We start from the raw sequence: 55,731 nt of genomic DNA on the forward strand, positions 1-55,731 counted from the left end.
AAATCCTGGCAATCGACCGCATCAAGGAAATCCACGCACGCATCCCGAACACCCACTTGGTGATGCACGGTTCCTCGTCGGTGCCGCAGGAATTGCTGGCCATCATCCGTGAATTCGGTGGCGACATGAAGGAAACCTACGGCGTGCCAGTCGAAGAAATCCAGGAAGGCATCCGCCATGGCGTGCGCAAGATCAATATCGATACCGATATCCGCCTGGCGATGACGGCCGCGATTCGCCAGTTCATGTTCCAGAACCCGTCGAAATTCGACCCGCGCGACTATTTGAAGCCGGCTCGCCTGGCTGCAGAACAGATCGTGCGCGCCCGCTTCCAGCAGTTTGGCTGCGAAGGCCAGGCGTCGAAAATCAAACAGATTTCGCTGGAAAAAATGGCCGAGCGTTACAAGGCCGGCGAGCTGTCGCAGATTGTGAAGTAAAATCTTGCCTGGAGCGGGCCGGCTGTCTTGCCGGCCCGTTGTTCCCGACCGGCGGGCGATAGTCCTGCGCGCCGGTTTCGCTTCATGTTTCGTTTCATCCAACCACTCCCTCCGCTATGAACAGCCTCTATCAGACCTCCATCCATTCCCTGCCACTGCTGGGCCACGGCAAGGTGCGCGACAACTACGCCGTCGGCGACGACAAGATCCTGATCGTCACCACCGACCGCCTGTCGGCCTTCGACGTCGTCATGAACGAGCCAATTCCCGGCAAGGGCAAGGTGCTCAATCAGATGAGCGATTTCTGGTTCGACAAGCTGGGCCATATCGTGCCGAACCACCTGACGGGCGTGGCGCCTGAATCGGTGGTGGCGCCAGAGGAAGTGGAGCAGGTCGTGGGGCGCGCCGTGGTGGCCAAGCGCCTCAAACCGATCATGGTCGAGGCGGTGGTGCGCGGTTACATCATCGGTTCGGGCTGGAAAGATTACCAGGACACGGGCAGCATCTGCGGCATCAAGCTGCCGGCCGGCCTGCAACAGGCTGAAAAGCTGCCGGAACCGCTGTTCACGCCGGCCGCCAAGGCCGAGCTGGGCGAACACGACGAAAACATCAGCTTTGCCGAGATGGAACAGCGCATCGGTGCGGAACTGGCCGCCAAAATGCGCGACATCAGCATCCAGCTATACAAGGCGGCCGCCGACTACGCCGCCACGCGCGGCATCATTATTGCCGACACCAAATTCGAATTCGGCCTGGACGACAATGGCGTGATGCACCTGATGGACGAAGTGCTGACGGCCGACTCTTCGCGCTTCTGGCCGGCCGATTCGTATCAGCCCGGCATGTCGCCGCCATCGTTCGACAAGCAGTTCGTGCGCGACTACCTGGAAACCCTGAGCTGGGGCAAGACGGCGCCGGCGCCCGCGCTGCCGGCCGACGTGATCGACAAAACCCAGGCCAAGTACTTCGAAGCCATCGAGCGCCTGACCGGCGAAAAGCTGAAAGCCTGAGATGACTGATCAACCAACACCACTGGTCGGCGTGATCATGGGCTCGTCCTCGGACTGGGACGTGATGCAGCACGCCGTGGCCATCCTGAAGCAGTTTGGCGTGCCGTTCGAAGCGCAGGTGATTTCTGCCCACCGCATGCCCGACGAAATGTATGCCTACGCGAAAAGCGCCCGTGCGCGCGGTCTGCGTGCGATTATCGCCGGCGCCGGCGGCGCGGCCCACCTGCCTGGCATGGTGGCCGCGATGACCATCGTGCCGGTGCTGGGCGTGCCCGTGCCCTCGAAATACCTGCGCGGCGAAGACTCCATGCTGTCTATCCTGCAAATGCCCAAGGGCGTGCCGGTGGCCACTTTCGCCATCGGCGAAGCGGGCGCTGCGAATGCCGCGCTGACGGCGGTGGCCATGCTGGCCGCCAACGACGATGCGCTGGCCGCGCAACTGGAAGCGTTCCGTGTCACGCAAACCGACGCCGCCAAGGCGATGACCTTACCGCTGGACTAAGTGAGCAATTCTTTGAGCAATTCTTTCGATCCGCATTCCTCTCCCATCTTGCCCACTGCCAATCCACCAGCCTGGCTGGGCGTGATGGGTGGCGGCCAGCTGGGCCGCATGTTCGCCCAGGCTGCCCAGAGCATGGGCTACCAGGTGGCGGTACTGGAACCGTCTGACGACTGCCCGGCGGGCCAGGTCGCGCAGCGCCTGGTCAATGCCGACTATGATGATTGCGCCGGCCTCGATGCCCTGGCGGCGCAATGCCTGGCGGTCACCACCGAATTTGAAAACGTGCCGGCCGACGGCCTGTCGCGCCTGGCCTGCAGCGTGTTTGTCGCGCCGAACGCGCAGGGCGTGTCGGTGGCGCAGGACCGCATCGCCGAAAAACGGTTTTTTGTCGACTGTGCGGAAAAATCCGGCGTGCTGCCGGCGCCGCACAAGGTGATTGCCAGCGAAGACGACATTGATGCGATCCCTGACGATCTGCTGCCCGGCATCCTGAAAACCGTGCGCATGGGTTATGACGGCAAGGGGCAAGTGCGCGTGCGCTCGCGCGACGAGGTGCGCGCCGCGTTTGCCGGCATGGGCCAGGTTACCTGCCTGCTGGAGAAAATGCTGCCGCTGGCCTATGAAGTGTCGGTGCTGACGGTGCGCGGGTTTGATGGCGCCTCGGTGGTGTATCCGATCGCCGAAAACGTGCACCGCGACGGCATCTTGTTTACCACCACTGTGCCCGGCCCGAACATTTCAAACGATTGCGCCGCAAAAGCGCAGCGCGCGGCGCAAGCCATGGTGGCCGAACTCGGCTATGTCGGCGTGCTGTGCATCGAGTTTTTCGTGCTGGCCGACGGTACGCTGGTGGTCAATGAAATGGCGCCGCGCCCGCACAACAGCGGCCATTACACCATGGACGCCTGTGTCACCAGCCAGTTCGCGCAGCAAGTGCGTGCCATGGCGCGCTTGCCGCTGGGCGACACGCGCCAGCACTCGCCGGCCGTGATGCTCAATATTCTGGGCGACGCCTGGTTTGCGGGCGATAGCGATGCCATCCGTGAACCGGCCTGGGACCAGGTGCTGGCGCTGCCGGGCGCTTGCCTGCATCTGTACGGCAAGGACGATCCGCGCCGTGGCCGCAAGATGGGTCATTTGACCCTGGTCGCCGCCACCCTGGACGAAGCGCAGGCACGTTTGCGCGATGCTTGCCTGATCCTGGGAATTGCGCCGTGAGCGTGCCGCAGTCGATCAGCAGCGCCGCCGCCTTGCTGGAAGCGGGCGCGCTGGTGGCCTTTCCCACCGAGACCGTGTACGGCCTCGGTGCGGATGCGGAAAACCCGGCCGCCGTGGCGCGTATCTATCAAGCCAAGGGCCGCCCGTCCGACCACCCGGTGATCGTGCACGTGGCGCCGGGCGCCGATCTGGCGCACTGGTGCGATGATTTGCCGGTCGAAGCGACGCAGCTGGTGGCCGCTTTCTGGCCCGGCCCCCTGACCCTGATCGTCAAACGCGCCGCGCATATTCCCGATGCGGTGTCCGGCGGCCAGGATACGGTCGGTTTGCGCTGCCCTTCGCATCCGGTGGCTATCGCATTGCTAGCCGCTTTCAAGGGCGGCAATGGTGGCGTGGCAGCACCGTCGGCGAATAAATTCGGCAATGTCAGCCCGACCACCGCGCAGCATGTGCGCGATGAATTCCAGGCCGAACTCGATAGCGGCTTGCTGGGCGCCGTGCTCGATGGTGGCCAGAGCGAAGTAGGCATCGAGTCCACCATCGTCGACCTGTCGCGCCTGGCCACGCATGGCCCGGTGCTGCTGCGTCCCGGCCATATCAGCGGCGAGCAGATCGCTGCGGTGATCTGCCAGTTGCCGGCCTTGCCCGATGCGGCCGCGCCGCGCGCCTCCGGCACCCTCGATTCGCACTATGCGCCACATACTCCTGTTGCGATGCAGCACGGCGATGTGCTGGGCGCAACACTGAATCAACTGCTCAATGCCGGGCGCCGGGTTGCGCTGATACACTATTCGGACCTGCCGCCAGCGTCGGCCAGCGTGCGCCTGGCGCAAGACCCAGCTTCCTACGCCTATGCGCTGTACGCCTCGCTGCGCACGATGGACCAGGTCGGCGCAGAGCTGATCCTGGTGGAAGCGCCGCCCACCGGTCCTGCCTGGCTGGGCATCAATGACCGCCTGCGGCGGGCCGCATTCGGCTCGACCGGCATCCTGCAACAATTTCTCAGCGTCTGACACCAGCCCCGCAAGGGGCTTTTTCTTGATGCAGTGCAATACAACTCCTTGCCCATAATCATGGCCATTCCGCCATAATTGACGCCGTCGCGCCGTCTTGCCAGGACGGAAAGCGTTGTTGTAATTTGGCTGTTTTTTCAAACTGAATTTCTATACAAGCGTGAAGAACGATGGCATATTAGTTGGGTAGCGAATAGCACGCCCGTTCGTTTGTAAAACCAAAAAAAAACCATTAGGAGACAAAATGCAATACACCAAATTCGCGCTTGCGGCGCTGACGGCGGCTGTCCTGGCCGGTTGCGGCGGCTCCAGCGGCGGCGACCAGACCCTGAAAGTCAAATACACGGCACAAGTGTCGTTCGGCGACAGCCTGTCCGACGTCGGCTCCTATGCGGTCGGCACGGTCGCTGCCCTGAAAGGCGGCAAATTCACCATCAACGGAGACAATACCTCCATCAATCCCGAGCTGACCGGCAAGAACTGGACCGAGCATCTGGCCGCGCAATTCGGCCTGCCAGCGCCTTGTGCGGCAGAAACTGGCCTGGAAGGCAATGCTGCGCAGGGCTTTGCCGTGGCCCGCGTCAAGCATGCCGGCTGCTTCGGCTACGCCATGGGCGGCTCGCGCGTGACCAATCCTGTCGGCCCGAACAACAGACTGGCAGGCGGCGCACTCGGTGCACTGACGGTGCCGGTCGCCACGCAGATCGCCAACCACCTGGCTGTGTCCGGCGGCAAGTTCAGCGGCACCGAAGTGGTATTCGTGATGGCCGGCGGTAACGATGCACTGTTCCAGTTGGGTGCTCTGCAAGCGGCCGCTACCGCCGCCGGCACCACTGCTGGCGGTACGGCGTTTGGCGCCAGCCTGATCACGCAGCTGGCCACCGGCGCTCCCAATCCGGCTACCGCTGCTGTGTCCATCCGCACCGCAGTGCTTAACGCCAGCGCTGTCGCTGGCGCGACGCCGACTACCATTGCCCAGGCTGCCATCGGCGCTGCTGTCGCTGCCGGTTACACGACTGCCGCCACGACTGCAGTCAATGGCCCGATCATTGCAACCGCACAAGCTGCCGCCACCGCCGCCGGCGCCAAGGCCGGCGCCGACTACGCCGCTACCAATGGTCCTGCACTGGTGACCGCCATGGGCACGGCCGGTGCGGAGCTGGTTGCACTGGTGAAAGACCAGATCATTGCCAAAGGTGCCACCCATGTGGTCGTCAATAATCTGCCGGACATTGCCAACACGCCGTCGGGCCTGGGTAAGGATGCCAGTACGAAGGCCTTGATCAATGCCATGGTCAGCGCTTTCAATACGCAGATCAAGAACGGTTTGTCCACCAATGACAAGGTACTGATCGTCGACGTGTTTGCCGTCAGCAATGACCAGGCGACCAACCCCGGCCCGTATGGCCTGACCAATGTCAAGGAACCGGCCTGCGACCTGACCGCCGCCAAGAATCCGCTGGGCAGCTCGCTGGTGTGCAACGGCAGCAACCTGATCGCCGGCGACGTCAGCCATTACTCCTATGCCGATGATGTGCATCCTTCGCCGTTCAACAACCTGCTGCTGGCGCGTTATGTTGCCAAAGACATGGTGACGCGCGGCTGGCTGTAATCGGGCAGCGCCCTGGCCATGCCGGGGCGCCTGCGGGGATGACCGGATAGTTAGCTATCCGCACATAATGAATCAGGAGACAATATGAAAAAACGTTTCAATAGCGCGGCGCAGTTGCTGGCGGCCATCGCGGCCATGACGCTGGCTACGGCCGCCTCGGCGCAAAGCGCCGGTACTTTTACCGCCAAGGTCGGTCTCAACAAGATCACGCCGCATGTTACCAGCGGCGACATGACGGCGCCGGCTTTGCCGAACACCAAGGCCGACGTCGAGTCCGACACCAAACCGATCCTGACCCTGGCCTATATGCTCACCGACAATATTTCGGCCGAGATGCACCTGGGCGTGCCGTACAAGCATGATCTGATGGGTGATGGCGCCATCAAGGGCACGGGCAAACTGGGCACTTCGGAAGTGTTGCCACCAACCTTCCTGATGCAGTACCGCTTCTTCGAGGCCAACACCATGATCCGTCCTTACGTGGGCGCCGGCCTGACGTATGCCTACTTCCAGAAGGAACGCGGTTCAGGTGCGATGACGGCCCTGCTCGATCCGGGTGGACCTCCATCGAGCTACCGCCTGAAAAACAAGCTGGCCGGCAGCATCCAGCTGGGCGCCACGCTGGCCTTCAACGAGCGCTGGTTTGCCGACGTCGGCATCATCAAGACGTACCTGAAAACGCGCGCGACGTTCTCGACCGGCCAGACGCAGGATATCAAGCTGGACCCGACCGCCGTCAGCGTCGGTATCGGTTACAAGTTTTTCTAGGATATCGGCAGTCGAAAAAATCCGCCAGCTGGCGGATTTTTTTTGTCCCGTCAATCGGGCAGGGTGCTGAACTTGCCGTGATGGAAAATCAACGGCGGCTGGGCCGTGTATGCGCATTGCTCGACTTCGCCGACAAAGATCACATGGTCGCCTTCCGGGTAGCGGCTGCGGTTATGGCATTCGAACCAGGCCGAGGCACCTTTCAGGATGGGTTGGCCGGTACGAGACAGTTCATATTCCACGTCGTCGAACGGGTTGGGCGTGCGGCGCGAAAAACGCTGTGCCAGTTCGGCCTGGTCGGCGCCCAGCACATTGATCACGTAATGCGAGTTGCCGCTGAAGATGGGCATGCTGTTGGCAGCCTCGCCCAAACTCCACAGCACCAGCGGTGGCGACAGCGACACGGAATTGAAGGAACTGGCGGTCAGTCCGCGAAATGTGCCGTCGGCCAGGCGCGTGGTGATTACCGTCACGCCGGTGGCAAATTGCGACAATGCCTGCCGGAAATGAGGCGCATCAAACGCTTGCGCTGGCGCGCGGGGAGAGAGTGTATTCATGGGTAACCTGTATGTTTGTGACCATTATGCCAAAAAATGACAGTGCCGTTGTATCGCAGGTCCAAAGCAAGGCGGCGGCACCCTGCGCGGGTTTGCGCTACAGTGGTGGAACAGGCAAGATTTCCGCTAAGACAGTTGTAGTCAGGAGGACATGATGAGTCAGCAATTGGAAGTGGCGGTACTGGGTGGCGGTTGCTTCTGGGGCCACGATGCGGTGTACCGGCAGGTGCGCGGCGTCATGACTGTCGAGACCGGCTATGCGGGAGGGCAACTGGCAGACCCCAGCCACGAACAGGTCGATGCCGGTGGCACGGGCCATGCGCAAGTGGTACGCCTGGCATTCGATACGGCTATCGTCAGCTACCAGGACCTGCTGCAGGTATTTTTTACCAGCCACGATCCCACCACACTAGCCCGGCAGGGCAATGACGTGGGTACGCAGTACCGCTCGGTGATCTTTGTGCAGTCGCCACAGCAGGAGTCGGTGGCGCACAAGGTGATGGCCGAAATGGCGGGTGTATGGGATGCACCCATCGTCACGCAGGTGCTGCCGGCCCAGCCGTTTTACCGGGCGCCAGACGAGCAGCAGAATTATGCCGCGCGCCACCCCCTGCAAAGCTATTGCGCGCTGGTGGTGGCGTCGATGGTGGACAAATTGCGCGCCATGCACGCCAGCCTCGTCAGATAGCCGCTGGCGCCTGGCTCAATGCACCAGGGCCGGTGTTCTGCCCTCGTACATATAGTTGCGCGACCAGGGCAGCGTGGAAGAACGCCGGCCGGCCTTGACGCAAACGATCTGGTACAGGCTGATCAGGTCCTGCTCGAAGGCATAGCTGCAGCCGGCCAGGTAGACGTGCCAGATGCGAAAGCGCCGTTCGCCGGCCAGCGGCCTGATCAGCTCGGCATGCGCCTCGAAATTCTCTGTCCATAGTGCGCAGGTGCGCGCATAGTGGCGTCGCAAATTTTCCACGTCCAGCACTTCCAGCCCGCCTTGCTGCATGGTTTTCAGCACATTGCCGATATGCGCCAGTTCGCCGTGCGGAAACACATATTTTTCGATGAATTCGCCGCCGCCGTACGGCGTTTCGCCATTGTCCGGGTCGGTGGAGGTGATGCCATGGTTCATCGCCATGCCTTCCGGCGCCAGCAGCTTGTTGATGATGGAAAAGTAATCGGGCAAGTGCTTCAGGCCCACGTGTTCGAACATGCCGACGCTGGTAATGCGGTCGAATTGGCCCGTTACATCGCGGTAGTCCTGCAGGCGGATATCGACCAGGTGTTCCAGGCCGGCCTCGGCCACGCGTGCACGCGCCAGTTGGTACTGGTTTTCGGATAGGGTCACGCCGACACAGCGGGCGCCATATTGCTGCGCGGCGCGGATCACCAGCGCACCCCAACCGCAGCCGATATCGAGCAGGCTCTGGCCCGGCTGCAACTGGATTTTCTTCAGGATATGGTCGATTTTCTTCACTTGCGCCTGCGCCAGCGTTTCATCGCCGTGCTCGAAATAGGCGCAGGAATAGACCAGGGCCGGATCGAGGAACTGCTCGTAGAAGGCGTTCGACACATCGTAGTGGTAGCGGATCGCTTCGGCGTCCTTGCCCTTGTCATGCGTAAAACTGCGCACGATGCGGGCCAGCTTGCCTTCCGGCTTGAGGGTGTTGCGCGCCAACGCATTGCAGATGGAAATCATGTCCTGCGCCGTGCCCTTGACTTCAATATTGCCTTCCACATAGGCCGAGCCCAGATTGGCCAGCGAAGGCTTGAGCAGGTAGCGGGCCGAGGCGATTGTGGGCAGGCGGATGGTGACGCGCGGCGTTTCGCTCGACAGGTCGACATGCTGGCCGTTCCACAGTTCGATGCGCAGTGGCAGGGCGGCCTTGGCACGCATGCCGGCTACCCAGGACTTGAGTTGGTTTTGAATAAACAAAATGGCCTCCAATGAAGCGGCCGCTCTCGCGGTCGTTAATTGAACAACAATATTATTCAGATCCTAGCCTGGCAAGCCTACACCCATATTCATCAGTCTGCTCTGCACTTGCACTACGGTTGCAAACGCTCCATGCTCCAGGCGCCGTCGGCGCCACGGGTAAACACGATGCGGTCGTGGAAGCGCGAGCGGCGGCCCTGCCAGAATTCGATGCGCTCCGGCTGCAGGCGGTAGCCCCCCCAGTGTTCGGGCCGCGCCGGGGTGTCGCCGGCCACGGCCGCCACGGCGTCATAATGGGCTTCAAGTTCGGCGCGGCTGGCAATCGGCGCGCTTTGCTGCGAGGCGATGGCCGACAGGCGGCTCAGCAAGGGACGCACATTGAAATATTCATCGCTCTCGGCCGCCGAAGTTTTCACCACTGTGCCTTCGATGCGTACTTGCCGTTCCAGTTCGCGCCAGAAAAACAGCAGTGCTGCGTGCGGGTTGTGCGCCAGTTGCTGGCCTTTTTCGCTGTTGTAATTGGTGTACCAGGTAAAGCCGCGCTGATCGAATTGCTTGATCAGCACGATGCGCGAGGTGGGCTTGCCTTCAGCACTGACCGTGGACAGGCTCATGGCGTTCGGCTCGCTGACCTGGGCTTTGAGCGCCTCGTCGAACCATTTTTCAAATTGCGCGATCGGGTCGCGCAATACTTGCTCTTCGGACAGCAGCGATTGCACATAGTCGATGCGCATGGCGGCCAGGGTGGCGGCGTCGTGCACTGGAACCGGCTGGTCGGAACCGGTAACGGGGGCGGACAGAGGGGGTGTCATGATGTGCTCTCGTAGTGGACAGTGTTGGGGCGTGGCGACAGTGGTGGGCCGTCGCCGGGTCTGGTCAGCCATTTTAGAATATCTGTCAGCGCCGCGTCCGTTAAAATGGCGCCATGCATACCTCCAACCATGAACTTATTTCCGCGGACTTGACCGAGATCGATTTTGAGCGGCGCTTCGGCGGCATTGCCCGCCTGTATGGCGCGCCGGCACTGGCGCGCTTTCGCGCCGCCCATGTGTGTGTGATCGGCGTGGGCGGCGTCGGGTCCTGGATCGTCGAGGCACTGGCCCGCAGCGCCGTTGGTCATTTGACCCTGATCGACCTCGATAACGTGGCCGAGTCGAATATCAACCGCCAGATTCAGGCCATGAGCGACACCATCGGCAAGGCCAAGATCACGGCCCTGGCCGAACGCATCAGCCTGATCAACCCGTTTTGCCGGGTCACGCAGGTCGAAGACTTCATCGCGCCTGATAACCTGGAGCAATTGCTGGGCGGCCAGCACTTTGATTACCTGGTCGACGCTATCGACAATGCCCGCTCGAAGGCGGCGCTGATCGCCTATTGCCGTGGCCGCAAGCTGCCGATGCTGACCATTGGCAGCGCTGGCGGGCAGACGGACCCGACCCTGATTGCCGTGCGCGACCTGGCAAAAACGGAACAGGAACCGCTGCTCAAGCGCGTGCGCAAGCATTTGCGCACCGACTACGGTTTTCCGCGTGGCGTGAAAAACAAATTCAATGTCGACGCCGTGTTTTCGATGGAGCCATTGACGACCCCTGACACCGGTGAAGCCTGCGAGATCGGTGACACCGCCGCCGGCGTGACCGGCCTGAACTGCGCCGGCTTCGGCTCCAGCGTGGTGGTCACAGCCAGCTTCGGCATGGTGGCGGCCGCACATGCGCTCAAAAGCCTGCGCCAGCCACCGGCCGAGGTCTTGCCCGACGCGGCCTGATTGAACCGGCGTGGCCGCGCTGACAAGTTTTTCATGGCGCTTGCACAGTTTGCTATTATTGTCGCGCATCCTGCCCATCCAACACGGCAGGGTCTGACTGAAATCTCATTGAAACTCAAGGAAAGTAACCATCATGACGCGTAGCTCCGTATTGTTTGCCCTGATCTGCTCCGTCGCCGCGTCGCTGGCGCAGGCGCAAGTCCCCGCTCCCGTACCGGCGTCGGCCGTATCGATGAGCCCAGGCCCTGCGGCCGACAAGCTGATCATTATCGACAACAAGGTAGGCACCGGCAAGGAAGCGGCAGCCGGCAATACTGTCAGCGTGCATTACACGGGCTGGCTGTACCGTCCGCTGGCGAAAAACTCGCGCGGCAAGCAGTTCGACAGCTCGGTCGGCCGTGGCCCGTTTGACTTCCCGCTGGGCAAGGGCATGGTCATCAAGGGGTGGGACCAGGGCGTGGCTGGCATGAAAGTGGGCGGCAAGCGCACCCTGATCATTCCTGGCGAACTCGCTTATGGCCCGCGCGGCGCCGGCAATGGCGACATTCCACCGAACTCGGCACTGATCTTCGATGTCGAACTGCTGGATGTGAAGTAATAATTGTTTGACAGCAACGCCCTCGCGCGTTGCTGTCAAAGGCGGTAGACTGGGGCTTCCTGCAACCGTGGAGGTTCCCCCATGAATATCGCCAACGACGTCACCGAACTGATCGGCAATACACCGCTGGTGCGCATCAACCGCATCGCCGCCGGCAGTGTGGCCACCATTCTGGCCAAACTCGAATTCTACAATCCCGCCCACAGCGTCAAGGACCGTATCGGCCTGGCCATGGTCGCGGCCGCCGAAAGTGCCGGCCTGATCCACGCTGACACCGTCATCGTCGAGCCCACCAGCGGCAATACCGGCATCGCGCTGGCGATGGTTTGTGCCGCGCGCGGCTATCGCTGCACCCTGGTCATGCCGGACACCATGAGCCGCGAACGGCGTATCCTGCTTCGCGCGTATGGCGCCGAACTGGTATTGACACCAGGCAGCGAAGGCATGCTGGGGGCGATCCGCAAGGCCGAGGAAATGGTCGCCGCCGATGCGCGCTACCTGATGCTTCAGCAATTCAATAACCCGGCCAATCCCGCCATCCACCGCCAGACCACGGCCGAGGAAATCTGGCGCGATACCGATGGCCAGGTCGATATCGTGATTGCCGGCGTCGGCACCGGCGGCACCATCACCGGCATCGGCGAAGTGCTCAAGGAGCGCAAGAGCGGCGTGCAGATTATCGTGGTAGAACCCGATGCGTCGCCAATGCTGTCGAAAGGCACCAAAGGTCCACACCCGATCCAGGGCATCGGCGCCGGCTTCGTGCCGCAGATATTGAATACCGCCATCTACGACGAAGTCATCTGCGTCAAGAGCGACGACGCCTTCGCCACCGCGCGCCTGGCCGCCAGCGATGAGGGCCTGCTGGTCGGCATTTCTTCCGGCGCCGCCCTGTGGGCCGCCTTGCAAGTGGCAAAACGCCCGGAAAACGCCGGCAAGACCATCGTCACGATTATCCCGTCGTTTGGCGAGCGCTACCTGAGTACGGCGCTGTATGCGGGGCTGGGCGACTAAGGCTTTCCCATCAACATGCGCAGGTTGGCCGCTTCATTGCGCCGTCTGCCACGGGTTGATGACATTCAGCCCGGCAGCCTCAAAAGGACTGGTGTCGCGCGTAGCAACGGTGAAGCCGTTGGCGAGGGCGACGGCCGCAATGAAGGCATCGGCCGTTTCGACCACCAGGCCGGCAGCACGGGACTTGGCCAGCAGTTCGGCATAAGCCGTCGTGCAAGCCATATCGAACGACAGAACCCGATTGGCGAACATCGGCAGCAGGCGCTTTTCCAAGTTCTCCAGCAGACCGTCCCGGCGCTTGCCGGCAGGCATCAACGCTATACCGGCACGCAACTCGGCGACCGTGATCGCGGTCAGATACAGCGTTTCCAGCGCTTGTTCATCAAGCCAATCAAGAACGCGCGCATTGGGTGACTGCCGCTGCGTCTCCGAAATCACATTCGTATCGAGCAAAATCATTCGAAGCTCGCAGCCCTGGCCGTGGCCTTGATGCGCCCGCTTTCAAACAGGGCGTGTTCTTCATCTGTCAGGCCGCCAGTCTCGCGGGCGATGGACGCCAGGAACGAGCCTAGTTTCACGCGGCCCTCGGGTTTTGCTGCTCGCTCCAAAATAAAGCGGATTTCAGCTTCGGTGCTGCGGCCATTCTGGGCGGCCTGGATCCGGATGGCACGATGCACCTCATCGGGCAGATTTCTGACATTCACGTTTGCCATTTGGTATATCTCCGAAATTAGATATCAATGCACCCATTGTATAGTAATGATACCAGGTGAGTGTTATCAAACATTTCCATCTACCGGCCGTTGCGGTCTATTTACAAGCTTGGCAGTTTGATGTGGCCTTTCATGAACTGGCGTGCGCCACCGCGTGCCTGGCCGCCAGCCGATTAAGGCTTTTCCATCAATATGCGCAGGTTGGCCGCTTCGGCCAGCGCGCGGTTGCCGGCGTCGCCCGGGTGCAGATGGTCGCCCGAGTCGTAGGCCGGCAGCAGGCGCAGCGGGTGGGCCGGATCGCGCAGCACGGCATCGGCATCCAGCACCGCGTCAAAGCTGCCGCTGCTCCTGATCCACGCATTGAGGCGCTGGCGCAGGTCATCCTTGCCTGCATCGTGATAGTCGGCCAGCGGCGTGCCCGGCAGTGCGCCTTCAAACGGCGTTAGTGTAGCGACTATCACGCGCACGCCCCGGCTGCGCGCCTGCGCGGTCAGCTGGCGATAGCCGGCAGCCAGTTCTTCCAGGGTGGGCCGCTGGCCATGCGCGTCAAAAGCCGTCCCGGGCCAACTGATGTCATTGATACCCAATGCCACGATCACCGTGCGCACGCCCGGCTGGCCCAGCACGTCGCGCTCGAAGCGCGCCAGCGCATTGCTGCCCATGCCGTCGGCCAGCAGTCGGGCGCCGGAAATACCCGCATTGATGACAGCCACGCCATGCGGCGCCAGCCGTTCGGCCAGCGCATCGGGCCAGCGCGTATCGCGCCCCAGGCTGGCGCCGGCGCCATCGGTAATCGAGTCGCCGATTACTGCCACCGCTTGCGCGGCCGTAGTCGTCTCTACTTCAATACTGCTGAGCAGTAACCGCGCGGTGGTGGTGAGTGATCGTGTCGGGTCGATCTTGCTGGTGCCGCTTTGGTCGCCCTGCGCGATCCACGCCGTCTCGCGGCCATCCCAGTGAAAGGTTGTGCTCGCCGTGTCCTGTGGCAAATGGATGCTGACCGTCAGGCGCGTCAGGTCGGGCACGGTGAGCGCGACCGGGTCGCTGACCAGCGGCGCACCCGGCGCGATGGTGGCGCCACTGTGACCGCCAAAGGTCATGGCGCGCAAGCTGCCCGACACGATGGCCGATCCACCGGCGGACAGGCCCACCGTGGCCGCACCGATGTGCAGCGGCGTGCCGCCATGGGCATTCGACAGCACGATGCGCAGGCGTGTGCCGCCTACGCTGAGGCGTGCCACCTGCCGTACGGTCTGGTCGTGCAGGCGGGCCGGCACATTGGACGGCAGGACGAAATCTGGCGTCCAGACCGCTTGCGGGCTGGCGCTCCAGCTGGCCAGCCAGGCAGTGTCGGCGGCAGCGGCGGGCAGCGATATGCAGGCGGCAAGGAACAGGGAAAGCAAACGGGGCAGTGTCATCATGGCGAAGGCGTCAAAGGTGGAAAGGCCCGATGATGGGCGCATACGCATTCATGTACTAGACTATGTGAACGAAGAACATTTATGAGTTGAATTCACATGGGAAGACTCGACGTCAACCGTTCGGGCGAGCTGGAAGTATTCGTGCGCGTGATTGAACTGGGCGGTTTTTCGGCGGCCGCGCGCGCCTGCGGCATGACGCCGTCGGCTGTCAGCAAACTCGTCTCGCGCCTCGAGCAGCGCCTGGGCGCGCGCCTGCTGAACCGCTCCACGCGCCAGTTGCAGCTGACGGCAGAAGGCTGCGGCCTGTATGAGCGTGGCGTGCGGGTGCTGGCGGCGCTGGACGAGGCCGAACGCTGCGCCGGCGTGCACGACACGCCGCGCGGGCGCGTGCGCATCAATGCGAATGTACCGTTCGGCCACCATTTTCTGCTGCCTTTGGTGCCGGTCTTTCTGGTGCGCTATCCCGCCGTCACGCTCGACATCGTGCTGACCGACGCCGTGGTTGATATCCTCGAGCAGCGCACCGACGTGGCCGTGCGCGCCGGCCCCCTGAAAAGCTCGAACCTGATGGCGCGCAAGCTGGGCCAGACTCGCATGGTGATCGTCGCCTCGCCGGCCTATCTGGCGCGCTGCGGCATGCCGGCCACGCCAGGCGAACTGGCCGGCCATAACCTGCTCGATGCGAACTACGCGCGCGCCAGGCCCGGCTGGCCGCTGCGCCACGATGGCGGCGAGCTGATCGTGCCGGTGCTGGGCAATGTGCAGGCCAGCGATGGTGAGGCCTTGCGCCAGCTGGCGCTGGCCGGTGTCGGCCTGGCGCGCCTGGCGGCCTTCCAGGTGCGCGACGACCTGGCCGCCGGCCGCCTGCAGGCGGTGCTGGAAGAGTGCAATCCGGGCGACAGCGAAGAAGTGCACGCCGTGTATGTGGGGCAAGGCGGCCATGTACCGCTGCGCGTGCGCGCCGTACTTGATTTCCTGGCCGAGAATGTCAGCTTGTCGCCCAGATAGCCGCCAGCATCGTGTTGCTGCGCAGTACAATACGGCACAGGCCGCATTGGTGCGGCCCGTCACCTGTCATGAATGGAAATATGTTCCTGGTAAAACCTGAACGCCGCCGCCTGTTGCAGCTCGCTGCCACCGTGGTGGTCATTGCGCTGGGCCTGGCCTCGCGTGTCTTTCCCCAGTGGCTACCCGACGCGCTCGGAAAATATCCGGGCGACGTCCTGTGGGCCATGATGATCGTGTTTGCGCTGGGCTTTTTTGCCACCCGCATGCGTACCTGGCAGCTGGCGCTGTGGGCCTTGCTGGTGTGCTTTGCAGTCGAGTTCAGCCAGCTGTACCAGGCGCCGTGGATCGTCGGCATCCGCGCCCATGCGCTGGGTCACCTGGTGCTCGGTTCGTTCTTCGGCTGGGTCGACCTGATCGCCTACACGGCCGGGGTGGCCGTGGCGGGTATCATCGATAACGTCGTCCTGTTCAAACGACGCTAAGCCTTACTTCACATTGCCTTCCGCGTCGCGCACTTCCACCGGCGCCAGTTTCAGCTTGGACAGTTGCGGCGCGATCTTGGCCTGGTCACCGACGCCGATCACGATCAGCTTTTCAGGCTGCAGGTATTTCTTCGCCACCTGCTGCACCTGCTTGCCTGTCACGCTGGCAAAGCGCTGTGGCAGCACGGTGTAGTAGTCCAGCCCCAGGTTGTAGACATAGGTATTGGCCATGCTTGCGCTGACGCTGGCGTTGGTGTCGAACTGGCCCGGCAAGGAGAGCACCTGCGAATTGCGCGCGTTCGACAGTTCCCTGGCGCTCAGTGGCCTGGCGATCATGGCGCGCAATTCCTTCACCGTTTCCGATACTGCGGGGCCGGTAACGTCGGTGCGCACGCTGGCGGCGATAGCGAACGGGCCAGGCAGGCTGCGGTACTGGAACTGCGAGCGCACGCCGTAGGTATAGCCCTTTTCTTCGCGCAAGTTCGTGTTCAGGCGGCTGGTAAACAAGCCGCCCAGGGCCGCGTTCATCACTTGCAGCGGCGCGTAATCGGGCGTCTTGCGGTCGACCGCGATATTCGACAGGCGCAGCGCAGTTTGCGGCGCGCCCGGCTTGTCGACCAAAATCAGCCTGGCCTTGCTGGTGGCAGGCGTGGCCGCCACCGACGGCGCCACCTCGCCGGCTTTCCAGGCGCCGAACTTGGCTTCGGCCAGCGCCTTCAGTTCGCTTTCCGTGATATCGCCCGAGACGATCAGCGCCGCATTGTTCGGCACATAATGCTGCTGCCAGAAACGCTGCAGGTCGGCGCGGGTAGTCGCTTTCAGAGCCGCTTCCGTGCCCAGCTGGATGTAGCCGTAAGGGTGGCCCGGGCCGTACAGGGCGGCCGCTTCCACGCGGGCGGCAACAAAGCCGGCGTTTTCGCGCTGCTGCGCCAGGTTGCCGATGCGGCTGGCGCGCTGGCGTTCCACTTCCTCCTGCGGGAATTGCGGGTGCTGCACCACGTCGGCCAGCAGGTCCAGTGCCTGCGGGAAAGTGCTTTTCAATGAGGTCATCTGCGCGAACGAACTGTCGGCGCCGGAGCCGGTGCCCAGGAATGCCCCCAGTTGCGCCACTTCATCGGCGATCTGCGGCGCGCTGCGCGTGGCCGTGCCTTCCTGCAGCAATTGCGCCGTAAAGCTCGACAGGCCGGGCTGGGCCAGCGGATTGGCACCCGAGCCACTCTTGATCACCAGCTGGCTGGCCACCAGCGGCACGGCCGGGTTGTAATTGTGGATCACGGTCAGGCCATTGGCCAGGGTGAACGATTTACCTTGCGGCAGCTTGATCGCCGGAGCAGGGCCGGCAGCAGGCACCTTGTTGCGCCATGGCTCGTCGGCATTGATGGCCGTGCCAGGTGCGGCCTTGACCTTGCCTGGTGCTGGTGTCGCCACTTCCGGGCCCAGGTCCGGTTTGCCGGGCACGCCGTAGACCACCACGCGCGCCTGGTTTTTCAGGTAGGTGTCGACCGCGCGCTGCACGCCGGCCACCGTCACCTGGCGGTAGCGTTCGATATCTTTCGCCAGGTAGCCTGGGTCGCCCGTGTACTGGTTGTATTCGTTGAGCAAGTTGGCCACGCCGTGGCCACCGACTTTTTCGACCTGGCTCAGCATCATGGTTTCGATGCCGTTGCGGGCGCGCTCGATTTCTTTCTCGGTCGGGCCTTGCGCGCGCAGCTTTTCCAGTTCCGCGTTCAGCGCCTGCTCGATTTCCTCGGGCTTGTGGCCGGGGCGGGCGGTGGCGTCGATGGTGAACATCGAGGTCAAAGCGGCCGAACCCTGGTCGGCGCCCACGTCCTGGGCGATCTGCTTGTCATACACCAGGGATTTATACAGGCGGCTCGATTTGCCGCCGGCCAGGATTTGCGCGGCAATTTTCAGTTCCGCATCGTCTTTGGTATAGGCCGGGGGTGTCAGCCAGCCGAAATATACTCGCGGCAATTCGACGCGATCTTGCACCACCACCCGGCGTTCCTGCGTGATCGGCGGGGTGACGACGTGCGGTTTTTCCACCGCCGGACCGCTCTTGAAGCTGCCGAAGTATTTGTTGACCAGCTCCTTGGTTTTCGCCTTGTCGATATCGCCGGCGATTACCAGGCTGGCATTGTTCGGACCATAGTATTTGGTAAAGAATTCCTTGATATCGTCCAGCTTCGCATTCTGGATATCGGCGTGCGAGCCGATCACGCTGGCGTAGTACGGGTGGTTCTTCGGAAACAGCTGATGGAACAGCGCTTCCTGCACGATGCCGTAGGGGGCGTTTTCCACGCTCTGGCGGCGCTCGTTGCGTACCACGTCCTGCTGGTTGGTCAGCGCCGTCTGGTCCAGCACGTCGAGCAGATAGCCCATGCGGTCGGAATGGGTCCACAGCGCCAGTTCCAGTTGGTTCGACGGCACGGTGTCGAAATAATTGGTGCGGTCGAAATCGGTGCTGCCGTTCGAATCGGTGGCGCCCGCGCCTTCCAGCAACTGGTCGGCCAGGCCGCGCGGCACGTGCTTGGTGGCGGCGAACATCATGTGTTCGAACAAATGGGCAAAACCGGTCAGGCCCGGCGCTTCATTGGCCGGCCCCACGTGGTACCAGATATTGACGGCGGTAACGGGCAGCTTGTGGTCTTCGACCAGGATCACTTCCAGGCCGTTGGGCAGTGTGTATTTTTCGTAGGCAATGTTCGGCACGGCGGTGGCGCCGGCCGGTGCCGCTACGGCAGCTTCGGCCGCATGGGCAGGCGTGAGCGGGGCGCCGTACAGCGACAGCATCAGGGCAGGTATGGCCAGCAGTTTGATCGGTTTCATGCATGCTTCCAGTGAGAGGGATAAAAAGTTCAGGATCAGCGCCACAGCAGCGCCGCGCCCGCCAGCACCAGCAGGGCGCAGGCCAGCGAGACGATGGCGGCCGCAGCCAGCAAGCGCCATTCGCGCGGCGCAAACCAGCGTGTTTCGACAGGTTTCGGCGTGACTGGCGTTGCCAGCGGCGGCAAGCCGCCCGCCGCGCAGGCTTGCGCCGCCAGCGCCTGGGTGGCCGCGTCCAGCATGGCCAACTGGCGCTCGATGGTCTCGGCCAGCACCGCTTCGTTCAGTGCCACGAGGGCAAAGATCGGGTCGTCGGTGTCGATTTTGATGCCGGTCTTGTCAAACACATGACTGCGCAGTTTATGCTGGTCCACTACCATTGCACCTTGTCGAGTTGTTCAAAAATATCGCGGTAGACCACCTTGATACGCTGTTTTTCCATGATGTTGAATTTGTCGTTCTGCAGTACTTCCTGCATCGTCAGGCGCGCCGTATTCATTTTTTTCACATCGGCGCCAAAGGTATCCGGATTGCGTTGCGACAGGGTAATGCTGCCCTTGACGCGCGCGCGATGCTCGGCATACGACAGTGACTCGATGAATTGCTTGCCCGAGGCCGATTGCAGCAGGCCGAAGTGCTCGTTCTGCCACAGCACCAGCGGCACGCGGGTTGCCTGCGCCGTGGCAACAAAGCCGGTGGCCGTGTCGTGCAGGGTGTCGCCGCCGCCAACGATGGTGTGGATATACACCTTGCGGCCCGATTCTTCCAGCAGCGCGAAGCAGTCGTTTTCCAGCAGATAGCCCATCAGCGGGGAAAAGGTATTGGCGCCGTTGTCGATTACGCAGTTGCCATCCTCTTCCAGGATGTCGATCATCAGCGCGTCAAAACGCTTCGGGTCGATCATGCGCCCTTCCGTCATTACCGGCACATGCTTGACGTTCATCGCCTTGTAGCGCGAGAAGGTGGCGTTTTCCTGGTCGGTATCGTAGCAGCGCAGCGGGGTGCCGTCCTTGCCGCCCATCCATTGCGCCAGCAGGGTCGACACCAGCGTCTTGCCGATGCCGCCTTTGCCCTGCAGGATGAAATGTACCGTGTTTTGCATTGCGACTACTCCAAGTGATTGCGTCTGTAACTACTGAAAAAGGTGAACCAGGGTCAATGACAGAGCGCCGCGCCGCTGTCTGGCGCTGGCCGGGCCACCAGGCCATCGTCCGGCACGGCCAGGTATTGCCAGCTGTAGCCGGCTTCGTGCAGCCGCAGCCGCAGCACGCCATGGCTGCTGTTGTCGCGCACTTCGCTGTGCGGCATGAAATAAAAGAACGGTGTCAGGAAGGCGCCGCCGGTGCCGATCACGAACTGGCGCAGGCCCCGTTGCTGGTCGACATTGCCGCTGGCGTCTTGCGGTGCGAAGCGTTCGTAATCGTGGTCGTGGCCCGACAGCACCAGTTCGGCACCTGCCTCGTGCAGCGCCTGCCAGGCCGGCTGCATGGTCTTGGGTGCGCGGTGGCCGCCCGAGCTGTACAAAGGCGCATGCCAGTAGGCCAGCGTGCAGCGCGTGGGGTGGCGCGCCAGGTCGTCCTTCAGCCAGGCCAGCTGTTCGGCCAGCCGCGCGGCCGGCAAATGGCTGTTGAGCGATATGACATGCCAGCTGCCGAGGGTAAAACTGTAATAGTCGGGCCGGCCGAAGTAATCGAAATAGCCGCTGGCCGCCTTCGAGCCATAGTATTCATGGTTGCCGGGCGTGGGGTAGGTGCGTTCCTTGAAGCGGCCCCAGGTGGGGGCATAGCAATCGCGAAATTCCGCCGCCAAGCCCACCGGATAGGTATGGTCGCCCAGGCTCAGCACGGCCGCTTCCGGCTTGTCGGCCAGTTCGCCGGCGATCAGTTCCGCCGTCAGCGCGGCCCCCGTATATTGCCAGCCGCGCTGGCGGCAATCGGCGATATCGCCGGCCGCATACACGGTGTAGGCCGGGCCATCAAGGTAGGCGTGCGCCAACGGAGCAGTGTACGGCGTGCCGCTGCAAGCGGACAGCAACGGCAGCAGGGACAGGCAGGCGATCAACGGCGAAGACAGGGTCATGGGCGGGGCGGTGGCTGGAGATGATTGAGAATAGTTGTTTTTGCTTGCGCAGGCAACCGCCGACAAGGTACCGCGCAGACAGCGCGTACTGGCGTTTTTACCACAACCATTTGCAAAGATACCATGTGCGACAGTAAATCTGGTTATGATGAAGGGTGAAGAATACCATTGTTGCAAAGCAATTTTTGTGTGAAAAATCCACCCCAGAGTGTGAAAAGGTTGCCGTGCCGTTATCCAGCCTCGATAAAACCGATATTGATCGTCTCAATTCGCAGGGTCTGTCTTGCGTGGTGGGCAACCCCCACCAGGCCAGGCGCCTGACACAACTGGCCCTGGCCGCTGCCGGGCGCCAGCAGTATCCGCGCGGCCATGCGTATGCCGAACTCAATCAGTGCTGGCTGGCCTATTATGGCAGTGAAGCCGAGCCGTCCAGCGCCGCGCTGCAGCAGTATTTTCATCTGTGCCATGACCTCGAAGGCAGCATGGAAGTGGCCGTGCTGCAGGGCGCCTACGCCAGCCGGCGCGGCGAATTTGCCGAAGCGGAACAGTTCTTCTTTGTGGCACGCAGCCTGGCTGCGCAGATTCCCGATTCCCTGCATAAATTCATGCTGTATGCGCGTCTGGGCGTCGATGCCCTGAACCGTGGCGACACGCAGGAGGGTCCGCGCAACTTTTTGCTGGCGCTCGATATTGCCGAGCGCTTCGGCACGCCCGCGCACCGCGTCAACAGCCTGTCGAACCTGGCCTCGTCGCAACATGACCTGGGCAATGACGAAGATGCGATTCCCTTGCTGTACGAGGCGCTCGACATCATCGGCACGCAAAAGCTCAAGTACCAGCACACCATCGTCTCGGCCAACCTGGCCATGTGCTTGCTGGCCACCGGCAAGCCGGCCGAGGCGCTGGCGCTGGTCGAACCGTTTTATGACTGGCCGGAAGACAATCTCGCGGTCCGTGCTTTTTTGTTCTGCATCGCCGCCCATGCCGCCATTTCGCTGCAGCACGCGCAAATGGCGTTGCAACTGCTGCAGCGCGCCGAGCAATATGCGCACCAGGCGCAGGACCTGGAAGAACAGATGCATGCGTGGCTGGTGCGGGGCAAGCTCGACTTGCATGCGGGTGACCCGGCCAGCGCGCTGGTGTCATTGACACAGGCGCACAGCCTGCTCAGCTGGACACGCAATCCGTTTCACCAGCAGCAGATCTTGCGCGGCCTGTCCGACATCAACGCCCAACTGGGCAACTGGCAGGACGCGTATGGTTTTCTGCAGCGCTATCACGCCGCCTTCGAAGCGGGCAGCAAGTCGGCGCGCGCTTCGCGTGTGCTGATGCGCAACCTGGAAAAAGAGATGCGCAATCTGAAGGCCGAGCGTGACAACGCGCTGGAGCTGCAGGCCGCGCGCGAATCGGAAAACGTCAAGCTCGAGCACCTGAACCGTGAACTGGCGCACCAGATCATGCACGTCAATTCGCTGCAGGACAGCCTGAAGGAGCAGGCCATGCGCGACCACCTGACCGGCTTGTACAACCGCCGCCATTTCGAAAGCTGCCTGAACGCCATCCTGCACGAGGCCAATGGCGATGAAGCGGTGGCCATCATCATCATCGACCTCGATTTTTTCAAGCGCATCAACGACACCTACGGCCACAATTTCGGCGATGAAGTGCTGATCCAGTTTGCGCGCCTGGTCGAAGGCCAGCTGCGCGGCAGCGACATGGTATGCCGCTACGGCGGCGAGGAATTCTGTTTGCTGCTGCGCCAGGCCGACAGTCTGGTGGCGGCGCACAAGGTCGACAAGATCGCTGCACGCTACCGCCAGTTGCTGATCAAACAGGCACCGCATAGCGTGTCCGGCTGCACTTTTTCGGCCGGTATCGCCGAATACCCGCTGCACGGCGCTGGCCGCCACGAGTTGCTGGTGCGTGCCGACAGCGCCCTGTATGCGGCCAAGCAGGCCGGCCGCGACCGCTCCATGATCGCCAGGACTACGCCGTAAGCTTCAGCAAACCCTGCAAGGCATGTGCTACCGCCTGCTCGCGCACGGCCTGGCGGTCGCCGGCAAATACCAGGCGTTCGGTCTGTACTGCGTCGGCGCTGGCCCAGCCGAAACACACCGTGCCCACCGGCTTGCCCGGTACGGCGCCGCCAGGGCCGGCAATGCCGGTGGTGGCTACCGCAACGTGCGCTTCGCTGTGCGCCAGCGCGCCGCGCGCCATGGCGGCCGCCACTTCTTCGCTGACGGCGCCGTAGCTGGCGATCAGTTGCGCGGGCACGCCCAGCATCTCGGTCTTGGACAGATTGGTATAGGTGACGAAGCCGCGCTCGAACCATGCGCTGGAGCCGGCGATGTCGGTAATCGCCTGGGCCACGCCGCCACCGGTGCACGATTCGGCCGTGGCCAGCAACTGCCCCCTGGCATGCAGGGACTGGCCCACGGCGCGCGCCAGCTCAAAAAGATCGTTGTTCATGGGTGGTGTGCATCAAGGTGGTCAGGTGCCGACTGTAGCACAGCGCCCCGGCGCAGACGGCTCGCGTATGTAGCGCAACCTTAAGCAGTTTCACCCGGAAGCTGGCTCATCCTGATGGGCCGGGTACCCAATTTTGCTCCCGTCACCGCATCAATGCCGATGGGCTCGATTTCCTGGCCCGTTGCGTCGTCAATATAGCGCGCGAGATGTTCGCCACAGTTGCGCTGCGCCCACGCCCCGATCATCATCAGCACTGGCAGGAAGTCCTGGCCCGACGCCGTCAACACGTATTCCTCGCGTGTCGGGCGTTCCGAGTAGACGCGCCGCTCCAGCAGGTTCGCCTCCGTCAAGGCGGCGAGCCGCTTGGTCAGCATGGTCGGCGCAATGCCCAGATTCTTGCGAAATTGCTCGAACCGGGTCACCCCGGCGTGCGCATCGCGCAGGATCAGCATGCTCCAGGCATCGCCGACCGACTCAATGCCACGGGCTACCGGGCAGCTCGGAGCTGCATTATTTTTTTCATTCATATCTTTTTAAAAGTGACACGATACTGTTTTGATAGTGTTATTTTCTCATTCTCTGCATAATTAATCCACTACTGTCCCGCCAAGGAACTCAAATGAAGCAAAATAATAGAGGCATTGCACTTGTCACCGGCGCCTTTGCGCCGATGGCCCCATGCCCACTTATGCAGAACGCCGCACGCGCAGCGAAGGCCTGATGCGCAAATGGGTGGAGACCGGGGACGACCCGCAGGTGGTCGCGGACACGGTGCTGAGGGCTGCCACCGCTGCCGCGCGCCGTGTTTGACCGCAGCATGCGCAAGTTTGACGAATTGCCGGCCTGAGGCCGCAGCCATTCCAGTCAATCGCTGAAATGATCAAACGAACTGAGCCTCAAATCGAGCGCCGCGCCATTGGCGTCCACCAGGCGCAAGCCGGGTTCTGCTTCGATGCGGCCCACGCGCGTGGCTGGCGTGCCGCAGGCGATGGCCAGTGCGGCAATCGCTGCCCGTGATGCGACTGGCGCCGTGAAGCACAGCTCGTAATCGTCGCCGCCGGCGGCCGCGAACCGGCGGCGCAGGCCGGTTTCCTGCAGCGCCAGGATGGGGCCCGCGGGCAGGGCGTCGACATCCAGCGTGGCACCCACTTGCGAAGCTTTCAAAATATGGCTCAGGTCGCCTGCCAGGCCGTCCGAGATATCGATGGCTGCGTGCGCCAGGTCAGCTTCGGCCAAGGCGCAGCCCAGCGCCACGCGCGGCGTGGGCGTGTGCATGCGCACCGCTGCGCTGGCCAGCTCGTCGGCAGATAGTGATTGCTCCATGCGGTAGCCGGCCAGCGCCAGGCGCGCATCGCCCAGGGTGCCGCTGATCCAGATATCGTCGCCAGCCACGGCGCGGCTGCGGCGCAGCGCCTGGCCGGGCGCCAGTTCGCCAAACACGGTGATACAGATGTTCAAGGGCCCCTTGGTGGTGTCGCCGCCGATCAGTTCGCAATCGTGGGCGTCTGCCAGTGCAAACAGGCCTGCGGCAAAGCCGGCCAGCCAGGCGCGACTGGCTTGCGGCAAGGCCAGCGCCAGCGTGAACGCCACCGGGCGCGCGCCCATGGCGGCCAGGTCCGACAGGTTCACCGCCAGGCTTTTGTGGCCGAGTTTGCGCGGCTCGGCGTCGGCAAAGAAATGCCGGTCTTCCACCAGCATGTCCGAGGAAATTGCGATCTGCTTGCCTGGCGAGGGCATCAGCAGGGCGCAGTCGTCGCCGATGCCCAGGGTGGCGCGGCCCGCGCGCTGGCGCACGAAATATTGTTTGATCAGGTCGAATTCGGAGAGGTTGTCGGGCTGGGCCATGATGGTCGTGTGCAGGAGCGTGATCGACAGTCATTATAGGCTGGCGCTGGCCGCCATCAGCCCTGATTTTTTGCCTGCCCCATGCCCTGCAGCAGCTTGGCCAGCAACTGGCCCAGCTGGGTTTGTTCGCGCGCCGTCAAAGGCGCCAGCATGCACTGTTCGTTGGCCACATGCAGCAGCACCAGCCTGTCGATCAATTCCTTGCCCTGGCCAGTCAGCGCCACCAGCACGCCGCGCCGGTCGGTCGGGTGTTTTTGCCGTTCGATCAGGCCGGCCGTTTCCAGCCGGTCAATGCGGTTCGTCATGCCACCCGAGGACAGCATGGCCGCTTCATACAGCGCTGTCGGTGTCAGCGCATACGGTGCACCCGAACGGCGCAAGGTCGCCAGCACATCGAATTCGCCGGGCTGCAGGCCGTGTTCGGCAAACAGCGGATTGAGCCAGTCGCGCGCCATCAGTTGCGCCACGGTGCCCAGTTGCCCCACCAGCTGCATGGCCCTGGTATCGAGCGCGGGCAGTTCGCGTTGCCATTGTTCCGCTGCGAGCTGGGCACGCTGGTGTTCTTGCACGGTATCAGTCATGGAACTCCTTTTATCTTGACGTCGGGACGAGTTTATATCTTCATGTTAAGATACATTTCATCGAGTTACTTCTGCGTGAAGTATTAAACCATGCGCCTCCCTGCGGGGCAAGGACTATCCATGCCATCGACAAACGATAAATTATCTTCCTCTTCATCAGCGTTGCTGGTGGCCGCCATCATCTTGCTGGGCCTTAATCTGCGCCCCATCCTGGCCGCCATCGGTCCCTTGCTCGGTGTCATCCAGGCCGGCACCGGCATCAGCAGTACCGACGCCGGCCTGCTCACTACCGTGCCGGTGTTTGCGATGGGCGTGTGTGCACTGGCCGGTGCGCAATTGCAGCGCTGGCTGGGCGTGGTGCGTGGCGTGGGCCTGGGCATTGCCATCATTGCGCTGGCCTGCGCCCTGCGTTGGCCCTTGCACGGCAGCACCGGCCTGATTGCTACCGCCGCGCTCGGCGGCCTGGGCATCGCGCTGGTGCAGGCACTGCTGCCGGCCTTTATCAAGCGCCATTTCCCGCAGCGCGCCGGCCAGTTGATGGGCTTTTATACCACCGGCATCATGGGTGGCGCGGCGCTGGCCGCCGCCTCGGCCTCGCCGTTGGGGCAAACCCTGGGCTGGCAAGTGCTGCTGGCCTTGTGGGCGCTGCCGGCCCTGGCCGCGCTGCTGCTGTGGCGCCGCGTGGCGGGCGGTCAGCGTGAGGTTGCCAGCGGTGCAGGCGCCAGCTTGCCGGTGGGCAGCATGCGCGCTTGGCTGCTGATGCTGTTTTTCGGCATCGGTACCGGCGCCTATACGCTGGTACTGGCCTGGCTGCCGCCGTTTTATACCGAACTGGGGTGGAGCGCGTCGCACAGCGGCCTGCTGCTGGGCGCCCTGACCCTGGTGGAAGTGGTGGCCGGGCTGGTGGTGTCCAGCATCATCAACCGTTTTCCCGACCGCCGTCCCTTGCTGCTGGCGGTGCTGCTGTCCGTCTTGCTGGGCCTGGCCTGCCTGATCATGGCGCCCACCTTGCTGGCGATCCCCGCCGTGATACTGCTGGGCTGCGGCATCGGCGCGCTGTTTCCGCTGTCCCTGATTGTCAGCATGGACCATGTGACGGAGCCAGCCGGCGCCGGCGCGCTGCTGGGCTTCGTGCAGGGCGGCGGTTACATCATCGCCAGCAGCATGCCGTTTATTGCCGGCCTGATCCGCCAACATTCGTCCGGCCTGGCTCAGGCATGGATGGTGATGGCCGGTGGCGTGGTGTTACTGCTGCTCATTGCACTGCGCTTTGCGCCGGGTGGCAAGCTGCGCTAGCGTGCGCAGGCGAACTCGGCCGAGCTGATATATTTTGCGGCCTGCTTATACGAGGAGTTTATCGCGCATGCATATCGTCGACCATTATCTTGCCGGGCTGCGCCAGGCGCTGCCGCCGGTGCCACTGGCACGGCTGGCCGGGGCCAGCGGCGCTAGCCCGGTCCAGCTGCACAGCCTGCTGCAGGCGTTTCCGGACTGCCCCGCCAGCTTGCTGGCCCTGTTGAGCCAGATCAATGGCACCCACTGGGACGATGATGACGATGGCGGCACGGCCGTGCTGGTGCTGGGCGCCGACGCCGCCATGGGCAGTTACCCGTACTTCCTGCGCTCGGTTGAACAGATACTGGAAGACCGGCAACTGTATTCCGACAGCATAGTCGAGATCTATGGCGACTCGCCGGGTGATAATGGCGTGGTGCTCGACAGCCGCATCGACGTGCAGGCCAGTGGCCGCGAACGGCTGTGCTTTGCACATTGCATGAACAATGGCGGTACCTCGATGCTGTATCTCGATTTTGCTCCCGCCGCCGGTGGCGTGATCGGGCAGGTGATCCGCTTCCTGCACGACCCCGAGGAGTACCACGTGATTGCCGCCAGTTTTGATGACTATCTGCAATTGCAGATCAACCAGGAGTACTGTTTTGTCGACCCCGATCAATAAATCCGCTGTGCTTGAAACTTACCTCGCTGGCGTGCATGAGCGCTTGCCGCAGGAAAGCCTGGACGCGCTGGCGCTGGCCAGAGGCGCCAGCGCGCAGCAGCTCGAACAGTTGCGCCAGGCATACCCGCTGTGCCCGGATACCCTGCTGCAACTGCTGGGTATCTACAACGGCACCTATCATGAGAAGTATGCGGCCGGCACGGTGTCGGTGTATCTGCTGGGCTCGGACGCGTATGAGTATCCGTACTACCTGAGCTCGGTCGAGCAAATCCTCGAAGACCAGCAATCGCGCCAGCGCAGCATCGCCGATATCTATGGCCATTACCTCGAGGAAGATCCCGGCATCGTCGACGCGCGCATCGACGTGAGCATCAGGCAGGGGCAGCGTCTGTGTTTCTCGCACTGCATGAACAACGGTGGCAGTTCCGTGCTGTATGTCGATTTCAACCCGACTGCCTCGGGCAAAGTTGGGCAGGTGGTGCGCTTCATGCACGATCCTGATAATTACGAGGTGATCGCCGACAGCTTTGACGATTACCTGCAACTGCTTATCGACGAAGACTATGGCTTCTTGAGCGAAGAGAATTTCGAGTAAGGTCCTTCATCGCAAAGATTATCGGTAGTTGAAAATCGATAGTTTTTGACGTCAATCCGTTTTGTGCCGACAACGGCCTTTACAATGGCAGGTTATGCGCTTTCGTGATATCAGACTATGCTTGCGGAAAATACCTAGCTAATTGAAAGTATCGGTCTGATAAAATCGCGAACACCCGATCGACCAAACAGGAAGGCAGCACAGCATGGATTCGTCATCTGATAAAAAAGAAGAATTGCGTCAACAATTGCGCTTGGCCGCACTCGAATATCACGAGTTTCCGCGCCCCGGCAAAATCAGCGTGACGCCTACCAAGACACTGACCAACCAGCGCGACCTGGCGCTGGCCTACTCGCCTGGCGTTGCTGCGCCCTGCGAAGAAATCGTCATCGATCCGGCCAACGCCTACAAATACACGGCGCGCGGCAACCTGGTGGCCGTCATCACGAATGGCACGGCCGTGCTGGGCCTGGGCAATATCGGCCCGCTGGCGGCCAAGCCGGTGATGGAAGGCAAGGGCGTGCTGTTCAAGAAGTTCGCCGGCATTGACGTGTTCGACATCGAAATCAACGAGCTGGACCCGGACAAACTGGTTGACATCATCGCCTCGCTGGAACCGACCTTCGGTGGCGTGAACCTGGAAGACATCAAGGCGCCAGAGTGCTTCTATATCGAACGCCAGCTGCGCGAGCGCATGAAGATTCCCGTCTTCCATGACGACCAGCACGGCACCGCCATCATCGTCGGCGCGGCCATCCTGAACGGCATCCAGTATGTCGGCAAAGACATCAAGAATTGCAAGCTGGTGGTGTCGGGCGCTGGCGCCGCCGCCCTGGCCTGCCTGGATTTGATCGTCGACCTGGGCTTCCCGCTCGAAAACATTTTCGTCACCGACCTGGCCGGCGTGGTCTACAAAGGCCGCGCGGAACTGATGGATCCGGACAAGGAACGTTTCGCGCGCGACACTGACGCCCGTACCCTGGCCGAAGTGATCCCGGACGCCGACATCTTCCTTGGCTTGTCCGCCGGCGGCGTGCTGAAACAGGACATGGTCAAGTCCATGGCCAAGAACCCGCTGATCCTGGCGCTGGCCAACCCGAACCCGGAAATCCAGCCTGATGACGTGAAAGCCGTGCGCGGCGATGCCATTATCTGCACCGGCCGCTCGGACTATCCGAACCAGGTCAACAACGTACTGTGCTTCCCCTACATTTTCCGTGGCGCACTCGATTGCGGCGCCACCACGATTACGCGTGAAATGGAAATTGCCGTGGTGCACGCGATTGCCGAACTGGCCCACGCCGAGCAGTCCGACATTGTCGCCACCACCTATGGCTTTACCAGTCTGTCGTTCGGCCCGGAATACCTGATCCCGATGCCGTTCGATCCGCGTCTGCTGATCAAGATCGCGCCGGCCGTGGCCAAGGCGGCCGAAGAGTCGGGCGTGGCCACGCGTCCGATTGCCGATCTGCAAGCGTACGCCGACAGCCTGCAACAATTCGTGTATCGCAGCGGCACTTTCATGAAGCCGCTGTTCCAGGTGGCCAAGAAAACCGCGAATGAACTGAAACGCATCGTCTATGCCGAAGGCGAAGAAGAGCGCGTGCTGCGTGCCGTGCAAGTGGTGGTTGACGAGAAACTGGCGCGTCCCATCCTGGTGGGCCGTCCTGCCGTGCTGGAAACGCGGATCCAGAAGTTCGGCCTGCGTTTGAAGCAAGGTGTCGACTTCGACATCATCAACCCCGATTTCGACGAGCGCTATCGCGATTACTGGACCACGTATTACGAGATGACCAGCCGCAAGGGTGTCACCGAGGAATACGCGAAGCTGGAAATGCGCCGCCGCCACAGCCTGATCGGCTCGATGATGATACACAAGGGCCATGCCGACGGCATGATCTGCGGCACCTTCGGCACCACCCAGTTGCACCTGAAGTATATCGACCAGGTGCTGGGCAAGCGCGCCGGCAGCAATGTCTACGCCGCCATGAACGTGCTGATCATGCCCGAGCGCCAGCTGGTGATGGTCGACACCCACGTCAATGAAAACCCGGACGCGGAACAATTGGCCGAGATTACCATCATGGCTGCCGAGGAAATGACGCGTTTTGGCCTGTCGCCGCGCGCGGCCCTGCTGTCGCACTCGAACTTCGGTTCTTCCGACAGCGCCTCGGCGCAGAAGATGCGCGCCGCGCTGGCGATTATCAAGGAACGCGCGCCGGAACTGGAAATCGACGGTGAAATGCACGGCGACACGGCGCTCGACAGCAAGCTGCGCCACAAGCTGATGCCGAACTCGGACCTCAAGCACGACGCCAACCTGCTGGTGATGCCGAACATCGAGTCCGCCAACATCGCCTACAACCTGGTGAAAACGGCCGCCGGCAACGGCATCGCGGTCGGTCCTATCCTGCTCGGCTGCGCCAGGCCGGTGCATATCCTGACCCCATCGGCCACCGTGCGCCGCATCGTCAATATGACGGCGCTGTGCGTGGTAGATGCTGTAGCGCAACGCCTGTAAGGTCCCTGGCAGCTCCTGCTGCGTGAAAGCCGCCCCATCTGCAAGGAGGGGCGGCTTTTTACATCGGTGGCATGCTCACGGGAATCGCCGTGGCGAGCGGGTAGCGGCGCAGGTAATAGTGGCGGTACAACATGATCTCGCCCCACACCAGCAGCAGCGCCAGCAGCAGGAACAGGCCGATCGTGAGTTTGAGCGAATTGAAATAGGCGCTGGCCTGCTGCGTGATAGCGTCGATCAGGACCAGCGGCAGGGACTTGTCGAGTTTGCTCAAGTTGCGCAAGTCGGCACCCGTCAAGGTCTCGCCCAGCACGCCAGCCCTGGTAATCAGTTGATTCTGCAGCACGTCAGTCAGCAGCAGGCTGCCGCGGCGCAAGATGAATTCATTGATCCAGCGCGCCTTGCTGCGTTCCCAGTAACTGCCAGAGACAGGCCGATAGTACATGCCTTGCACAAACGGCTCGATCAGGCCGCGCATGCTGACTGGCTGGCCTGGCGCCATCAGTTTGACGCGCTGCTCGAGGTAAATGCGCAGCGCCGGCGCATGGGTTTCGAACACCGGCTGCAGATCGCGCACCAGCGCCTGGTTGACCACGCGATGTACGCTGTGCACGGCGCCAAACGCGCCACCGAGCACCGGCAGCGCCACCAGGATCAAAACATAGCTGAGCTTGGCTCCCACATGCCAGGCGGGTGGGCGGCGCACCAGCAGGCATTTTTTGGCCAGCTGGTAGCAGACCAGCACGGCGATCACGAAGCCGATGACACCATACAGCAACATCCACGGCAGGGCGGTCCATAGCAGTTCGCTGCCGAAGGGCAACAGGCTGTTGCCCCAGCTGGCCAGTGGTAAGTCCATGTGCATGCCCTGATTGTGGATAATCAGGCAAGTATAGCCTTTTCGTAATATGCCACTTGCACGGTTGAAGAACGATCAGTTGAATGGTGCCAGGTCGAGCCACACCGCATACGACAAGCGCTTGCGATTCCACAACCCGCCGCCGCGGATCACGGCGTCGCACGAGCTGAAGTGCCCGGCCAGGTCCCGGTGCGCCAGGTTGCGGTGCAGGCGCAGCGCATCGCCGTGCGCCAGGTAGCCCACCAGATGGCCATCGATAAAGACGGCAATGGCCTTGTCCTGGAACGGGTTGGCATCGTCGCACACCAACAGCGCCAGGCATTTCTCATCGGCATTGCCAGGACCGTGTTCGCCGGCCAGCCTGGCAATGGCCGGCTGGTACATCGAGTCGTTGTCCACTTCGGATGCATAGCGCCCGCCGTCGGTCCAGTGGTGGCCTGGCGTGCCAGGCGGGATCGCAGGCACGTACTGGCGTATCGAAACCAGTGCTTTCGACAGCGGCTGAACGGGGGTGCGGTCGCGGAAAACGTAATACAGCAGCGCGACAACGGTCGCAAAGGCAAGCAGGTAAAGCATGGTAACTCTCAGGTGGCAATGTGGCAGGCTGGCGTCGGGCACGCGTTGCCGACACTATAGCAAGCAGTCCCCTCGGCCGCCATGCCAACCTTGCTAGCGCTTCAGCGCCATGCCCACCGACTTTGGTGCCGTGTGCGTGAACCCGAACTGCGCGTACAGCTGATGCGCCTGGCCGTCGGCGATCAGGCTGACATAGGCGCTGGCCGGCACCTCGCTGGCAATAAATGCGCTGATCTCGCGCATGATCAGCTTGCCCAGGCCACGGCCCTGGTGCGCCGGCAGCACGGCAATATCGACCACCTGGTAAAAGCAGCCGCCGTCGCCGATGATACGGCCCATGCCCACCACAAGCTCGCCTTGCAGCACCTGCACTGCGAACAGCGAGTTCGGCAGGCCTTTTGCTGCCGCTTCCACCGTTTTGGCGCTGAGGCCGGAAGCACTGCGCAGATGGCAATAGGTGGCAACGTCGGGAATCGCAAGGCGGGTGGTGTAAGGCGTGGACAAGGCGAACTCCTGCAATGGGTGGGTGACAGGCGATTATAAATGCGGCTGTTCGCCAGCTGCCAATTGCGCTATGGTGGCGGCATCGACTCTTTGAAAGCACGCCATGTCCGCAGGATTTACCGCCACCGAAATGTCCGTCCTCCACGAGGATGACGCCCTGATCACCACCCTGGGCGCGCCGGCCGCCCACGGCGACCCGCTGTACCTGATGTTCCAGCGCGCCGACGAATACGACGAGCAGGACGTGGCGCTCGGCATGGACGAGCCGTATATCGAATACTGTGGCCAGGGCTTCTCGTGGTACGGCCATATGCACGCCGTGATCCTGCACCCCAACCGCTTGTCGGTGCAGATGGACGCCGAAGCCGCCATGCAGATGGACGACGACGGCCAGATCGACGTGCGTTTCAACTTGTCGCCGGAGCGCTATGCCCAGCTGCAGCAGGCGCTGCGCACCACGTTTGAAGGCTGCGAGTATTACCGCGAAGAGCGATAAGGAGCAGCAGTCAAGAATGACGCGATGCTGCCGCAACCGGTCTTGACGCGCAGGCCGGGGAAATCGCCGGTAGTTTGTGTTCCTTCAAACGGCACCTCGCTACCGGGCTGTACCGTAAGGCACTTCTTCACAACGGGGAGAGCAAGATGCCTTATATCTATAGCAGAGTCGATGAGCTTGAAAAAACCACGATGGTAGGCAACCATCAATGTGTGGCATTGGTCAGGGAGTTTGCCGGTGTACCGCTAACCCTGGCCTGGAGACAGGGCGAGGCCGTCATGGGGAATCTTCTCATCAAAAAAGGTACTGCCATCGCCACTTTTGTGGACGGCAGGTATGCGAATCGCTCGTATGGCAATCACGCCGCGATTTACCTGGGCCAGACACCTGCTGGAATACTTGTCATGGATCAGTGGGCAGGGAAACGGCAGGGTATCATCTCTTCGCGCATCCTGCGCGCCAAAGGCAAACACAAGAACGGTCTGTATATCGATCCCAGTAATAATGCCGATGCGTTTTTCGTGATCGAATAGGAGCAACGATGCCCACCTGTTACTCATCAGTGAATGCCATTGTTGCTTGCGCCATCTGCTGCTTTCCTGCGCCTGCTGGCGCCACATCCTTGCCGATCTGCCCCAAAAGTATTGCCGACACGTCCGTCAAGCTCGAACCCGTGCCCACCGGCTGGACTGCATATATTGCCAGCCCACTGTACCTGAACTCGGCGGCACCAATTGACGGACCACCGCAGCGCAAAGGAGAACTGGTTCCCACGGCACAGCGCAAGGCAAAAGGGCAAACCATTTTTGTCTATCAACTGGAGGGAGCTTTTCCTGATGGGAAATGGCTGCAGTGCGGTTATGGCGAACATGGCCAAGTGACGCTGTCGAAACGAATCGATGACAGCGTCGGGCGCTGTGAAGTCAGCTACCGACAAGGCAGCAAGGCGGGGCAGAACGAGATCGGTATTGTTTGCCGCTAGTACAGAAACAAAAAACCCGCCGTCATCTGGCGATGGGCGGGTCTGAACGGTACTGCTGAACTTTGTCTGGTGGTGCCGGGAGCCGGAATCGAACCGGCACGCTGTTTCCAGCGCGGGATTTTGAGTCCCGTGCGTCTACCTATTCCGCCATCCCGGCAACGCGAGACGCATTATCACTGATTTATCCGGTTCCGGCAAGTTTTTTGCTTTACATACTTTTTATACCATTTCCAGCCGCTTGCCGGCACCAGATCAAACGCGACGGCAGCTTACGCCGGATTATGCACCGAGCTCAGCTGGCGCGCGATGATGTCGTGGTTGAGCCAGATGACGGGCGCTTGCGGGTCCGACATTTCGTGGAACATCAGCGGGCCCGTGCCTTCCAGGACCAGGGAACTCAGGTGGTCGGTGATCAGCTCCTTGCGGTCCTTGTGCAGCTTGGTGATGTCGTCGGAGGTGCCGATCATGACTTCGGCCAGTTCCGGCGTGTTGTCCATCGGCCAGGCGGCGAAGTTGCGGAAGTGGACGCTGGTGGCGTCGCCGTTGTAGGCGGCGATGCGGTCGAGCAGGTCTTGCAGCGAGGTGCCGTCTTCCAGCAGGGCCTGGCAGGTTTCCCATTGCTGTTCGGCCCAGGCGCCGCCGCCTTCTTTTTTCAGGGCGTCGAGCAGGGGGAACAGCGACAGTTCCACGCCGACAAAAATGTCGGACGAGTTGGTGCGGATTTCCGGGCAGTTGAAGACGGTGGCCTTGATGCCTTTTTCCCACGCGGCCCTGGCGACGTTTTCCAGGCGCATCTTGGCCAGGCCCTGAGTGTAGTTGCTGTAGGTTTGCCACTGGTACTTGCCGTCGATCAGGATCTCGGTACCGTGGTAGCCGTAGGCGCTGTAGCGTACCTGGCCGCCGTGTTGCTCGATGCGGGCGCGGATGGCGGCGCTGCCGTCGATCAGGTGCTGCAGGGTGTTGGCGGTGACTTCGTCGAAGTTCATCAGGATCAGCTTGCCCAGGTCGCTGTCGAGCAGGGCGCGCGAGGACATGAAGCGCTCGCCGCGGCCTTTGTAGATGCGGTTGGCAATCGCCAGGAAGACCTTGACCTTCGGAATACCGCCGGCCATGGTGTGGGCGAAATAGACGTTGCTGCCGTCAGCAATCAGGCTGTCCAGCTCGGCCATGGCTTTTGCCACCGAGACCGTGAAGCGGGCCGTGCCGGCTGCGCGTGAACGCTCGATTTTTTCCCAGTCCAGTTTGTCTTCCTGCCAGCTTTTCAGGGTCAGGTCGGACAGCAGGGCGGTTGGGGTTGGTTCTCCGGGCGGCGCGTCCAGGTCGAAACCGGCCATCAGCGGCACGTTGATAATGTGCCCGCCCAGGTTGGCTTCGGCTTCGGCCAGCTCTTCCGCGTTCAATGGGCGCAGCGCCAGGTTTTCATCGCGGCGGCCGACCGTCATGCCGACGATGTTCATGCCCGCCTTGCGCGCCTCGTCGAGCAAGCCATTGACATAGCCGCGGCCGAACAGCTCGCCAAACAGCACAAAGGTATCGCCTTTGCGGAAGATGTTTTTTTGCGGAATGTCTCTTAAGGACGTGATTTCGGTCATGGTGTCATTCATTCTAAAAATGGCAAACAATCGGCAAGTGGCGGCCGCATTGATTGCTGGTTCAACAGTGGGTGCTCTTCAGCCAGGAAACCTGTGACTGCAGCCGCATCCTCTTTTTAATCGGACAGCTCTTATTCTTTCGCCATGGCGTATTTTACGCCTGTGCAGGGCCGAATGCCTGCGGCAGAGGCCGGGCAGGCGCCGATATTACCTCATGGCTGGGGGAAGGCAAGCAGAATCGTGTCAGAACAGGTCGTGCTGGCGTGAAATCAGCTTGGAAAAGTCGTCGCCAAGAAAGGGCAGGATCGCGTCTGCCACCGGCTGCAATTGCTTGTCCAGGTAGTGTTCGTAGTCAATCGGCGAACTCTGCGTCTCCAGCGGTTCGGGACCGGCCAGCGTGATCACATAGCTGATCCAGCCGCCGCTCTGGTATTGCAAGGGCCGACCCTGCGCCAGATTGTAGGCGTCGGCCGTGCGCGCCGCGCGCACATGGGGCGGCACGTTGCGCAGATAGTCGCCCAGCGGGCGGCGCAGGCGCTTGCGGTACACCAGCAAGGCATCGTGTTCACCAGCCAGGGTGCGCTCCACGTAGTCGCGCACATAGTCCTGGTAGGGCGCACGCTGGAAGATGCGCAAATACAGGGCTTGCTGGAATTGCTGGGCCAGCGGTGTCCAGTCGCTGCGCACCGTTTCCAGGCCCTTGTAGACCATCTGTTCGCTGCCGTCAGCTTTGCCGACCAGCCCGGCATAGCGCTTCTTGCTGCCTTCTTCCGAGCCGCGGATGGTGGGCATCAGGAAGCGCCGGTAATGGGTTTCGAACTGCAGTTCCAGTGCACTGTCGAGGCCGAATTCATCGCGCAGATGGTGCGCCCACCAGTCGTTGACGTGGGCCACCAGCGCGCGGCCGATCTTGCCGGCCGCCTCGTCGTCATGCGCGGTTTTCAGCCACACAAAGGTGGAATCGGTGTCGCCATAGATCACCTGGTAGCCCTGTGCGGTAATCAGCTCGCGCGTGCGGTGCATGATGTCGTGGCCGCGCAGGGTGATCGACGAGGCCAGGCGCGGATCGAAAAAGCGGCAGCCGCTCGATCCCAGCACGCCGTAAAACGCATTCATGATGATTTTCAGCGCTTGCGACAGCGGCGCGTTGCGCTCGCGCTTGGCGAGCTCGCGGCCTTGCCACACCTGGTTCACGATGGCGGGCAGGCAATGCTTTTCGCGCGAAAACAGGGCGCCCCGGTAGCCGGGCACTGGATGGACTTCCCCTTCACGCGTGCCCACCACCAGCCCCACCGGGTCGATCAGAAAGGTGCGGATAATCGACGGATACAGGCTTTTATAGTCGAGCACCAGCACCGAATCGTACAGGCCCGAACGCGAATCCATGACGAAGCCGCCCGGGCTGTTGTCGCCCTGCACGTCACCGAGGTTGGGCGCCACATAGCCTTGCCGGTGCATCAGCGGCAGGTACAGATGTTCGAAAGCGGCCACCGAACCGCCGCTGCGGTCGGCCGCCAGCCCCGTCACGCTGGAGCGTTCCAGCAAGAAGGTCAGCAAATCGGTTTTCGCAAAAATGCGCGTGACCAGTTCGCAATCTTTCAGGTTGTAGCGGGCCAGGGCCGGCTTGTCTTCGCGAAAGCGGCGGTCGATCTCGGCCATGCGCTGATACGGATTGTCGATCGATTTACCCTCGCCCAGCAGGGTTTGCGCCACGTTGTCCAGGCTGAACGAGGAAAAATTCCAGGTGGCCGATTTCAGCGCATCGATGCCGTCGATAATCAGGCGGCCGGCGGCGGCCGCAAAATAATGCTCCTGTTTGCCGCCATGTTCGCGCCATTCCAGTTCGGCACCGCCGCGCCCCAGCTTCAAGGGCACCCGGTGGCGCTGGGCCTGCTCGCGCAGCACGCGCAGGTCGAACTGCACCACATTCCAGCCGATGATGGCGTCCGGGTCATGGATTTCCATCCAGCTGTTGAGCCGTTCGATCAACTGGCCGCGGCTGGTGCAGTATTCCAGCTCGAAATCGAGTAGCTCGTCGCCGCCATTTTTCGGCCCCAGCATATACACCTGGCGCTGGCCGCAGCCTTCAAGCGCGATCGAATACAGTTCGCCATGGGCCGTGGTTTCGATATCGAGCGAGGCCAGTTTCAAGCCGGGGCGGTAGCCTGGCGCCGGTTTCAAATGCATTTCCTGCCCGGGTTCGCCTCCGAAGATGACCGGCGCCGTGATAAAGCGCTCCATCAGATAGCGCTCGGGCGGGCGGATATCGGCTTCATACACATCCACGCCATGCGCGCGCAGGTGTTTCTCCAGCTTCAGCAGTTGCCGGTATTGCTTGCAATACAGCCCCAGCACGGGGCGGTGCTGGAAGTCGCACAGGCTCAAGGGCCGCAGCTCGGCATGGCGCTCGCCGCGCAGCAACAGTTCGGCCTGCTCTTTTTGTTCCAGCGGTATAAAGGCGACCGAAGTTTGCGGCGGCAGGCGCACCTGGCGCGGGCCGGCATCGGTCGCCAGCCAGAAATCAACCTGCGTACCGGTGCTGGTATCGTGCCAGTGGCGGGTCAGTATAAAGCCCTGTTGTAGTGATTGCACCGTTGACCTTGCTCTTGATTGGCTGTGCGCCGTCGTATTGGGCTGCATGGTAATGCAAATGGCCGCACGGTGCATGCGGTGCGGCACCGGCCACAGGCCTCTAGTAAAATAGTATTACCTTCACCGCCTGACCGGCCCGCTTTGCCGACATACCAGCCATGATGCCAGCCGCTACCGCTACGCAAGTCCCGTCTGCCCTGCAAGCCCTGAACCTCCTATCCTGCGACCAGGAACCGATCCGCATTCCTGGCAGTATCCAGCCACATGGCTTCTTGCTGGCCCTGCCGCAGGATGGCGAGCGGCGCGTGGTGCAGGTGTCGGCCAACCTGGCGCAGCACATCGGCGTGGCTTGCGAGCAGGCACTGGGGAAAGCATTGCCGGCGATTCTGGGCGAGCGTGCCGCTTCGCAGCTGGAAGCCGAGCTGGCGCGCGTTGAATTGAGCGCACAGCCCACGCACCTCGGTACAGTGCTGGTGGGCAAGGAGCGCTACTTCGATGTGCTGGCCCATGTTTTCGACCGCCTGCTGGTGCTGGAGTTCGAGGTCGTGACCCGTGCCACCCCGCCCGATTTTCGCCACCTGTATCCGAAGGTGGGCAGTTTTCTTCTGAAAATCAACGATGTGCACGATATCATTGAGATGAGTGCCATTGCTGCCCGGCAGATCCGCGACGTGACCGGTTTTGGCCGCGTACTGGTGTACCAGTTCGACCGCGACGGCCATGGCCATGTACTGGCCGAAAGCCTGGCCGATGGCTATGGCTCTTATCTGGGGCAGCGCTTTCCCGCCAGCGATATTCCGCGCCAGGCGCGCGAGCTGTACATGCTCAACCGCATACGCCTGATCCACGATGCCAATTACACGCCGGCGCGGCTGGTGCCGGACGTCAATCCCTTGACCGGCGCACCGAATGATCTGTCGCATGCGGCCTTGCGCAGCGTCTCGCCGATTCACTTGCAATACATGCGCAACATGGGCACCCTGGCGTCGATGTCGGTGTCGCTGGTCGTCAAGGGGCAGTTGTGGGGCTTGATTTCCTGCCATAACGAAACGCCGCTGCCGGTGGCCTTCGAGCAGCGCACCGTGTGCGAACAGCTGGGGCAGATACTGGCCTTGCGCATCGAGTCGCGCACCGATGCCGGCGAACTCGAGTTTCGCCTGGAAGTGCGGCGTACCATGGTCAGCATGCTGGCCGGCCTGACGCAGCAGAACGTCGACTTTGCCGACAGCTTGCGTGGCGTGTTTCCCGCACTGCTGCATTTTGGCCGCGCCAGTGGTGCTGCCATTGTCGTCGACGACCGCTTGCTGACCTACGGCGATGTGCCCGGTGACGAGGAGGTGCGCGAGTTAGTGCAATGGCTGGTCGCGAATAACCATGGAGAAGTGTTTCATACCGATCAGCTCAGCGCCCTGCATGTGCCGGCCAGTGCCTATAGTCGCGTTGCCAGCGGCCTGCTGTCGATGTCGATTTCACGCATCCACCCGCATTACCTGCTGTGGTTCCGGCCTGAAGTGGTGCAGTCCATCGACTGGGCCGGCCAGCCGCAGGAGAAGAGCGGGCCCGCCCAGTTGACGCCGCGCAGCAGTTTTGCCAGCTGGCGCGAAACTATCCACGGCATCAGCGCGCCCTGGCACGGTGGCGAGATCGAACTGGCGACCGAGTTTCGCGGCGCCTTGCTCGGCATCGTGCTCGAACGCGCCGAGCAGATGGCCGAGCTGGCCGAGGAACTGGGCCGCGCCAACAAGGAGCTTGAAGCGTTTTCGTATTCCGTCTCGCACGACCTGCGCGCGCCGCTGCGCCATATCGCCGGTTTTGCCGACCTGCTGGCGGACACGGCGGGCGTGGACGACCTGGACAAGCGCCGTCGCTTCCTGAAGAACATCAAGGATTCGGCGCGTCTGGCCGGCAAACTGGTCGACGACCTGCTGAGCTTTGCCCAGATGGGGCGCGCCGCGCTGCACCCGTGCATGGTCAATATGAACGAGCTGGTGCGTGGCTGCATCCAGAAGCTGGCGCTCGATATCCGCGAACGGCAGGTGGACTGGGCTATCGGCACCTTGCCTTCGGTCAGGGGCGATCCGACTTTCGTGCAACTGGCGCTGTACAACCTGCTGTCGAACGCCGTCAAATTTACCAGCCAAAAAGAGCTGGCGCGCATTGCCGTCACCGCCAGCGAGAACGCCGAGGAAGTGGTATTTCACGTGGCCGACAACGGCGCCGGCTTCAATATGGAGTATGTGCACAAGCTGTTCGGCGTATTCCAGCGCCTGCACCGGATGGAAGACTTTCCCGGTACTGGCATAGGCCTGGCCAATGTGCGCCGGATTATCGAGCGCCATGGCGGGCGGGTGTGGGCCGAATCGACGCCTGGTGAAGGCGCCACGTTCTCATTCAGTATTCCCAAAGACATCGTTACCTGAGGTTAGCCTGTGTTAAAACCCATTTTACTGGTCGAAGACAATCCACATGACCTGGAGCTGACCCTGATCGCCCTGGCCAAGAGCCAGCTGGCCAACGAGGTCATTATCTCCCGCGACGGGGCCGAGGCGCTCGACTACCTGTTTTGCCGCGAACAGTACACGGCGCGCGAGGTCGGTAATCCGGCCGTGGTGCTGCTCGATCTGAAGTTGCCGAAAGTCGACGGGCTGGAAGTGCTGAAGGAAATTCGCAATACGCCCGGGCTGCGCAGCATCCCGGTGGTGATGCTGACTTCGTCCAAGGAAGAACAGGACCTGTTGCGCAGCTACGAGCTGGGCGTGAACGCCTATGTCGTCAAGCCCGTCGATTTTGAGGAATTCGTGCGTGCGATTGCCGACCTGGGCATTTTCTGGGCCGTGCTGAATGAACCGCCGCCGGGTTCACACCGCTATATCAGGCCGCAATAAGGTTCAGGAAGTGCTGTTGCGCTGGCTCAGCAAATGCCGGATGCGGTTGCTGAGCACGTCGGGCGTGTACGGTTTTTGCAGCAGGTTGACACCGGGATCGAGCCGTCCTTCATGTGCCAGCACGCCTTCCGCGTAACCTGACGTAAACAGGATCTGCGTCTCGGGCAGGTGCTCGCGCACCGCCTCGCTCAGCTGCAGGCTGCTGATTTCGCCGGGCATGATCACATCCGTAAACACCAGGTCGATAGCGATGCCGGAGCGCACCAGGTTCAGTGCCGCGCCCGCATGGGGCGCCTGCAGCACGCGGTAGCCCAGCGCCGACAGCAGCTCGACGGTGGAGCGGCGCACTTCTTCCTCGTCCTCCACCACCAAAATGGTTTCCTGGCCGCGGCTGAGCGGCGCCACGGGCGCTTCCTCGACCACCAGCGCCTCCTGTTCATTGCGTAACAGGAAAATCTTCACGCTCGTGCCGACTCCCGGTTCGCTCTTGAGGATGATCTCGCCGCCCGATTGTTTGACGAAGCCGTACGCCATGCTCAGGCCCAGGCCGGTGCCCTGGCCGATCGGCTTGGTGGTGAAGAACGGCTCGAACGCGCGCTGCAGCACAGCCTGGTCCATGCCGATACCGGTGTCGGCAATTTCCAGCATCACATAATCTTCATTGCCCACTTCCGGCAACTGCATCGAACCGGCGCGCAGATTGCGTGCGCGCATGGTCAAGGTACCACCAGCGGCCATCGCGTCGCGCGCATTGATGGCCAGGTTCAGCAGCACGTTGTTGAGCTGGTTGGCGTCGACCATGGTGCTCCACAGGCCGTCTTCGATATCGGTCTCGATCATGGCGCGCGGGTCGAGCAGGCGCCGTATCATGTCGCCCATGTCGCGCAGCACCTGGCCCGGATTGATCAGCTGTGCCTGCAGCGGCTGGCGCCGCGCAAAGGCCAGCAAATGGGCCGACAGCTTGGCACCGCGCTCCACGCCGGCCAGCGCCACTTCGATGCGGCTGCTGGCCTTGTCGCTGACGCCACCGAGCAACTTGATCAGTTGCAAATTGCCGCCGATAATCTGCAGCACATTATTGAAATCGTGCGCCACGCCACCCGTCAGCTGGCCGATAGCTTCCATTTTTTGCGCCTGGTGCAGGGCCGACTGGCTGACGGCCAGTTCTTCCTGGCTCAGCCGCAAGGAGATAAAGGCAGCGTCGCGCTGCTGGCGGGCGATATACGCACCGCTGTGATAGCGTACCCTGGCCAGCAGTTCGCGCGGGTCCGGCCATTTCACCAGGTAATCATTGGCGCCGGTGGCAAAAGCCTTGACCTTGATCGACGGGTCATCCTCGGACGAAAGCAGCACCACCGGGATATGTTCGGTGGCCGGGTCGCCGCGCAGCATGCGGATCACGTCCAAACCGTCGGCGCCGGGCATGCGCAGGTCGACCAGCACGATGGTTGCGGCCGTTTCGCGCGCCAGGGTCACCGCCATTTCCGAACGTGCATCGTAGCGCAGGGCGACGCCCGCCTCGCGTTCGAGGCCATGGGCGATCAGATCGAGCGCGATGGCTTCGTCGTCTATCAGCAGTACGGAAATGCGCGGAGATTCTTGAGTCATAAGCAAGCCGGTTGGAAGTCACTATCCAGCGTCCCGAGCTGGCATGCAAATATTTTACATGAGCCTGATTGCTTGCATTGCCAAGCAATGCTGCCGTGCGCCGGTTTTCAGGCATTTGACCAGCGCGCCGCATGCCGCAGATGGTTGGGGCTATAATTTTTATCCCGAGAGTGCAAAAGCACCCCTTACCCTGGAGACGGTATGCAAGACATGAGTTATGTGCACGGTGCCCACGAGACACCGTTGATCGGCACCACCATAGGCGCTTACCTGGACGCCATCGCGGCACGCCATCCACAGCACGATGCCCTGATCGTGGCGCATCAACAGGTGCGCTGGACCTACAGCCAATTTCAGCAGCGCGTGCACAAGCTGGCCGCCGGCCTGCTGAAACTGGGCCTGCAACCGGGCGAACGGATAGCCATCTGGTCGCAGAACTGCGCCGAATGGGTGCTGACCCAGTTTGCCACCGCCAAGGCGGGCCTGATCATGGTCAATATCAACCCTGCCTATCGCCGTTCGGAGCTCGAATACGTGCTCGACAAGGTGAGCTGCAGCGCGCTGATCCTGTCGCCCAGCTTCAAGTCCAGCGACTACCTGGCCATCGTGCAGGACGTGGTGCCGGAGATCGCCGCCAGCCGTGCCGGCCAGTTGCAGTCAAACCGCCTGCCGCAGCTGCGCCATGTGATACGCCTGGGCCAGGAGGCCACACCGGGCATGTACAACTTTGATCACTTGATGGACGATATCACCGAGGCCGACCTGGCACACCTCGATGAGGTGAGCGCCAGCCTGCAATTCGACGATGCCGTGAATATCCAATTTACCTCCGGCACCACCGGCGCGCCGAAAGGCGCGACCCTGACGCACCACAATATCCTCAATAACGGATTTTTTATCGGCGAGGCCATGCGGCTTACCGAGCAGGACCGGCTGTGCATTCCGGTGCCGCTATACCATTGCTTTGGCATGGTGCTGGGCAACCTGGCCTGCGTCACGCATGGTGCGGCGATGGTGTTTCCCGGCGAAGGCTTCGATCCGAAAGCCGTGCTCGAAACGGTGCAGGCCGAGCGCTGCACGGGTTTGCATGGCGTGCCGACCATGTTCATCGCCATCCTCGACCATCCCGACTTCAGGCAATACGACCTGTCCACTTTGCGCACCGGCATCATGGCCGGCTCGCCGTGCCCGATGGAAGTCATGACGCGGGTGATTGAGCTGATGCACATGGACGAAATCACGATTGCCTATGGCATGACGGAAACCTCGCCAGTCAGTTTCCAGACGGCGATCGAGGACCCGCGCGAGATGCGGGTGTCGTCGATCGGCCGCGTGCATCCGCACCTGGAAGTGAAAATCATCGATGCCGAAGGGCGCATCGTGCCGCGTGGCGAAAAGGGTGAGTTGCTCACGCGCGGCTATTCGGTGATGCAGGGCTACTGGGGCGACCCTGAAAAAACCGCCGAGGCGATCGACGCGGCGCGCTGGATGCACACGGGCGACCTGGCGGTGATCGACAGCAACGGCTTTTGCAGCATCGTCGGCCGCTCCAAGGACATGGTGATACGCGGCGGCGAAAATATCTATCCGCGCGAAGTGGAAGAATTCCTGTATCGCCACCCCAGCGTGCTCGACGTGCAATGCGTGGGCGTGCCCGACGCCAAATATGGCGAAGAACTGTGCGCCTGCATTATTTTGCGCCCCGGCACGCAAGCGACCACCGCCGAAGACATCCGCGCCTTTTGCGACGGCCAGATCGCCTATTACAAGATTCCCCGCTATGTGCGCTTCGTCGAGGAGTTTCCAATGACGGTGACCGGCAAGATCCAGAAGTATCTGCTGCGCAAGCAGGTAGCGACGGACCTGGGCCTGGCAGCAGATTGATGGCGCTGCCTTGGTTTATTTCACCCGCTGGTACAGACGGAAGCGCTCGGCATCGTCGGTGGCGCGGCGGCCCTCCCACAGCTTGATCCAGTCGGTGCCATTTTGTTCCTGCAACTGCTCGCCGCCATCGCGTTTGCGGCTGCTGTCTTGCAGCAGCAACAGGTCGCAGCGCTGGTTGTCGACGCCGGCGAATGGCAGGCGGCCATAGTAGGCGAACGAGGCGCGCTGGGCCGCTCCCACATTGGTATTGATGCAGCCATTGCCTTGCGGCAGCTTGACGACAATCTGCTGCGCCACGCTGGCGTAGCTCTTGCTGTAGTTCAGTTCAGGCAGGAACAAGGTCATGATCAGCACCCAGATCAGGATCAGGCCGCCGGACGACAGCACCACGGCGCGCCATAACACGGCTGGCTGGCGCGAGATGCGCCAGTGCACCAGCGCCACCCAGCCAGCGGTGGCTGCGGCAGCGACAAAAAAGGCAGCCAGGCCCAGTTCTGGTTTGAATCCTGGCAACAGCTTCAGGGCGTTGTGAGCCAGCTTTGGCGGCCATCCCGTCAGGGCGGCAAACCAGAACAGCCACAGCATGAAGGCGCAGATTGTCAGCACCATCACCGAGAACCAGTCGATGGCGTTGATGGCGCCGCGCTTCATGGTCAAGAGGCCAAAGGCGGCCATCACGGCCAGCGGCGGCAGCAACGGCAGCAGTTGCGCCGGGTCGGGGTCGGGATGGAACATCGCCAGCAAGGCCAGCATGGCGACAAAGGTCAGTGGCACCACGATGTGCAGCACATGGTGCTGGCGGCGCCAGGCATACACGGCCCAGGCGGCGAACGGCCAGGCTGGCCAGAAGAACCAGATGCCGACGCGGAAAAAATACACTATGCTCTGGCGATCCGGCAGGCTGAACTGGCGATGGTTCCAGTTCGCCCAGGCTTGCAGCGGAGAATGGCCGTACGGTTGCAGCAATTCGCCCGGCAGCAGCCAGGCCATGGTCAGCAAGGTGCCGACCAGCACCGCCGCTGCCAGGTGGCCCACGCTGCGCAGCAAAGGCAGGCGCAGGAATACCGAACACAGCAGCAATGAGACGGTCAGCGCCGCCGGCGTGATCCAGCCGCGGGTCAGGGTCAGCCCGCCCAGCGCCAGGCCGATCAGGGCGGCGTTGCGCAGCGAGGCGCGTTCCACATAGCGCACGGCGCGGTACAGCATATAGGCCATCAGCGACACGTACAGCGCTTCGGCCGTGATGTCGTGGCTGTGTTGCAGCAGGCCCAGGCAGCCCAGGTAGATCAGGACGGCGGCGTCGGCCAGGGTACGGCCGAAGTCGTCCGGCTCGGGTTGGCCGCCGAAGGCCAGGCGCAGCGGCTGGGCGTCGCTGCGGCGGCCCAGGTTAAAGGCCGTGTACCATACCGACAGCGCACTGATGACGAAAATGCCAATGGTCGACATGCGCGCGGCAAACACTTCGTTGCCGATCCAGCCGAACAGCTTGATGAAGATGGCGCCCAGCCAGAATGCCAGCGGGCCTTCGTCGGGCATCGACATGCCGGCGATATTTGGCCACAGCCAGTCAGGCAGGCCGCCGTGCGCCATGGTCCACATGATGCCGAAGCTGGCGGCATCATCGTTCTTCCAAGGTTCGCGACCGATCAGGCCAGGCAGGATGTACAGCAGGCCAAGCGCAAACAAGGCCCATCGTGGCAGCGCGAGTGTGGCAGCGGCGGGAAGGCGGACTGGCTTCATCGATGGTGGTATCAGTAAAAAGGAATCTGGGACGCGTGTGGACGCGCCGGGCTAAGCGGCAGTATAAAGTAAAGCACTGGAAGACAAAAAAGGCAGCCGTGGCTGCCTTTTTTGTTGGCAGCCGAAGCTGCCTGTTTTTGCCGCAAGCGGCAAAAATCAGCCTGCTGCGATGGCGGTTTTCGAACCGACGGTACCGAATTTCTGACGGAACTTCTCGACGCGGCCAGCCGTGTCGACGATTTTGTGCTTGCCCGTGAAGAATGGGTGCGATTCAGCCGACACCTCGATTTTCACCAGCGGGTATTCTTTACCGTCGTGGGTGATTTTTTCGCGGGTCTGGATGGTCGAACGGGTAACGAATTTGAAATCGCACGACAGGTCGTGGAAAACAACTTCGCGGTAATCTGGATGGGTATCGACTTTCATGGTCTTCTCTCTAGTTTGGTAGCCAAACAGCACTTCGTCGGTCGTCTTGCTTCTTGACCCGATTGCCGATCACTTGCCAGGGTTTAAATAAATGCAACCGTCGATTATATAGCGCTTTGCAGGTGAGGGCAATAAAAAAGCCGCTCAATGAGCGGCTTGCGCTGTGGCGCATTGATATGACGCCACCGAGGGGAGGGAAACCGTAGCGAGCAGGCCCGATATACGGCCGAGTAGCACAGCTGTACGAAGGTACAGCGAGCAACACAGGCCGTAGAGCGGGACGCGCAGCAGGTTTACCCCCCTCGGCGCATCATGTCGAAGAATTCGGCGTTGTTCTTGGTGGCTTTCATCTTGTCGAGAATGAACTCCATCGCTTCGATCTCGTCCATCGAGTACAGCAACTTGCGCAGGATCCAGATTTTCTGCAGTTCGTTCGGCTTGATCAGCAGTTCTTCGCGGCGGGTACCCGATTTGTTCAGGTTGATGGCCGGGTAGACGCGTTTTTCGGCCAGGCGGCGTTCCAGATGGACTTCCATGTTGCCGGTACCCTTGAATTCTTCAAAGATCACGTCATCCATGCGCGAACCGGTTTCGATCAGGGCGGTGGCGATAATGGTCAGCGAGCCGCCTTCTTCGATATTGCGCGCGGCGCCGAAGAAGCGTTTCGGACGTTGCAGCGCATTGGCGTCGACACCACCGGTCAGGACCTTGCCCGAGGCGGGGATCACGGTGTTGTAGGCACGCGCCAGGCGGGTGATCGAGTCGAGCAGGATCACCACGTCTTTTTTCATTTCGACCAGGCGCTTGGCTTTTTCCAGCACCATTTCAGCCACTTGCACGTGGCGCGTAGCTGGTTCGTCGAAGGTTGAGGCGACCACTTCGCCGCGTACCGAACGCTGCATCTCGGTTACTTCTTCCGGACGTTCGTCGATCAGCAGCACGATCAGGGTGATGTCGGGATGATTCGCCGTGATCGCATGCGCGATATGCTGCAGGATCACGGATTTGCCGGACTTTGGCGACGCCACCAGCAAGCCGCGCTGGCCTTTGCCGATCGGCGCGATCAGGTCGATGATGCGGCCGGTGATGTTTTCCTGGCCATTCATTTCACGTTCCAGGCGCAGCGGCTCGTTCGGGTGCAGCGGCGTCAGGTTTTCAAACAGGATGCGGTGCTTCGACATCTCCGGCGATTCGCCGTTGACCTTGTCGACTTTGACCAATGCGAAATAGCGTTCGCCATCTTTCGGGGTCCTTACTTCGCCCTCGATCGAATCGCCGGTGTGCAGGTTGAAGCGGCGGATTTGCGAAGGAGAGATATAAATGTCGTCGGTCGACGCCATGTAGCTGGCGTCAGGCGAGCGCAGGAAGCCGAAGCCGTCAGGCAGCACTTCCAGGGCGCCGTCGCCAAAAATCTGTTCGCCCGACTTCGCGCGTTTTTTCAGGATCGCAAACATCAGCTCCTGTTTGCGCAAGCGGGCCGCGTTGTCAATGTCAAGACCGATCGCCATCTCAAGCAGGGCGGATACGTGTAGGGCCTTTAGTTCGGATAAATGCATATATGTTGAGTGTCCCGAGACGGGAGGTAAAGGTAGGGGAGGGGACTGCGTGGCGTTGATTAATTATCAGGGAAGGGACAGCGTATGGTGCTTCAAGCCGCTTCCCGGTCTATCCAATCAGGCAGCGCTGCGGGCGCAGCGCTGCCCATCATACATTAAATATTGCTGTCGACGAAAGCGGTCAGCTGGCCTTTGGCCAGGGCGCCAACTTTTTGCGCCGCAGCTTCACCGTTCTTGAACAGGATCAGGGTCGGGATGCCGCGGATGCCGAACTTGGCAGGTACTGCCTGGTTCGAATCGACGTCCATCTTGGCGATCTGGATGCGGCCGGCATATTCCTTGGCCACTTCTTCCAGGATAGGCGCGATGGCCTTGCATGGACCGCACCACTCTGCCCAGAAATCAACCAGGACCGGCAATTCGGATTTCAGGACGTCTGCTTCAAAAGAAGCATCGCTAATGTGTTTGATATTTTCGCTCATATTTTCCTCAAATGAGGGTGGGATCAATAATGCCTGGAATTAACCATACGCTGGTTCGCCATCCACGCTTCCTGAAGTACATCTGGCAGGTGGGGGCGATGGGCACAAATTCAATGTTCTTGGAAGGTGCGACCAGGGGTATGCAGGCGGGGATGGCTGAAATAATAACCCATTTTTTCAAAGCGTGGCGATTATTGCAGAAAAACTTGGTGTGCCTGTACTTTTAGCCGGGCATTGCGCGGCTGCGCAGTGTCTTTCCGTGCAGGCGCCATGCTGGCGGTGATTAATCATCGTTGGCAAAGCTGGTGTTGTTCATGATCTGTTCGGTAATCTGTTCCAGCAGTGGCCACAGCTGCCTGACGATATGGCGGGCCTGTTCGGCTTCCCCGGCTGGATTGCTAATTGGCAAGTTTTCCAGCCGGTGGCACAGCTCGGACATACCCAGCGCGCCTACCGTGCGCGCCGACGATTTGATGCGGTGGCCCAGTTCGCGCACCTGCGCCACGTCGCCGCGGCCCAGCGCCGCATCGATGTCGGCAAAGCCGTCCTGCGTGGTTTGCAGGAACTTGAAGGCGAACTTGCGCACTTTTTGCGGGTCGTAGCCGAGCAGCTTGGCCAGGATCGACAAATCGATGACCTGCGGATCGCCGGCCAGGGTGGTCTTGAATGCCGGCGCGCTGCGCGCACGCACGGGCGGCGGCGTGTCGCGCACCGGCAGCCAGCCGGCGATGGTCTGGATCATCATGGCAGGCTGGATCGGCTTGGAAATGAAATCGTCCATGCCGGCCTCCAGGCAGCGCACCCTGTCTTCGCTGGTGGCGGTGGCCGTCATGGCTAGCACGCGCAGGTGGGCCAGCCCTGAATCGGCACGGATCAGCCGCGTCGCCTGCAGGCCATCCATCAAGGGCATCTGCACATCCATCAGCACGCAGTCGAACTGTGTCTGGCGCAGCAAGTCCAGCGCCTCGACGCCGTTGTTGGCCAGGCACACCGAGGCACCCGCTTCTTCCAGCAACTCCAGCGCCACCTGCTGGTTGAAGGTGTTGTCTTCCACCAACAGGATGCGGGCCTGCCTGAGTGCGCCCATCACTGCGGCCGCATCGGCGCTGGCACGCATGGCTTGCGCTGTTTGCAGCATGCTGTCGAGCAGGGCGGGCGCAGCATGGCTGGAAATGCCCAGGCGGGCCGTGAACCAGAAGGTGCTGCCCAGGCCGGGGCTGCTGTCGACGCCGACCTCGCCGCCCATCAGCTGGGCCAGCTGCTTGCTGATGGCCAGGCCCAGGCCGGTGCCGCCATATTCGCGCGTGGTGGACGTATCGGCTTGCTGGAATGACTGAAACAAGTTGCTCATTTCATCCTGCGACAGGCCGATGCCGTGGTCGCATACTTCAAAGCGCACCAGGCAATGCTTGTCATCGCCGACCACTTTCTTGACGACCACGGTGATGCTGCCCTGTTCACTGAACTTGACGGCGTTATTGGCATAGTTGATCAGCACCTGGCCCAGGCGCAAGGGATCGCCCACCAGGATCGGCGGCAGTTGCGGGTCGATCTCGAACAGCAGTTCGAGGTTCTTGCTGGCCGCGCGCGGCGCCACCACCGTGTTGAGGGTCCGGATCACATGATCGAAGCTGAAGTTGACATGTTCGATCTTCAGCTTGCCGGCCTCGATCTTGGAAATGTCGAGGATGTCGTCAATGATGCCCAGCAGGTGTTCGCCGGCAAAACGGATTTTTTCCAGGTAATCGCGCTGGCGCGGCTCCAGGTCGGTTTTCAGGGCCAGGTAGGCCATGCCGATCACACCATTCATCGGCGTGCGGATTTCATGGCTCATGTTGGCCAGGAACTGGCCCTTGGCCAGGCTGGCCTCTTCGGCCACCTGCTTGGCCTGGTCGAGTTGCCCGGTACGCTGCGCCACGCGCTCTTCCAGGTGCTCGTTCAGTTCGCGCAGGGTGTTTTCGCTGCGCTTGTGATAAGTGATGTCGGTCAGGCTGGCCACCACCATGCCCACCTTGCCGTATTCGTCGCGGATGGCTTCGGTGTTCACCGATAGCCAGCACAGGTTGCCGTCCAGCTGCTGCACTCCCATCACCACGTCGCGCATGGCCTGGCCGGTCGACAGGGTGATGTGCACCGGATGGCTGTGCTGCTCGAAAGTGGAACCGTCTTCGCGGATGGCTTGCCACAGGCTGCTGCCGGCGCGGCTGGCGGCCAGCATGCGCTCGGCTGCTGCGTTGCTTTCCAGAATCTGGCCCTCGCTGTTCTGCACTACCAGGCCATTGGTGACGGCGCCGAATACCGATGCCATGCGCTGGCTGGAATTGGACAGCGCGATCGACGCCTGGCGCCGCTCGGTAATGTCGGTGATCATCGCCAGCGTGCCGCCGTGCTCGCCGTTGTCCGACTGGATGGTGCTGCTCGACAGCAAGCCCCACATGCTGGACAGATCCTTGCGAAAGAAGCGGAAATCGACCTGGTCCGGCTGGCTGGGATGATCGCCAGCGTTGCCCACGCTGTCAAGGCGGCGCTGCAGCAGCAGCTGACTGTCGCGGTCCATGAAGTCGGGCATGGGGCGGCCCAGCATCTCCTCCACCGTATAGCCCAGCATGTGCGCCATCTTCGGATTGACGAAAGTGGTCTGGCCGGCGCTATTGGTCATCCAGATGCCTTCGGCTGCCGTCTGCACGATCAGGCGGTAGCGCTCGGAGCTGGCGTGCAGGGCTTCCTCTGCGCGCTGGCGCTGCGTCATGTCGCGCAGCGAAACGATGGAATACACCTGGCCGGCCATATGCAGCGGCGACAGGCTGACCTTGGCCGGGAAATGCGAGCCGTCGCGGCGGCGTGCCATCATCACCTTGCCAGGCAGGCTGTGGCGTGATTGCGGCTCGCCGGCCGTCTGGCCTTGGGTGCTGTCCGGCACCAGTTGTTCAAGCGAGATGCCGATGATGTCGCCCAGTGGGTAGCCGAAGCAGCGCGCACCGATACGGTTGGCGAAATGCACGCGGCCCTCGATGTCGGCGATCAGCATCGCTTCGGGCGCCGCTTCAAGCATGCAGCGCATGCGCGCTTGTTCGTCGGCCTTGCGTTCGGCGATGTCGCACAGGATGCCGCTGGCCTGTACCGCTGCGCCATCGGAACCGCGCATCAGCACTGCGCCACGCAGCAGCAACCAGCGCCATTGGCCGTCGCCATGGCGCAGGCGAAATTCACAGCTGATGGGTGTCGGCGCCTGGCCATCGAAATGCTGGCGTACAGCACTGTCCAGGCGGGCGCGGTCGTCGCGGTGCACTTCGGCCAGCCACCCGGCCAGGGTATGCTCCAGCCTGGCATTCTTGTCGCCCAACATGCTGCGGTACAGGCCGGACATGCTCAAACGATCACCGGTGCGTTGCCAGCACCAGCCGGCCAGCACGGCGCCTTGCAGCGCCTGTGCCGCCGGCGCGCCGCGCAGTTGCCGGCGCAGCCGCCATGCTTGCCCGGCGGCCAAGCCGGCCAGCAGTGTGGCGCTGGCCGCCAGCCAGGGCCAAGGACCCGCACCGGCACCCGCATCGCTGGCGGCCACCGCTGGCGCGGCCCATGCCAGCATCGGCCAGCGGCAGGCAAGCAAGATCCGGGCGAACGGATCCAGCGCACGCCGCCGCTGGCATCGTGCACTGGATATGGTGAGGCTGCGATGCGACAAATGCATCCCCTTTCTGCTGCGTGATTGTTCTGGCGGCAACTATAGCATTGAATATTTACACAGCCTGTCTCACTTCAGATGGCACCATGATGCTTGCCGCAAATTAACTGAACGAGCCGGCAAACTGGTAGCGGTGGCCAGGATGCCACATGGTGGCAATCGAGGCTATCTTGCCGTTCGATCGCGTCTGGCGGCGCAGCACCAGGCAAGCCTGTTTCATGTCGATCGCCAGCATCTCGGCGATATTGCGCGGCGCCGCCAGGGCTTCAATGCTGTAGGTGGCGCCTTGCAGCGGCGCGGCCGCCATCAGGTACTCATTCGGCGTGATGGTGGCAAAATCCTGCATCATGTAGTCCGGTGCGCAGGCGGGATTGACCCAGCGGTCTTCCACCTGGATCGGCACGCCGTTTTCAAAGTGCACGATCAGCGAATGGAACAGCTTTTGCTCGGACGGCAGGCCGAACTGCCGCGCCATCAGTTCGGACGGCCTGACGTGTTCCAGCACTTGCAGGGTACTGCGGTGCAAGTGGCCGCGCGCACGCACTTCATCGGCGATGTTCTTGATTTCCAGCAGCGTTGCCTGGTACTTCTGCTGCGCCACATAGGTGCCGGCTCCCTGGCGACGCGTCAGCACCTGCTCGCTGGTCAGTTCGCGCACAGCGCGGTTGACTGTCATGCGCGAGACACCAAACTGCTTGACCAGTGCCTGCTCGGACGGGATCACGTCGCCTTCCTTCCAGCGTCCGGCAGCGATGCCGGCCAGCAGAAAATCCTTGATGCGCTGGAAAATGGGCGTATTTTCTTGTGTAATCTGGTCGTCCAATGCAATCTCTCCGAAGCGCAAGGCTGGCGGCGCGGCCCCATGGCGGCGCGCTGGGCGATTTTAGCACCGCTACCGGCTGTTGAATTCAAAAGCAAGACCCGGAGTGCGGCGCGTGTCGCCGCGTGTCACGATGGTGGCCAGTGATGAACAAAACGGGAGTGCGCCATGGAGCAACTGTATACAAACGATGAAGCCCGCTGGGACGCGGTGCGCCAGCGCGATACCAGCGCGGACGGCGTCTTCTATTATTCGGTGCGCAGCACCGGCGTGTATTGCCGTCCGTCGTGCGCGGCGCGCCCGGCCCTGCGCGCCAACGTGGCCTTCCACGCCAGTTGTGCCGAAGCAGAAGCAGCCGGTTTTCGCGCCTGCCTGCGCTGCAAGCCGGGCCAGCCACCGCTGGCCGAGCGCCAGGGGGCCATCGTCGCGCAAAGTTGCCGCCTGATCGAGGCCAGCGACACCATGCCCGACCTTGATACCCTGGCCAAAGCGGCCGGCATGAGCCGCTTTCATTTTCACCGCGTTTTCAAGGCGCATACGGGTATTACGCCGAAAGCCTACGCGGCGGCGCGCCGTGGCGAGCGGGTCAAGGCCGGCCTGGCCCGCCCAGGCACCGTCACCGATACCCTGTATGCGGCCGGCTTCAATTCCAGCGGCCGTTTCTATGCCGCCACGCCTGCTCTGCTGGGCATGACGCCGGGCGCCTTTCGCGCCGGCGGCAGCGGCGCCTTGATCCGTTTCGCGATCGCCGCCTGTTCGCTCGGTGCGTTATTGGTCGCCAGTACCGACAAGGGCGTGTGCGCGATACTGCTGGGTGACGACGCTGAAATATTGCTGCGCGACTTGCAGGACCGCTTTCCGCAAGCCGACCTGCGCGGCGCCGAGGCCGACTATGAACAGACGGTGGCCAAGGTCATCGGCCTGGTCGAAGCACCGTCGCTGGGTCTGGACCTGCCGCTCGACGTGCGCGGCACGGCCTTCCAGCAGCGTGTCTGGCAGGCGCTGCGCGAGATACCGGCCGGCAGCACCGTCAGCTACGCGGAACTGGCGCGGCGCATCGGCGTGCCCACCGGCGCGCGCGCCGTGGCCGGCGCCTGTGCCGCCAACGCGCTGGCGATCGCGATTCCCTGCCACCGCGTGGTGCGCAACGATGGCGCCCTGTCCGGCTACCGCTGGGGCGTGGAGCGCAAGCAGCTGCTGCTTGAGCGCGAGGCTGGCGATGCAGCGGCTAAAACCGGTTGACTTGCTTGTATAGACAACCTATGCTTGTCACATCAAGGCGGGCCATGCATGCCCGCTTTTCCCCTGAGAGGAGACAGCATGAACCAGATGGACAGCGATCCGCGCTTCGATGCCAGCCGCATCATCCGTGCCCCGCGCGGCACGCAATTGACCTGCAAGAACTGGCAGATCGAAGCGGCCTACCGCATGGTGCAGAACAATCTCGATGCCGAGGTGGCAGAAAATCCGCAGCATCTGGTGGTGTATGGCGGCATCGGCCGCGCCGCGCGCAACTGGGCCTGTTTCGACCAGATCCTGGTGGCTTTGCGTGAACTGGAGGAAGACCAGACCTTGCTGATACAGTCCGGCAAACCGGTCGGCGTATTTCGCACGCACCCGGATGCGCCGCGCGTGCTGATCGCCAATTCCAACCTGGTGCCTAAATGGGCCAACTGGGAACACTTCAACGAACTTGATCGGCAGGGCCTGTTCATGTACGGCCAGATGACGGCCGGCAGCTGGATTTATATCGGCACGCAGGGCATCGTGCAGGGCACGTATGAAACCTTTGCCGAGGCGGGCCGCCAGCATTTCGGCGGCGACTGGGCCGGGCGCTGGATCCTGACGGCGGGCCTGGGCGGCATGGGCGGCGCGCAGCCGCTGGCCGCCACCATGGCCGGCGCCGTGTCCTTGACCATCGAATGCCAGCAAAGCAGCATCGATTTCCGCCTGCGCACCCGCTACCTGGACAAGCAGGCGGCCAGCCTGGACGACGCGCTGGCGCTGGTTCAGTATCACACCGGACGCAAGGAAGCGATCTCGATTGGCCTGTTGGGCAATGCGGCCGAACTGCTGCCGGAACTGGTAAAACGCGCCAAAGCGGGCGGCCCGCTGCCTGACCTGGT

At 62.1% G+C, this 55,731-nt stretch carries 53 protein-coding genes and 1 tRNA gene (2 of these 54 only partly in view); 27 read left to right on the top strand and 27 right to left on the bottom strand.

Annotated features, from left to right (window positions below; genetic code table 11):
• The 7 genes from fba to ACQ4WM_RS13035 all read left to right on the top strand — a co-directional run.
• Nucleotides 1-437, top strand: partial view of a class II fructose-bisphosphate aldolase gene (gene fba / locus ACQ4WM_RS13005; protein ID WP_436547091.1) — the final stretch only. 628 nt of this gene lie to the left of the window's left edge; only the last 437 of its 1,065 coding nucleotides appear in the window; the start codon falls outside the window, past its left edge; it ends in the stop codon at nt 435-437.
• A 116-nt stretch (nt 438-553) separates the two neighbouring features.
• Nucleotides 554-1,447: a phosphoribosylaminoimidazolesuccinocarboxamide synthase gene (locus tag ACQ4WM_RS13010; RefSeq protein WP_436547092.1), complete on the top strand. Its 894-nt coding sequence runs from the start codon at nt 554-556 to the stop codon at nt 1,445-1,447.
• A gap of 1 nt (nt 1,448) precedes the next feature.
• The gene (purE, locus tag ACQ4WM_RS13015; protein WP_436547093.1) at nt 1,449-1,949 is read left to right on the top strand and encodes a 5-(carboxyamino)imidazole ribonucleotide mutase; all 501 of its coding nucleotides are present in this window, start codon (nt 1,449-1,451) and stop codon (nt 1,947-1,949) included.
• Nucleotides 1,950-1,961: 12 nt separating this feature from the next.
• On the top strand, nt 1,962-3,167 hold the full coding sequence (locus ACQ4WM_RS13020) for a 5-(carboxyamino)imidazole ribonucleotide synthase (protein ID WP_436547094.1): 1,206 nt from the start codon (nt 1,962-1,964) through the stop codon (nt 3,165-3,167).
• On the top strand, nt 3,164-4,180 hold the full coding sequence (locus ACQ4WM_RS13025; protein ID WP_436547095.1) for an L-threonylcarbamoyladenylate synthase: 1,017 nt from the start codon (nt 3,164-3,166) through the stop codon (nt 4,178-4,180). Before ACQ4WM_RS13020 ends, ACQ4WM_RS13025 begins: the two co-directional genes overlap by 4 nt.
• Before the next feature lie 244 nt (nt 4,181-4,424).
• The gene (locus tag ACQ4WM_RS13030; protein ID WP_436547096.1) at nt 4,425-5,792 is read left to right on the top strand and encodes an SGNH/GDSL hydrolase family protein; all 1,368 of its coding nucleotides are present in this window, start codon (nt 4,425-4,427) and stop codon (nt 5,790-5,792) included.
• Between the two features lie 84 nt (nt 5,793-5,876).
• Nucleotides 5,877-6,560 (top strand): OmpW/AlkL family protein, encoded by a 684-nt coding sequence (locus tag ACQ4WM_RS13035; protein ID WP_436547097.1) that lies wholly within the window; start codon nt 5,877-5,879, stop codon nt 6,558-6,560.
• 50 nt (nt 6,561-6,610) lie between these two features.
• On the opposite strand, the gene ACQ4WM_RS13040 is transcribed toward ACQ4WM_RS13035, so the two are convergent.
• Nucleotides 6,611-7,117: a flavin reductase family protein gene (locus ACQ4WM_RS13040; protein ID WP_436547098.1), complete on the bottom strand. Its 507-nt coding sequence runs from the start codon at nt 7,115-7,117 to the stop codon at nt 6,611-6,613.
• Between the two features lie 154 nt (nt 7,118-7,271).
• Between ACQ4WM_RS13040 and msrA the strand changes: the two genes are divergently transcribed.
• Nucleotides 7,272-7,805, top strand: coding sequence for a peptide-methionine (S)-S-oxide reductase MsrA (gene msrA, locus ACQ4WM_RS13045; RefSeq protein WP_436547362.1), 534 nt, complete (start codon nt 7,272-7,274; stop codon nt 7,803-7,805).
• A gap of 15 nt (nt 7,806-7,820) precedes the next feature.
• Here msrA and ACQ4WM_RS13050 read toward each other — a convergent pair whose 3' ends face one another.
• Both ACQ4WM_RS13050 and pdxH read right to left on the bottom strand, forming a co-directional pair.
• Nucleotides 7,821-9,047 carry a class I SAM-dependent methyltransferase gene (locus ACQ4WM_RS13050; RefSeq protein WP_436547099.1) on the bottom strand — a complete coding sequence of 409 codons (1,227 nt, stop codon included), beginning with the start codon at nt 9,045-9,047 and terminating at the stop codon, nt 7,821-7,823.
• A gap of 113 nt (nt 9,048-9,160) precedes the next feature.
• The gene (gene pdxH, locus ACQ4WM_RS13055) at nt 9,161-9,859 is read right to left on the bottom strand and encodes a pyridoxamine 5'-phosphate oxidase (RefSeq protein WP_436547100.1); all 699 of its coding nucleotides are present in this window, start codon (nt 9,857-9,859) and stop codon (nt 9,161-9,163) included.
• A 113-nt stretch (nt 9,860-9,972) separates the two neighbouring features.
• On the opposite strand from pdxH, the gene tcdA reads away from it, so the two are divergent.
• The 3 genes from tcdA to cysK all read left to right on the top strand — a co-directional run bounded on the left by tcdA (nt 9,973) and on the right by cysK (nt 12,427).
• Nucleotides 9,973-10,815: a tRNA cyclic N6-threonylcarbamoyladenosine(37) synthase TcdA gene (tcdA, locus tag ACQ4WM_RS13060; protein WP_436547101.1), complete on the top strand. Its 843-nt coding sequence runs from the start codon at nt 9,973-9,975 to the stop codon at nt 10,813-10,815.
• A 133-nt stretch (nt 10,816-10,948) separates the two neighbouring features.
• Nucleotides 10,949-11,413: an FKBP-type peptidyl-prolyl cis-trans isomerase gene (locus tag ACQ4WM_RS13065; RefSeq protein WP_436547102.1), complete on the top strand. Its 465-nt coding sequence runs from the start codon at nt 10,949-10,951 to the stop codon at nt 11,411-11,413.
• Nucleotides 11,414-11,494: 81 nt separating this feature from the next.
• Nucleotides 11,495-12,427: a cysteine synthase A gene (gene cysK / locus ACQ4WM_RS13070; RefSeq protein WP_436547103.1), complete on the top strand. Its 933-nt coding sequence runs from the start codon at nt 11,495-11,497 to the stop codon at nt 12,425-12,427.
• Nucleotides 12,428-12,460: 33 nt separating this feature from the next.
• Here the strand turns inward: cysK and ACQ4WM_RS13075 are convergent, their stop codons facing one another.
• The 3 genes from ACQ4WM_RS13075 to ACQ4WM_RS13085 all read right to left on the bottom strand — a co-directional run bounded on the left by ACQ4WM_RS13075 (nt 12,461) and on the right by ACQ4WM_RS13085 (nt 14,603).
• The gene (locus tag ACQ4WM_RS13075; protein ID WP_436547104.1) at nt 12,461-12,886 is read right to left on the bottom strand and encodes a type II toxin-antitoxin system VapC family toxin; all 426 of its coding nucleotides are present in this window, start codon (nt 12,884-12,886) and stop codon (nt 12,461-12,463) included.
• On the bottom strand, nt 12,883-13,140 hold the full coding sequence (locus tag ACQ4WM_RS13080; RefSeq protein WP_436547105.1) for a FitA-like ribbon-helix-helix domain-containing protein: 258 nt from the start codon (nt 13,138-13,140) through the stop codon (nt 12,883-12,885). The genes ACQ4WM_RS13075 and ACQ4WM_RS13080 overlap by 4 nt, the downstream gene beginning before the upstream one ends.
• Before the next feature lie 173 nt (nt 13,141-13,313).
• Nucleotides 13,314-14,603: an SGNH/GDSL hydrolase family protein gene (locus ACQ4WM_RS13085; protein ID WP_436547106.1), complete on the bottom strand. Its 1,290-nt coding sequence runs from the start codon at nt 14,601-14,603 to the stop codon at nt 13,314-13,316.
• A 54-nt stretch (nt 14,604-14,657) separates the two neighbouring features.
• Between ACQ4WM_RS13085 and ACQ4WM_RS13090 the strand changes: the two genes are divergently transcribed.
• Together ACQ4WM_RS13090 and ACQ4WM_RS13095 are read left to right on the top strand one after the other, a co-directional pair.
• Nucleotides 14,658-15,569, top strand: coding sequence for a LysR family transcriptional regulator (locus ACQ4WM_RS13090; protein WP_436547107.1), 912 nt, complete (start codon nt 14,658-14,660; stop codon nt 15,567-15,569).
• Between the two features lie 80 nt (nt 15,570-15,649).
• Complete coding sequence (locus ACQ4WM_RS13095; protein WP_436547108.1) at nt 15,650-16,051, top strand: ribosomal maturation YjgA family protein; 402 nt, start codon at nt 15,650-15,652, stop codon at nt 16,049-16,051.
• Between the two features lie 3 nt (nt 16,052-16,054).
• Here the strand turns inward: ACQ4WM_RS13095 and ACQ4WM_RS13100 are convergent, their stop codons facing one another.
• From ACQ4WM_RS13100 to ACQ4WM_RS13115, 4 genes are read right to left on the bottom strand one after another with little or no spacing between them, the layout of a single operon-like run.
• On the bottom strand, nt 16,055-18,880 hold the full coding sequence (locus tag ACQ4WM_RS13100; protein WP_436547109.1) for a M16 family metallopeptidase: 2,826 nt from the start codon (nt 18,878-18,880) through the stop codon (nt 16,055-16,057).
• Nucleotides 18,881-18,915: 35 nt separating this feature from the next.
• Entirely contained in the window at nt 18,916-19,251 is a 336-nt protein-coding gene (gene traM / locus ACQ4WM_RS13105; RefSeq protein WP_436547110.1) for a conjugal transfer transcriptional regulator TraM, read from the bottom strand.
• Nucleotides 19,251-19,979: a P-loop NTPase family protein gene (locus tag ACQ4WM_RS13110; protein WP_436547111.1), complete on the bottom strand. Its 729-nt coding sequence runs from the start codon at nt 19,977-19,979 to the stop codon at nt 19,251-19,253. Before ACQ4WM_RS13110 ends, traM begins: the two co-directional genes overlap by 1 nt.
• Nucleotides 19,980-20,032: 53 nt before the next feature.
• On the bottom strand, nt 20,033-20,956 hold the full coding sequence (locus tag ACQ4WM_RS13115) for a metallophosphoesterase family protein (protein ID WP_436547112.1): 924 nt from the start codon (nt 20,954-20,956) through the stop codon (nt 20,033-20,035).
• Nucleotides 20,957-21,180: 224 nt separating this feature from the next.
• Here ACQ4WM_RS13115 and ACQ4WM_RS13120 point away from each other — a divergent pair, with 224 nt between their 5' ends.
• Nucleotides 21,181-22,953 (top strand): diguanylate cyclase, encoded by a 1,773-nt coding sequence (locus ACQ4WM_RS13120; RefSeq protein ID WP_436547113.1) that lies wholly within the window; start codon nt 21,181-21,183, stop codon nt 22,951-22,953.
• On the opposite strand, the gene ACQ4WM_RS13125 is transcribed toward ACQ4WM_RS13120, so the two are convergent.
• Nucleotides 22,943-23,425: a CinA family protein gene (locus ACQ4WM_RS13125; protein WP_436547114.1), complete on the bottom strand. Its 483-nt coding sequence runs from the start codon at nt 23,423-23,425 to the stop codon at nt 22,943-22,945. The genes ACQ4WM_RS13120 and ACQ4WM_RS13125 overlap by 11 nt on opposite strands.
• Before the next feature lie 80 nt (nt 23,426-23,505).
• Complete coding sequence (locus ACQ4WM_RS13130; RefSeq protein ID WP_436547115.1) at nt 23,506-23,952, bottom strand: winged helix-turn-helix transcriptional regulator; 447 nt, start codon at nt 23,950-23,952, stop codon at nt 23,506-23,508.
• A 151-nt stretch (nt 23,953-24,103) separates the two neighbouring features.
• On the opposite strand from ACQ4WM_RS13130, the gene ACQ4WM_RS13135 reads away from it, so the two are divergent.
• Nucleotides 24,104-24,235 carry a hypothetical protein gene (locus ACQ4WM_RS13135; protein WP_436547116.1) on the top strand — a complete coding sequence of 44 codons (132 nt, stop codon included), beginning with the start codon at nt 24,104-24,106 and terminating at the stop codon, nt 24,233-24,235.
• A 54-nt stretch (nt 24,236-24,289) separates the two neighbouring features.
• On the opposite strand, the gene thiL is transcribed toward ACQ4WM_RS13135, so the two are convergent.
• Together thiL and ACQ4WM_RS13145 are read right to left on the bottom strand one after the other, a co-directional pair.
• Nucleotides 24,290-25,270 (bottom strand): thiamine-phosphate kinase, encoded by a 981-nt coding sequence (gene thiL / locus ACQ4WM_RS13140; protein WP_436547117.1) that lies wholly within the window; start codon nt 25,268-25,270, stop codon nt 24,290-24,292.
• 56 nt (nt 25,271-25,326) lie between these two features.
• A complete protein-coding gene (locus ACQ4WM_RS13145; RefSeq protein ID WP_436547118.1) occupies nt 25,327-25,851 on the bottom strand; it encodes a MarR family winged helix-turn-helix transcriptional regulator in 525 nt (174 codons plus the stop codon).
• Nucleotides 25,852-25,971: 120 nt separating this feature from the next.
• Here ACQ4WM_RS13145 and ACQ4WM_RS13150 point away from each other — a divergent pair, with 120 nt between their 5' ends.
• The 4 genes from ACQ4WM_RS13150 to ACQ4WM_RS13165 all read left to right on the top strand — a co-directional run bounded on the left by ACQ4WM_RS13150 (nt 25,972) and on the right by ACQ4WM_RS13165 (nt 30,924).
• The gene (locus tag ACQ4WM_RS13150) at nt 25,972-27,147 is read left to right on the top strand and encodes an MFS transporter (protein WP_436547119.1); all 1,176 of its coding nucleotides are present in this window, start codon (nt 25,972-25,974) and stop codon (nt 27,145-27,147) included.
• Between the two features lie 67 nt (nt 27,148-27,214).
• Complete coding sequence (locus ACQ4WM_RS13155) at nt 27,215-27,808, top strand: SMI1/KNR4 family protein (protein WP_436547120.1); 594 nt, start codon at nt 27,215-27,217, stop codon at nt 27,806-27,808.
• Nucleotides 27,789-28,403 carry an SMI1/KNR4 family protein gene (locus ACQ4WM_RS13160; RefSeq protein ID WP_436547121.1) on the top strand — a complete coding sequence of 205 codons (615 nt, stop codon included), beginning with the start codon at nt 27,789-27,791 and terminating at the stop codon, nt 28,401-28,403. The genes ACQ4WM_RS13155 and ACQ4WM_RS13160 overlap by 20 nt, the downstream gene beginning before the upstream one ends.
• A 205-nt stretch (nt 28,404-28,608) precedes the next feature.
• Nucleotides 28,609-30,924, top strand: coding sequence for an NADP-dependent malic enzyme (locus ACQ4WM_RS13165; protein ID WP_436547122.1), 2,316 nt, complete (start codon nt 28,609-28,611; stop codon nt 30,922-30,924).
• Nucleotides 30,925-30,982: 58 nt separating this feature from the next.
• Here the strand turns inward: ACQ4WM_RS13165 and ACQ4WM_RS13170 are convergent, their stop codons facing one another.
• From ACQ4WM_RS13170 to ACQ4WM_RS13180, 3 genes are all read right to left on the bottom strand, one after another.
• Nucleotides 30,983-31,780 carry a hypothetical protein gene (locus ACQ4WM_RS13170; RefSeq protein WP_436547123.1) on the bottom strand — a complete coding sequence of 266 codons (798 nt, stop codon included), beginning with the start codon at nt 31,778-31,780 and terminating at the stop codon, nt 30,983-30,985.
• A 75-nt stretch (nt 31,781-31,855) separates the two neighbouring features.
• Nucleotides 31,856-32,356 carry a hypothetical protein gene (locus ACQ4WM_RS13175; RefSeq protein ID WP_436547124.1) on the bottom strand — a complete coding sequence of 167 codons (501 nt, stop codon included), beginning with the start codon at nt 32,354-32,356 and terminating at the stop codon, nt 31,856-31,858.
• Between the two features lie 93 nt (nt 32,357-32,449).
• Nucleotides 32,450-32,860, bottom strand: coding sequence for a GNAT family N-acetyltransferase (locus ACQ4WM_RS13180; protein ID WP_436547125.1), 411 nt, complete (start codon nt 32,858-32,860; stop codon nt 32,450-32,452).
• A 130-nt stretch (nt 32,861-32,990) separates the two neighbouring features.
• Between ACQ4WM_RS13180 and ACQ4WM_RS13185 the strand changes: the two genes are divergently transcribed.
• The 3 genes from ACQ4WM_RS13185 (at nt 32,991) to ACQ4WM_RS13195 (ending at nt 34,338) form a co-directional block, all read left to right on the top strand.
• Nucleotides 32,991-33,356, top strand: coding sequence for an Imm10 family immunity protein (locus ACQ4WM_RS13185; protein ID WP_436547126.1), 366 nt, complete (start codon nt 32,991-32,993; stop codon nt 33,354-33,356).
• Nucleotides 33,357-33,502: 146 nt separating this feature from the next.
• Entirely contained in the window at nt 33,503-33,889 is a 387-nt protein-coding gene (locus ACQ4WM_RS13190; RefSeq protein ID WP_436547127.1) for a BPSL0067 family protein, read from the top strand.
• 8 nt (nt 33,890-33,897) lie between these two features.
• Entirely contained in the window at nt 33,898-34,338 is a 441-nt protein-coding gene (locus ACQ4WM_RS13195; protein ID WP_436547128.1) for an STY0301 family protein, read from the top strand.
• A gap of 70 nt (nt 34,339-34,408) precedes the next feature.
• Here ACQ4WM_RS13195 and ACQ4WM_RS13200 read toward each other — a convergent pair.
• The 3 genes from ACQ4WM_RS13200 to ACQ4WM_RS13210 form a co-directional block, all read right to left on the bottom strand.
• Nucleotides 34,409-34,495, bottom strand: a tRNA-Leu gene (locus ACQ4WM_RS13200).
• A 112-nt stretch (nt 34,496-34,607) separates the two neighbouring features.
• Nucleotides 34,608-35,930: an enoyl ACP reductase FabMG family protein gene (locus ACQ4WM_RS13205; RefSeq protein WP_436547129.1), complete on the bottom strand. Its 1,323-nt coding sequence runs from the start codon at nt 35,928-35,930 to the stop codon at nt 34,608-34,610.
• A 243-nt stretch (nt 35,931-36,173) separates the two neighbouring features.
• Nucleotides 36,174-38,522 carry a DNA polymerase II gene (locus ACQ4WM_RS13210; RefSeq protein ID WP_436547130.1) on the bottom strand — a complete coding sequence of 783 codons (2,349 nt, stop codon included), beginning with the start codon at nt 38,520-38,522 and terminating at the stop codon, nt 36,174-36,176.
• Between the two features lie 158 nt (nt 38,523-38,680).
• On the opposite strand from ACQ4WM_RS13210, the gene ACQ4WM_RS13215 reads away from it, so the two are divergent.
• A complete protein-coding gene (locus ACQ4WM_RS13215) occupies nt 38,681-40,942 on the top strand; it encodes an ATP-binding protein (protein WP_436547131.1) in 2,262 nt (753 codons plus the stop codon).
• A 9-nt stretch (nt 40,943-40,951) separates the two neighbouring features.
• Nucleotides 40,952-41,407 (top strand): response regulator, encoded by a 456-nt coding sequence (locus tag ACQ4WM_RS13220; protein ID WP_436547132.1) that lies wholly within the window; start codon nt 40,952-40,954, stop codon nt 41,405-41,407.
• Nucleotides 41,408-41,410: 3 nt separating this feature from the next.
• Here ACQ4WM_RS13220 and ACQ4WM_RS13225 read toward each other — a convergent pair whose 3' ends face one another.
• On the bottom strand, nt 41,411-43,015 hold the full coding sequence (locus ACQ4WM_RS13225) for a response regulator (protein ID WP_436547133.1): 1,605 nt from the start codon (nt 43,013-43,015) through the stop codon (nt 41,411-41,413).
• A gap of 201 nt (nt 43,016-43,216) precedes the next feature.
• On the opposite strand from ACQ4WM_RS13225, the gene ACQ4WM_RS13230 reads away from it, so the two are divergent.
• Nucleotides 43,217-44,899 (top strand): AMP-binding protein, encoded by a 1,683-nt coding sequence (locus ACQ4WM_RS13230; RefSeq protein ID WP_436547134.1) that lies wholly within the window; start codon nt 43,217-43,219, stop codon nt 44,897-44,899.
• A gap of 15 nt (nt 44,900-44,914) precedes the next feature.
• Here ACQ4WM_RS13230 and ACQ4WM_RS13235 read toward each other — a convergent pair whose 3' ends face one another.
• The 6 genes from ACQ4WM_RS13235 to hutC form a co-directional block, all read right to left on the bottom strand.
• Nucleotides 44,915-46,639 (bottom strand): ArnT family glycosyltransferase, encoded by a 1,725-nt coding sequence (locus ACQ4WM_RS13235; protein WP_436547135.1) that lies wholly within the window; start codon nt 46,637-46,639, stop codon nt 44,915-44,917.
• Between the two features lie 156 nt (nt 46,640-46,795).
• A complete protein-coding gene (locus tag ACQ4WM_RS13240; protein WP_308924273.1) occupies nt 46,796-47,065 on the bottom strand; it encodes a type B 50S ribosomal protein L31 in 270 nt (89 codons plus the stop codon).
• A gap of 293 nt (nt 47,066-47,358) precedes the next feature.
• On the bottom strand, nt 47,359-48,621 hold the full coding sequence (rho, locus tag ACQ4WM_RS13245; RefSeq protein WP_034746249.1) for a transcription termination factor Rho: 1,263 nt from the start codon (nt 48,619-48,621) through the stop codon (nt 47,359-47,361).
• A gap of 155 nt (nt 48,622-48,776) precedes the next feature.
• A complete protein-coding gene (gene trxA, locus ACQ4WM_RS13250; RefSeq protein ID WP_436547136.1) occupies nt 48,777-49,103 on the bottom strand; it encodes a thioredoxin TrxA in 327 nt (108 codons plus the stop codon).
• A gap of 283 nt (nt 49,104-49,386) precedes the next feature.
• Entirely contained in the window at nt 49,387-52,689 is a 3,303-nt protein-coding gene (locus tag ACQ4WM_RS13255; protein ID WP_436547137.1) for a PAS domain-containing hybrid sensor histidine kinase/response regulator, read from the bottom strand.
• Nucleotides 52,690-52,888: 199 nt separating this feature from the next.
• Nucleotides 52,889-53,608 (bottom strand): histidine utilization transcriptional repressor HutC, encoded by a 720-nt coding sequence (gene hutC / locus ACQ4WM_RS13260; protein WP_436547138.1) that lies wholly within the window; start codon nt 53,606-53,608, stop codon nt 52,889-52,891.
• A gap of 165 nt (nt 53,609-53,773) precedes the next feature.
• Between hutC and ada the strand changes: the two genes are divergently transcribed.
• On the top strand, nt 53,774-54,847 hold the full coding sequence (ada, locus tag ACQ4WM_RS13265) for a bifunctional DNA-binding transcriptional regulator/O6-methylguanine-DNA methyltransferase Ada (RefSeq protein ID WP_436547139.1): 1,074 nt from the start codon (nt 53,774-53,776) through the stop codon (nt 54,845-54,847).
• 87 nt (nt 54,848-54,934) lie between these two features.
• Nucleotides 54,935-55,731: the start of a urocanate hydratase gene (gene hutU, locus ACQ4WM_RS13270; RefSeq protein ID WP_436547363.1), read on the top strand. Its footprint extends 895 nt past the window's final position; only the first 797 of its 1,692 coding nucleotides appear in the window; the start codon lies at nt 54,935-54,937; its stop codon lies beyond the right edge, outside the window.

This window comes from Janthinobacterium longum (genome assembly GCF_051380735.1).
In the GTDB taxonomy this organism is placed as follows: Bacteria; Pseudomonadota; Gammaproteobacteria; order Burkholderiales; family Burkholderiaceae_D; genus Janthinobacterium.

Excerpts from the sequence above, each read along its gene's own strand:
- ACQ4WM_RS13010 (WP_436547092.1), top strand. The coding sequence starts at position 554 with ATGAACAGCCTCTATCAGACCTCCATCCATTCCCTGCCACTGCTGGGC.
- purE (WP_436547093.1), top strand. The coding sequence starts at position 1,449 with ATGACTGATCAACCAACACCACTGGTCGGCGTGATCATGGGCTCGTCC.
- ACQ4WM_RS13030 (WP_436547096.1), top strand. The coding sequence starts at position 4,425 with ATGCAATACACCAAATTCGCGCTTGCGGCGCTGACGGCGGCTGTCCTG.
- ACQ4WM_RS13035 (WP_436547097.1), top strand. The coding sequence starts at position 5,877 with ATGAAAAAACGTTTCAATAGCGCGGCGCAGTTGCTGGCGGCCATCGCG.
- ACQ4WM_RS13040 (WP_436547098.1), bottom strand. The coding sequence starts at position 7,117 with ATGAATACACTCTCTCCCCGCGCGCCAGCGCAAGCGTTTGATGCGCCT.
- msrA (WP_436547362.1), top strand. The coding sequence starts at position 7,272 with ATGAGTCAGCAATTGGAAGTGGCGGTACTGGGTGGCGGTTGCTTCTGG.
- pdxH (WP_436547100.1), bottom strand. The coding sequence starts at position 9,859 with ATGACACCCCCTCTGTCCGCCCCCGTTACCGGTTCCGACCAGCCGGTT.
- tcdA (WP_436547101.1), top strand. The coding sequence starts at position 9,973 with ATGCATACCTCCAACCATGAACTTATTTCCGCGGACTTGACCGAGATC.
- ACQ4WM_RS13065 (WP_436547102.1), top strand. The coding sequence starts at position 10,949 with ATGACGCGTAGCTCCGTATTGTTTGCCCTGATCTGCTCCGTCGCCGCG.
- cysK (WP_436547103.1), top strand. The coding sequence starts at position 11,495 with ATGAATATCGCCAACGACGTCACCGAACTGATCGGCAATACACCGCTG.
- ACQ4WM_RS13075 (WP_436547104.1), bottom strand. The coding sequence starts at position 12,886 with ATGATTTTGCTCGATACGAATGTGATTTCGGAGACGCAGCGGCAGTCA.
- ACQ4WM_RS13080 (WP_436547105.1), bottom strand. The coding sequence starts at position 13,140 with ATGGCAAACGTGAATGTCAGAAATCTGCCCGATGAGGTGCATCGTGCC.
- ACQ4WM_RS13085 (WP_436547106.1), bottom strand. The coding sequence starts at position 14,603 with ATGCGCCCATCATCGGGCCTTTCCACCTTTGACGCCTTCGCCATGATG.
- ACQ4WM_RS13090 (WP_436547107.1), top strand. The coding sequence starts at position 14,658 with ATGGGAAGACTCGACGTCAACCGTTCGGGCGAGCTGGAAGTATTCGTG.
- ACQ4WM_RS13095 (WP_436547108.1), top strand. The coding sequence starts at position 15,650 with ATGTTCCTGGTAAAACCTGAACGCCGCCGCCTGTTGCAGCTCGCTGCC.
- ACQ4WM_RS13100 (WP_436547109.1), bottom strand. The coding sequence starts at position 18,880 with ATGAAACCGATCAAACTGCTGGCCATACCTGCCCTGATGCTGTCGCTG.
- ACQ4WM_RS13110 (WP_436547111.1), bottom strand. The coding sequence starts at position 19,979 with ATGCAAAACACGGTACATTTCATCCTGCAGGGCAAAGGCGGCATCGGC.
- ACQ4WM_RS13115 (WP_436547112.1), bottom strand. The coding sequence starts at position 20,956 with ATGACCCTGTCTTCGCCGTTGATCGCCTGCCTGTCCCTGCTGCCGTTG.
- ACQ4WM_RS13125 (WP_436547114.1), bottom strand. The coding sequence starts at position 23,425 with ATGAACAACGATCTTTTTGAGCTGGCGCGCGCCGTGGGCCAGTCCCTG.
- ACQ4WM_RS13130 (WP_436547115.1), bottom strand. The coding sequence starts at position 23,952 with ATGAATGAAAAAAATAATGCAGCTCCGAGCTGCCCGGTAGCCCGTGGC.
- ACQ4WM_RS13135 (WP_436547116.1), top strand. The coding sequence starts at position 24,104 with ATGCCCACTTATGCAGAACGCCGCACGCGCAGCGAAGGCCTGATGCGC.
- thiL (WP_436547117.1), bottom strand. The coding sequence starts at position 25,270 with ATGGCCCAGCCCGACAACCTCTCCGAATTCGACCTGATCAAACAATAT.
- ACQ4WM_RS13145 (WP_436547118.1), bottom strand. The coding sequence starts at position 25,851 with ATGACTGATACCGTGCAAGAACACCAGCGTGCCCAGCTCGCAGCGGAA.
- ACQ4WM_RS13150 (WP_436547119.1), top strand. The coding sequence starts at position 25,972 with ATGCCATCGACAAACGATAAATTATCTTCCTCTTCATCAGCGTTGCTG.
- ACQ4WM_RS13155 (WP_436547120.1), top strand. The coding sequence starts at position 27,215 with ATGCATATCGTCGACCATTATCTTGCCGGGCTGCGCCAGGCGCTGCCG.
- ACQ4WM_RS13165 (WP_436547122.1), top strand. The coding sequence starts at position 28,609 with ATGGATTCGTCATCTGATAAAAAAGAAGAATTGCGTCAACAATTGCGC.
- ACQ4WM_RS13170 (WP_436547123.1), bottom strand. The coding sequence starts at position 31,780 with ATGGACTTACCACTGGCCAGCTGGGGCAACAGCCTGTTGCCCTTCGGC.
- ACQ4WM_RS13175 (WP_436547124.1), bottom strand. The coding sequence starts at position 32,356 with ATGCTTTACCTGCTTGCCTTTGCGACCGTTGTCGCGCTGCTGTATTAC.
- ACQ4WM_RS13185 (WP_436547126.1), top strand. The coding sequence starts at position 32,991 with ATGTCCGTCCTCCACGAGGATGACGCCCTGATCACCACCCTGGGCGCG.
- ACQ4WM_RS13190 (WP_436547127.1), top strand. The coding sequence starts at position 33,503 with ATGCCTTATATCTATAGCAGAGTCGATGAGCTTGAAAAAACCACGATG.
- ACQ4WM_RS13195 (WP_436547128.1), top strand. The coding sequence starts at position 33,898 with ATGCCCACCTGTTACTCATCAGTGAATGCCATTGTTGCTTGCGCCATC.
- ACQ4WM_RS13205 (WP_436547129.1), bottom strand. The coding sequence starts at position 35,930 with ATGACCGAAATCACGTCCTTAAGAGACATTCCGCAAAAAAACATCTTC.
- ACQ4WM_RS13215 (WP_436547131.1), top strand. The coding sequence starts at position 38,681 with ATGATGCCAGCCGCTACCGCTACGCAAGTCCCGTCTGCCCTGCAAGCC.
- ACQ4WM_RS13225 (WP_436547133.1), bottom strand. The coding sequence starts at position 43,015 with ATGACTCAAGAATCTCCGCGCATTTCCGTACTGCTGATAGACGACGAA.
- ACQ4WM_RS13230 (WP_436547134.1), top strand. The coding sequence starts at position 43,217 with ATGCAAGACATGAGTTATGTGCACGGTGCCCACGAGACACCGTTGATC.
- ACQ4WM_RS13235 (WP_436547135.1), bottom strand. The coding sequence starts at position 46,639 with ATGAAGCCAGTCCGCCTTCCCGCCGCTGCCACACTCGCGCTGCCACGA.
- ACQ4WM_RS13240 (WP_308924273.1), bottom strand. The coding sequence starts at position 47,065 with ATGAAAGTCGATACCCATCCAGATTACCGCGAAGTTGTTTTCCACGAC.
- rho (WP_034746249.1), bottom strand. The coding sequence starts at position 48,621 with ATGCATTTATCCGAACTAAAGGCCCTACACGTATCCGCCCTGCTTGAG.
- trxA (WP_436547136.1), bottom strand. The coding sequence starts at position 49,103 with ATGAGCGAAAATATCAAACACATTAGCGATGCTTCTTTTGAAGCAGAC.
- ACQ4WM_RS13255 (WP_436547137.1), bottom strand. The coding sequence starts at position 52,689 with ATGCTGGCATGGGCCGCGCCAGCGGTGGCCGCCAGCGATGCGGGTGCC.
- ada (WP_436547139.1), top strand. The coding sequence starts at position 53,774 with ATGGAGCAACTGTATACAAACGATGAAGCCCGCTGGGACGCGGTGCGC.